At 37.8% G+C, this 52,817-nt stretch carries 44 protein-coding genes and 1 pseudogene; 8 read left to right on the top strand and 37 right to left on the bottom strand.

The window, feature by feature from the left end; all coding sequences use genetic code 11:
• Positions 1-183: 183 nt before the first annotated feature.
• The 18 genes from QRD02_RS13015 to QRD02_RS12930 all read right to left on the bottom strand — a co-directional run bounded on the left by QRD02_RS13015 (position 184) and on the right by QRD02_RS12930 (position 20,948).
• Positions 184-1,206 carry a glycosyltransferase family 4 protein gene (locus tag QRD02_RS13015; RefSeq protein ID WP_290255394.1) on the bottom strand — a complete coding sequence of 341 codons (1,023 nt, stop codon included), beginning with the start codon at positions 1,204-1,206 and terminating at the stop codon, positions 184-186.
• Positions 1,169-2,434, bottom strand: coding sequence for an O-antigen ligase family protein (locus QRD02_RS13010; protein ID WP_290255393.1), 1,266 nt, complete (start codon positions 2,432-2,434; stop codon positions 1,169-1,171). The genes QRD02_RS13015 and QRD02_RS13010 overlap by 38 nt, the downstream gene beginning before the upstream one ends.
• A 104-nt stretch (positions 2,435-2,538) precedes the next feature.
• Positions 2,539-3,657: a glycosyltransferase gene (locus QRD02_RS13005; protein ID WP_290255392.1), complete on the bottom strand. Its 1,119-nt coding sequence runs from the start codon at positions 3,655-3,657 to the stop codon at positions 2,539-2,541.
• Between the two features lie 338 nt (positions 3,658-3,995).
• Positions 3,996-5,078, bottom strand: coding sequence for a glycosyltransferase family 4 protein (locus tag QRD02_RS13000; protein ID WP_290255391.1), 1,083 nt, complete (start codon positions 5,076-5,078; stop codon positions 3,996-3,998).
• Between the two features lie 248 nt (positions 5,079-5,326).
• Positions 5,327-5,599 (bottom strand): four helix bundle protein, encoded by a 273-nt coding sequence (locus QRD02_RS12995; protein WP_290255390.1) that lies wholly within the window; start codon positions 5,597-5,599, stop codon positions 5,327-5,329.
• A gap of 525 nt (positions 5,600-6,124) precedes the next feature.
• Complete coding sequence (locus tag QRD02_RS12990) at positions 6,125-7,543, bottom strand: glycosyltransferase family 2 protein (protein ID WP_290255389.1); 1,419 nt, start codon at positions 7,541-7,543, stop codon at positions 6,125-6,127.
• A gap of 125 nt (positions 7,544-7,668) precedes the next feature.
• Positions 7,669-8,724: an exostosin domain-containing protein gene (locus tag QRD02_RS12985; RefSeq protein WP_290255388.1), complete on the bottom strand. Its 1,056-nt coding sequence runs from the start codon at positions 8,722-8,724 to the stop codon at positions 7,669-7,671.
• A gap of 859 nt (positions 8,725-9,583) precedes the next feature.
• The gene (locus QRD02_RS12980) at positions 9,584-9,880 is read right to left on the bottom strand and encodes a GIY-YIG nuclease family protein (RefSeq protein ID WP_290255387.1); all 297 of its coding nucleotides are present in this window, start codon (positions 9,878-9,880) and stop codon (positions 9,584-9,586) included.
• A 387-nt stretch (positions 9,881-10,267) separates the two neighbouring features.
• Entirely contained in the window at positions 10,268-11,449 is a 1,182-nt protein-coding gene (locus tag QRD02_RS12975; protein WP_290255386.1) for a glycosyltransferase family 4 protein, read from the bottom strand.
• On the bottom strand, positions 11,450-12,223 hold the full coding sequence (locus QRD02_RS12970; RefSeq protein ID WP_290255385.1) for a glycosyltransferase family 2 protein: 774 nt from the start codon (positions 12,221-12,223) through the stop codon (positions 11,450-11,452).
• Between the two features lie 14 nt (positions 12,224-12,237).
• Entirely contained in the window at positions 12,238-13,404 is a 1,167-nt protein-coding gene (locus QRD02_RS12965) for a glycosyltransferase family 4 protein (RefSeq protein ID WP_290255384.1), read from the bottom strand.
• 7 nt (positions 13,405-13,411) lie between these two features.
• Positions 13,412-14,638, bottom strand: a complete 1,227-nt coding sequence (locus QRD02_RS12960) for a glycosyltransferase family 4 protein (RefSeq protein ID WP_290255383.1) — start codon at positions 14,636-14,638, stop codon at positions 13,412-13,414.
• Positions 14,625-15,761 carry a glycosyltransferase family 4 protein gene (locus tag QRD02_RS12955; RefSeq protein WP_290255382.1) on the bottom strand — a complete coding sequence of 379 codons (1,137 nt, stop codon included), beginning with the start codon at positions 15,759-15,761 and terminating at the stop codon, positions 14,625-14,627. The genes QRD02_RS12960 and QRD02_RS12955 overlap by 14 nt, the downstream gene beginning before the upstream one ends.
• Before the next feature lie 70 nt (positions 15,762-15,831).
• Positions 15,832-16,617: a glycosyltransferase family 32 protein gene (locus tag QRD02_RS12950; protein WP_435373042.1), complete on the bottom strand. Its 786-nt coding sequence runs from the start codon at positions 16,615-16,617 to the stop codon at positions 15,832-15,834.
• A gap of 191 nt (positions 16,618-16,808) precedes the next feature.
• On the bottom strand, positions 16,809-18,035 hold the full coding sequence (locus tag QRD02_RS12945; protein WP_290255381.1) for a glycosyltransferase family 4 protein: 1,227 nt from the start codon (positions 18,033-18,035) through the stop codon (positions 16,809-16,811).
• A gap of 30 nt (positions 18,036-18,065) precedes the next feature.
• A complete protein-coding gene (locus QRD02_RS12940) occupies positions 18,066-19,004 on the bottom strand; it encodes a glycosyltransferase family 2 protein (RefSeq protein ID WP_290255380.1) in 939 nt (312 codons plus the stop codon).
• Positions 19,005-19,048: 44 nt separating this feature from the next.
• Positions 19,049-20,026 (bottom strand): glycosyltransferase family 2 protein, encoded by a 978-nt coding sequence (locus QRD02_RS12935; protein WP_290255379.1) that lies wholly within the window; start codon positions 20,024-20,026, stop codon positions 19,049-19,051.
• Positions 20,027-20,036: 10 nt separating this feature from the next.
• Positions 20,037-20,948, bottom strand: a complete 912-nt coding sequence (locus QRD02_RS12930; RefSeq protein ID WP_290255378.1) for a hypothetical protein — start codon at positions 20,946-20,948, stop codon at positions 20,037-20,039.
• Between the two features lie 699 nt (positions 20,949-21,647).
• Between QRD02_RS12930 and QRD02_RS12925 the strand changes: the two genes are divergently transcribed.
• Positions 21,648-22,292: a DUF6266 family protein gene (locus tag QRD02_RS12925; RefSeq protein ID WP_290255377.1), complete on the top strand. Its 645-nt coding sequence runs from the start codon at positions 21,648-21,650 to the stop codon at positions 22,290-22,292.
• Between the two features lie 87 nt (positions 22,293-22,379).
• Here QRD02_RS12925 and QRD02_RS12920 read toward each other — a convergent pair whose 3' ends face one another.
• From QRD02_RS12920 to QRD02_RS12840, 17 genes and pseudogenes are all read right to left on the bottom strand, one after another.
• A complete protein-coding gene (locus QRD02_RS12920) occupies positions 22,380-22,676 on the bottom strand; it encodes a helix-turn-helix domain-containing protein (RefSeq protein ID WP_290255376.1) in 297 nt (98 codons plus the stop codon).
• 182 nt (positions 22,677-22,858) lie between these two features.
• Positions 22,859-24,100 (bottom strand): glycosyltransferase, encoded by a 1,242-nt coding sequence (locus tag QRD02_RS12915; protein ID WP_290255375.1) that lies wholly within the window; start codon positions 24,098-24,100, stop codon positions 22,859-22,861.
• 24 nt (positions 24,101-24,124) lie between these two features.
• A complete protein-coding gene (locus QRD02_RS12910; protein ID WP_290255374.1) occupies positions 24,125-24,808 on the bottom strand; it encodes a class I SAM-dependent methyltransferase in 684 nt (227 codons plus the stop codon).
• A 37-nt stretch (positions 24,809-24,845) separates the two neighbouring features.
• Positions 24,846-25,826, bottom strand: a complete 981-nt coding sequence (locus QRD02_RS12905) for a glycosyltransferase (protein ID WP_290255373.1) — start codon at positions 25,824-25,826, stop codon at positions 24,846-24,848.
• A gap of 23 nt (positions 25,827-25,849) precedes the next feature.
• The gene (locus QRD02_RS12900) at positions 25,850-26,713 is read right to left on the bottom strand and encodes a glycosyltransferase family 2 protein (RefSeq protein ID WP_290255372.1); all 864 of its coding nucleotides are present in this window, start codon (positions 26,711-26,713) and stop codon (positions 25,850-25,852) included.
• Positions 26,714-26,718: 5 nt separating this feature from the next.
• Positions 26,719-27,345, bottom strand: a complete 627-nt coding sequence (locus tag QRD02_RS12895) for an acetyltransferase (protein ID WP_290255371.1) — start codon at positions 27,343-27,345, stop codon at positions 26,719-26,721.
• The gene (locus tag QRD02_RS12890; RefSeq protein ID WP_290255369.1) at positions 27,339-28,409 is read right to left on the bottom strand and encodes a DegT/DnrJ/EryC1/StrS family aminotransferase; all 1,071 of its coding nucleotides are present in this window, start codon (positions 28,407-28,409) and stop codon (positions 27,339-27,341) included. Before QRD02_RS12890 ends, QRD02_RS12895 begins: the two co-directional genes overlap by 7 nt.
• Before the next feature lie 41 nt (positions 28,410-28,450).
• Positions 28,451-29,254, bottom strand: coding sequence for a methyltransferase domain-containing protein (locus QRD02_RS12885; RefSeq protein ID WP_290255368.1), 804 nt, complete (start codon positions 29,252-29,254; stop codon positions 28,451-28,453).
• Positions 29,254-29,931 carry a sulfotransferase gene (locus tag QRD02_RS12880; RefSeq protein ID WP_290255367.1) on the bottom strand — a complete coding sequence of 226 codons (678 nt, stop codon included), beginning with the start codon at positions 29,929-29,931 and terminating at the stop codon, positions 29,254-29,256. Before QRD02_RS12880 ends, QRD02_RS12885 begins: the two co-directional genes overlap by 1 nt.
• A gap of 4 nt (positions 29,932-29,935) precedes the next feature.
• Positions 29,936-31,135, bottom strand: coding sequence for an ABC transporter ATP-binding protein (locus QRD02_RS12875; RefSeq protein WP_290255366.1), 1,200 nt, complete (start codon positions 31,133-31,135; stop codon positions 29,936-29,938).
• A gap of 178 nt (positions 31,136-31,313) precedes the next feature.
• Positions 31,314-31,676 carry a four helix bundle protein gene (locus QRD02_RS12870; RefSeq protein ID WP_290255365.1) on the bottom strand — a complete coding sequence of 121 codons (363 nt, stop codon included), beginning with the start codon at positions 31,674-31,676 and terminating at the stop codon, positions 31,314-31,316.
• A 115-nt stretch (positions 31,677-31,791) separates the two neighbouring features.
• The gene (locus tag QRD02_RS12865; RefSeq protein ID WP_290255364.1) at positions 31,792-32,631 is read right to left on the bottom strand and encodes an ABC transporter permease; all 840 of its coding nucleotides are present in this window, start codon (positions 32,629-32,631) and stop codon (positions 31,792-31,794) included.
• Between the two features lie 215 nt (positions 32,632-32,846).
• A pseudogene (locus QRD02_RS12860) lies at positions 32,847-33,161 on the bottom strand (transcriptional regulator); the annotation flags it as partial.
• Positions 33,162-33,726: 565 nt separating this feature from the next.
• The gene (locus QRD02_RS12855) at positions 33,727-34,986 is read right to left on the bottom strand and encodes a tail fiber domain-containing protein (RefSeq protein ID WP_290255363.1); all 1,260 of its coding nucleotides are present in this window, start codon (positions 34,984-34,986) and stop codon (positions 33,727-33,729) included.
• A 416-nt stretch (positions 34,987-35,402) separates the two neighbouring features.
• A complete protein-coding gene (locus QRD02_RS12850) occupies positions 35,403-36,377 on the bottom strand; it encodes an SDR family oxidoreductase (RefSeq protein WP_290255362.1) in 975 nt (324 codons plus the stop codon).
• Between the two features lie 131 nt (positions 36,378-36,508).
• Positions 36,509-37,795: a nucleotide sugar dehydrogenase gene (locus QRD02_RS12845; protein WP_290255361.1), complete on the bottom strand. Its 1,287-nt coding sequence runs from the start codon at positions 37,793-37,795 to the stop codon at positions 36,509-36,511.
• Positions 37,796-38,251: 456 nt separating this feature from the next.
• On the bottom strand, positions 38,252-38,614 hold the full coding sequence (locus tag QRD02_RS12840; protein ID WP_290255360.1) for an endonuclease domain-containing protein: 363 nt from the start codon (positions 38,612-38,614) through the stop codon (positions 38,252-38,254).
• An 80-nt stretch (positions 38,615-38,694) separates the two neighbouring features.
• On the opposite strand from QRD02_RS12840, the gene QRD02_RS12835 reads away from it, so the two are divergent.
• Entirely contained in the window at positions 38,695-38,916 is a 222-nt protein-coding gene (locus QRD02_RS12835; protein WP_290255359.1) for a hypothetical protein, read from the top strand.
• A 916-nt stretch (positions 38,917-39,832) separates the two neighbouring features.
• Here QRD02_RS12835 and QRD02_RS12830 read toward each other — a convergent pair.
• Complete coding sequence (locus QRD02_RS12830; RefSeq protein WP_290255358.1) at positions 39,833-42,301, bottom strand: GumC family protein; 2,469 nt, start codon at positions 42,299-42,301, stop codon at positions 39,833-39,835.
• A gap of 6 nt (positions 42,302-42,307) precedes the next feature.
• A complete protein-coding gene (locus tag QRD02_RS12825; RefSeq protein WP_290255357.1) occupies positions 42,308-43,102 on the bottom strand; it encodes a polysaccharide biosynthesis/export family protein in 795 nt (264 codons plus the stop codon).
• A gap of 203 nt (positions 43,103-43,305) precedes the next feature.
• On the opposite strand from QRD02_RS12825, the gene QRD02_RS12820 reads away from it, so the two are divergent.
• From QRD02_RS12820 to QRD02_RS12795, 6 genes are all read left to right on the top strand, one after another.
• Positions 43,306-45,174 (top strand): ABC-F family ATP-binding cassette domain-containing protein, encoded by a 1,869-nt coding sequence (locus QRD02_RS12820; protein ID WP_290255356.1) that lies wholly within the window; start codon positions 43,306-43,308, stop codon positions 45,172-45,174.
• Positions 45,175-45,275: 101 nt separating this feature from the next.
• Positions 45,276-46,049, top strand: a complete 774-nt coding sequence (locus QRD02_RS12815) for an O-methyltransferase (RefSeq protein WP_290255355.1) — start codon at positions 45,276-45,278, stop codon at positions 46,047-46,049.
• A 157-nt stretch (positions 46,050-46,206) separates the two neighbouring features.
• Complete coding sequence (locus QRD02_RS12810) at positions 46,207-46,902, top strand: ABC transporter ATP-binding protein (RefSeq protein ID WP_290255354.1); 696 nt, start codon at positions 46,207-46,209, stop codon at positions 46,900-46,902.
• A 266-nt stretch (positions 46,903-47,168) separates the two neighbouring features.
• Positions 47,169-47,717 carry a peptidase associated/transthyretin-like domain-containing protein gene (locus QRD02_RS12805; RefSeq protein WP_290255353.1) on the top strand — a complete coding sequence of 183 codons (549 nt, stop codon included), beginning with the start codon at positions 47,169-47,171 and terminating at the stop codon, positions 47,715-47,717.
• 18 nt (positions 47,718-47,735) lie between these two features.
• A complete protein-coding gene (locus tag QRD02_RS12800) occupies positions 47,736-48,242 on the top strand; it encodes a phage tail protein (protein ID WP_290255352.1) in 507 nt (168 codons plus the stop codon).
• A gap of 58 nt (positions 48,243-48,300) precedes the next feature.
• Positions 48,301-52,817, top strand: a 4,517-nt coding sequence (locus tag QRD02_RS12795) for an HYR domain-containing protein (protein WP_290255351.1), incomplete at its 3' end; no start/stop codon positions are given.

The following is a 52,817-nucleotide window of genomic DNA, read 5'->3' as shown; positions in this document are numbered from 1 at the left end:
GGGTATTGGTTATTGGGTATTTGATTATTGGTTATTTGATTATTGATTATTGGTTATTGGTTATTGGTTATTGGTTATTGGTTATTGGTTATTGGGTATTGGGTATTGAATAACTATAATTTATAATTATGGGTAACGGATAATTGATACCTGATTACTGTATCCCCCAAATTTACCCAAATTTCAATCATCCAAAAGGTTTATCCATTTATGTTTTACGATTTCCCAATGGAAAGTTTCTATCTTCTTTCGGGCGTTTTGTGCTATTTGTTGGGCCTTTATGGGGTTTTGGCAAAGTTGTTCAATGGCATTTACAAAAAGTTGGGCATTGTTGGGAGGTACCAAGATGCCATCTACACCATCCTCAATTAAATAAGGCATGCCGCCCACATTGGTGGAAATAACTGGGAATCCAAGCGCCATGGCCTCCATAACGCTTAGAGGCATATTGTCGAAATTGGTTGTGTTTATAAAAATATCAAAATTCTTGGAAAGGGGAATCCATTCCGCTTTTTGCAATTGTCCTGGGAAAAGAATGGGAAGATCAAGCTGGGAAACAGTTTTTTTATAATGATGCATCGATCCTTCCTTATCGGGACCTATCATTGTCAGGGAAACATCACTTCCCTTTTTTTTGAGAAGGGATACAATTTCTAAGGCAAGGGAAGGGTTGTATATTTCTGAGAAGGACCGCAACCAGAATAGTTTTGGGGTTATAGTTTCCCGCAGGTGAAACGGGTATGCTTCTATGTTTAGAGCATTGGGAATATAGGTAAGGTTTTGGAATCCGGCCTCTTGAAAATGCTTCATCATATATTGGGAAGGGGCGACATTGGTGAGGGCATTTCCAAAGAGTTTTTTCGTAGCAGACTGATTTTTCTTTAATCGATTAGGCAGATTGCCCCCGTGCAATATTGGGATGTAGGGCAATTTATAAAACCGGCATAAGGCGGCGATGATGACGGCAAATAAAAAATTCTGAGTACTGTAGGTGTCGATGAGTACAAGATCTATGTTTTTTCTATTACTGAAGGTAACCCAGATCATATCGAACAATCGGAGGAATTTATTTTCTTGGGAGGAAGCGGTTAATGCGCTAAATCCCTCCGCTTCCAACTTTGATGGAAGGATGTCAATAGCCGTGGGATTGCGACCGTGGGCAGCCAGTTTATTTCCTATGTATAGCAGTTTTTTTCTTCGCGGCATAATCGAGGTTTAGTAAGCAGAGGGCATAAATAAATGCTGGGGCGGCGATGCGCATGGAGGTGGTAACAATGGTAAGCAACCAAAATATCAGAAAGGGATAAAAGTAGATATTCTTCCGACCGTTTATTTTTGTGATAAGCGGAGCAAATATAAGAACCAGCAATGCTAAAATACCGAACATACCATGTTCTGAGAGCATCCGGGAAATTTCATTATGGGAAGCAGAGGTTATTCCCATTTCTTCCTTAAACTGAAACTTACCCTGTCCTACCCCTATCCCGAAAAATGGATTCTCTTTAAATGATTCCATTTCAACTGCCAAGAGATCGACTCTTCCCGTAGTAATATCATCCTTTTCTCTTCCTAAAGCATCTTCATTGGCGTAACGATTGCCTATTAGTCCTCCCGTTTGGGAAAGAGTATAACCCCATAAGGCGATAGTTACACCTACAACTATAAAAACTTTTAATGAAATTTTCGTCTTGGTTCTTAAGCCAGTATTAAAGTATAATATAAATATAAATACGAGACACATAATTACCGATACTAAAACACCGCCGCGAGAAAAAGTTAACAGTGCCCTGTATGCCATTACAAGCATAAAAAACATCATTGTATAATGTAACAGTTTATTTTTATATGGAAGTAGTAGGCGGGTAAATAGTATAAAAACACCTAGACCTAAAACAGTTGCAACTTGGTTGGGTCCATAACCACCTGAAAGGGCAGAATTTGAAGCAGTATTAGTGATAATATCCTGAATATTTGGTGTATATAAAATTATATAAATTACCATAGCAATAATTGGATAAACCATATAATCCAAAATTCTCAGAAACTTACTAAAGCAAATAGATCTGCCAAAGCAGAAGACGGCGGCCACAGTCAAACAGAAAGGACCGCTAATATTGAATAGAACTGTGGTTCGAAAATTTGCGCTGTAATGAATTTCATCATAGGATATCATCACAGCCGGAAGAAGGAGCAAAAGATAAAGAACGTATGGAAAAGCATTCTTTTTGAAACCCAAATAAAAAATACCAAGGAACATAAAGAATATGACGGCATACTTACCCGTTTCATAAAAAACAAAGGCTTTTGTCATCCGTAAAAAAACTTCCGCACCTGTAATATATGCAGCTGCAAGAAGAACATACTCAGCCTTATTCTTCTTAACAATTATTTTATAGATAAAATATCCTAAAACCGCAAGTAAATAAACCATCATTAGGGAACGATTTATATAAGCCAAGAATCCAATAAATACATGAAGGATAATGGCATTTAAGGGTTTAATATTTTGAAAAATGGGAGGTGCTATAAGTATTAAATTTAATTTTTTATTATTTTCTTTTGGACTTTAGATATATAATAGGGAAAAGTAAACTTGGAAGCTCCAAGATAACAATCAGATGCCATTTTGTATAGATTATTTGTATTTTTTGACAAGACTATTTGCAGTAATTCCCGCAAACGAAATTCATTTATAGGGTTTATTAAAAATCCATTCATTCCATTAACATACTGGCCAATACTCGATATATCGGAAACTATGGGAATACAGCCAAAATTCATCCCCTCGGCGATGACCTTTGGAAATCCTTCGGAATCACTTGGCAACAAAATGAACTGTGCTTCCCTATAAATATGAAAAACCTCATCCCTGTTTAAAAAACCGTGAAATATGACTGGCAGGTTTAGGGCCTTGCATTGGGCTTTATAACTGTCCATTTTCACCCCATTCCCTATAAAGTGTATAACCTTTAAGTTCTCCAATGAATCTAGAGCGCCGAAGGCATCGATAATGCGTTGCACTCCTTTCGCATCTTCCAGCCTGCCAACAAAACAAAAGGTAAATGGCAGTTCAAAAGATTTTTCTTTGGTAATAAGCAATCCTTCCTTCCGCTCTTTTTCCGTTAGGCAAGGGTTTTCAAAAGTCAGGCAATGTTCGGGTTGGTTTGGCCAGCTTCCATTGATGGTTACCTTTCGGGATTGATTTTTTAACATCCAACGCTGCAGCGCATATCCCAAAGGAGGCTGGGTTTGGTTCCAATTGCCCGCATATTTATACCACCCCTTTTTATTACTGAAAAAAGTGAGGTATGGAATTAAAAATACGCCCATCCCCGTGGGGGTTCGCAGTTGGAATATATCTACTTTTTTTAGGGTTTTTCCTACTGTATTTATGATTGCGGGAATATTACCAAGAATCCTTAGCTTCGCCTCAATTCCATTTCCGCCGACTGGCTTTAAGGGCACAAATTTTATGTTTTCGGAAATGTAGGGCAAAGAACTTGGCGGAGGATTGCCGGGATGTAAAAAGGCGATGTGATATATTTCTTCGAAAGCGTTTGCCAAATGGTTAATCTCACTAATTGTTGGTCCCCACCCCACGATGGTACCATCGGGATTTTGATAGTGCTCAGTATGGGAGATAATGGCTAGGGTCATTGGTTAGGGGGTTATTTGGTTATTGGTCAATAGGTGAATAGGTGAATGTGTGAATAGTTGAATGGGTAAATTGGTGAATTGTTGAATTGGTGAATTGGTGAATGGGTGAATGGGTGAATATTTGTCTTTGGTTTTCATGCTTTGTCCCTATTCTTTATTCTTGGTTCTTGGGTTAATTGGTTATTGGTTATTGGTTATGAGGTTATTGTGTTATTGGTTAGTCGTTAATGGTTAATGGTTAATGGTTAATGGTTAATGGTTAATGGTTAATGATAATTAATTATTGATAATTGATAATTGATTATTGATAATTGATTATTGATTATTGGTTATTGGTTCTATTTCAGTATATCCAAATATAACTTAATCACCTTATCCCACGTGAATTTCTGGGACCAGGTTTTTGCTTTTTGGGAATAGGATTCGTAGTTATTTAATATATCTGTCAAAGCTTCGGCTAAGTGTTCGGGATTTTTGTTGTTTATCAACTTGCCGGAAACTCCATGGTCTATGGCATCCTCAATACCACAGCCTAGAGAGCCAATTGCGGGTATCCCCAAAGCGTTGGCTTCCAATATTGCAATTCCAAAACCTTCGGCATCGCCGGATTTTGTGGTTTCGCTCAACATCACGAAAACATCGGCTTGCGAAAGCAATTCTATTTTTTCTTGTTCCGAAACTTTTCCAAAGAAAACCACAGCCTCCTCTACCCCTAACTTTAAGGCCAATTTTTCCAAACGATCCTTTTCGGTCGGAATTCCAACTATATGATATTTTAAGTCGGGATAGTCCTTTAATAAATTTGGAAGGGCGTTGATGACGTTGTGTTGGCCCTTGCGCTGGGTGATGTTGCCGATAGTAATTAAAACGGGAATGGGGTCTTTTTTTCGTTGTGCTATTGTGGGGAATAGAATCTTATATCCGTTGGGTACTACACTTATATTTTTTAAGTCTAGATGGGAAATCAAAGACTTGGTGAAGTTGCTTACCGCTATTATTTTATCAAATCGATATAATGATAGATCGGTCAACTTGCGGAGAAAAATATTGGGGAGCCGCAATTCGCTTCCGTGGATGATGGCAATAAAATTCCTTGAAAAGAAAAAGGAGAGAAAGGCGCCCATCCATAATGGGAATTTGCCCGAACACATTATTGTATCCGTATTTCGCGTATAGAAAAAGGCGGTGCGGATACGCTTTATATAACTAAAGAACATTATTTTTTTCCTCGGAATCCGCACAACTTTAAAGGGCTGTTTTTGGTCGAATACTTCTTCGGCCTGGCCGCTTATGGATTGGGTATCGCAAATTATGGTAACATCCTTTCCACTATTCTGTAAACCCAAGGCCAAATTGTAGGCGTGGTTGCCGATGCCACCTGGCTGGGGTGGGAATTCGGAGGTTAGGATTAGGGTTTTCATTACAGTTGTTGGTTGTCGGTTTTCGATTGTCGGTTGTCGTTTGTCGGTTGTCGGTTGTTGGTTGTTGGTTGTCAGTTATCGGTTATCGGTTGCCTGTTGTCTGTTGTGGGTTGTCTGTTTTCTTTTTTCTGTTGTCGGTTATCTGTTGTGGGTTGTTTGTTAAGCTTGCCAATTTTTTTCTACATATTGAATAAATGTAAAAATTTTTGCACGTAAACCATCATATTTTATAATTAACTCAGGTACTTCTAGGATATCATATAATTCTTTAATTGTTTCGAACTGTCCTTTACATTCCAATAGAGAAACATGTGATACGTCAAAAATTTAATAAAATCCTGTTTGTATTTTCTCCTTCCGTATATTTCAATAATACTGTTTTTAACACTTTTTGAAGACCTTCTTACCTGACCGCCCTGTTCGTACAATTCAAATTTTGGCATTTTCAGCGAAGCATGATGCACTTCGATGGAGTAGTGAAAAGCCAAATTATAAATATCTAGATCCTTATAACTTTTCATGATGTTTTGGTTGTCTATCGGTTTTCTGTTGTTTGGTGTGGGTTGTCGGTTGGCGGTTGTCTGTGGTCGGTTGTTGGTTGTCGGTTGTCTGTTGTCAGTTGTTGGTTGTTGTTTTTCTACATCTTCGCTAAAAGTTTGTTAGAGTACGGTTATCAGTTGTCGGTTTGGGAATTTGGTTTGGATATATAATTATTAAAGGGGTGTCTTATAACCACAAAGTTCACGGAGTTTTCACAAAGGTCACAAAGGGAGACGTTTTGAGAATTATGTGACTTCATTTTGATTTTGTGTTTTTGGTTTGGATATTCAATTATTAAAGGGGGTCTTATAACCACAAAGTACACTGAGTTTTTCACAAAGGACATAAAGGGAGAGGTTTTGAGAATTATGTGACTTCATTTTGATTTTTTGATTCTGGAAAGTATTTATTTTTAAATAGAATTTTTTTTACCACAAAGATCACTAAGGTTTTCACAGAGGTCGCAAAGGGAGTTTGTTTTTCGCACTTTGTGATTTCATTAGAAATTACAACTGATTTATCATTGCTCCTTGCTTCAACTTTTTTGATGCCAAATGCCACGAAATAACCACTTGCAGGATAACGAACGGAAACAAAAATAGTGAGATTAGCATCCCTAGGACCAACATTTTTTTGTTTTTCTTGTACCGGTATGGGATGATGGATTGGGGGACGTTTCTGAAAAGGGCCAGGAGCGTGCGTTTTTTCCCGAAATATTTTCGGTAGAGATAGAGTACGCTGGGGATGGGGCGTGGGGAAAATAATTTTTTGGGCCTGAAGGCATCCCAACTGCCCATTTGCCTTAAGCCTCCAGTTCCTGCTTTTACGTCAATACATGAAGCGAAAGGGTTTGAGATGCTTTTAAGTCCGTGTAAATATGCTCTAAGTCCAAATTCGCCATCGCCCATTCGTTGCTTTTCAAATTGGCGATCGAAGAGACCTATTTTTCGGAAAACGTCTTTATAAAGCATGGCATTACCAGTAGCGAATTGAGACGCTAGGCAGAAAAAGGAGCGTTCTGGAGGAATAGAACTTCCTTCAGGATAAAATACGCCGGCAGAAATTTCTGCATTAAAATAATCGAGACATCGCAAATGATTTTCTATCCAACCTGGACTTATACGTACATCATCCTCGGATAGTGCGATTATACTCCCTTTAGATTTTTCAATGGCCGTATTCCTAGCAAGCCACAAGGCAGGTTCCTTTTGTTGTATATGGCGAATATTTAGATTAAAACTCTTACTGAAATCCTCATTAAAAGGCTGTGACTGATCGATAATCAAGATTTCAAAATTGGTATAGGTCTGTTTTTCAAAATCGGCAAGTATATCTTTTAGATATTCATAGCGGTTTAGAGTTGGAATTACTATACTTACAAAGGGTTTTTCTTTAAGCAGAAACGATTCCGAGCTATGCCATTCGGGATACTGAATTGGATTTTTTAAATATCCACTTCTCTTAACTCCCCCACTCTTTTTCCAAGCGATAATTTCCTTGATTGGATTCTTAAGCGAAAATATTCTTAACATCAAAACATAAAAAACCCAAACCGGGTGAAAGTATTTCCGCAGAAAACGATATTCATCAACTATAGGTACTTTATCAAAAGTGGTATAAACTTCTACATTTCCAATGTAGCCTTTATTGATTGCCTGCCAGGAGAGGTCATATTCAAGGGCCTTTTGACTTTTAAAATTAGGTTCCGGGATTAGTTGGGCGAGAATTTCCTTCGGAAAGTGTTCCACTTTGGGAAAAATGGAAGTTCTGTCATTTCTATATAACTGAAAGTAATGGGTGGGCTGTAGGTATTTTAGGAAAGAAAATAGCATCATGAAATTGATTTCGGCAAGGGTGCATTCTGTTGAATTCCCTTTAAGTATGAAAAATATGGTTTCTCTTTCGGCAAAAGTAAGAGATGACATTTCCCCCTTGTTTTTACAGGCTCCCCAGAGGTTACTACTTCCCCCGTTTTCAAATACCACATCTTATAAGCCATTTTTTTGTTCCATGCTATCAACATTTCAGTAGCTTCCCGAAAGCCATTTTTTTAAATTTCATTAAAGAATATTTTAAAAAAACCTCCCATAGTCAATTGCTCTTTCCACAGGGTTCTGTTTGCTAGTTGTAAATCTATAAAATCCGCTTTAGATAGGGAGTCATGAAACGCTTTAACTTTTTCCGATACCTGATTGCGCTCGGAATACTCAACCCAGACCATATGTTTTTTCCAATCAATAGTATTTTCCAAAGGCAGGGAACAATCGGTATTTATAAAAATAGGGATTCGCCCCATAGCAAGTGTTTCATAAAGACGGATCGAAAAATTTCCGGCCCCGCGCACGCAGACCACATAATCGGAATTTTTAAGATTATCATAAAAATCAATGGTGGTCTGGTGCAAATCCTTATTGCTTCGCACTCCGGCCCGGTATTTTTTACGGTATATAAAGTTGGTTGAGACATAAACAGATTGCTCCAGTTTTTTTAGGACAGAAGCCCTTAAAAAGGAAGTTGAAAGTATCGCTTGTGGTTCATGGGCCGAAAGACCGATATAGCTTATTAAATTTCGCAAATTGGTATGGAGGATTTCCTTAAAGGCATTTAAAACTGATGGATTGGCTTGTCCACAAAAGCCTATTAGTGGTTTTACATTATATGGCCGTAAGAATATTTTATCGGAAGCATAATACTTTTTTAGCGGATCGGCAATAAAAGCAGGAATGGCATATTCATTTTTGGTGAATTTTGATTTATACCCACTGGGACGAAGCACAATTAGATTTTCATAAAATGGAATTCTAACTCCAAAATCGCCTGCGTTAAATGTGACTACCTTTTTTTTTCGCATTGCACATTCTTTTATGAAAGCAATGGCGCGTGGTTGTTGGTTGGTTTTAAGATAAAAATTCCAAGCCATGGTCAGTACTGCGATATCTGCATTTTCCAAATCCTGAGCAAAAACGAAATCTTGGTCGGAAACGCTGTAAGAGGCTATTCGCTGAGCATCAGTAAAACCTTCGGACTTGATAAACGGCTTCAATAACGGGAAGAGCATACTGCGATGGTCTTTATCGTAATGTGTTTTTGGATAGTAAATTTTCACTAGGGTAAATATAGTATTTTTGTGGGTGGTTGGTAGGTTCTCGATACATTTTTCAAAGCTGCTGCGCTGCTTTGAAAAACACTCGAACTGACAGGGGGGTATAGTTTCTGTCAAGAGCAATTAAAATGGAACACAACATTGGAAACGCTGTCAGGTCGAGTGAATTTGAAGGAACCGACAACATTTCAAACGCTGTCAGGTCGAGTGAATTTGAAGGAGCGACAGCTATTTCAAATTTGTATCGAGACCCTATTGGAAGATTCGAACCAGCAGCCGTTCTCGATACATTTTCTAAAGCCGCTGCGCTGCTTTGAAAAACACTCGAACTGACAAAGGGGTATAGTTTCCGTCAAGGGCATAAAATGGCACACAACATTTAAAACGCTGTCAGAGCGAGTGAATTTGAAGGAGCCGACAACATTTAAAACGCTGTCAGGTCGAGTGAATTTGAAGGAGCCGACAACATTTCAAACGCTGTCAGGTCGAGTGAATTTGAAGGAGCCGACAACTTTTCAAATGATGTCAGGTTGAGTGAATTTGAAGAAGCCGACAACTTTTAAAACGATGTCAGGTCGAGTGAATTTGAAGGAGCGACAGCTACTTCAAATTTGTATCGAGACCCTATTGGAAGATTCGAACCAGCAGCCGTTCTCGATACATTTTTCAAACCTGCTGCGCTACTTTGAAAAACACTCGAACTGACAAAGGGGTATAGTTTCCGTCATGGGCATAAAATGGCACACAACATTGGAAACGCTGTCAGGTCTAGTGAATTTGAAGGAGCCGACAACATTTTAAACGCTGTCAGGTCGAGTGAATTTGAAGGAGCGACAGCTACTTCAAATTTGTATCGAGACCCTTATTTTTTCAAAAACTTCTTTTTAGCAAGATTCGGTAATAAATCAAATTCCTCATTAATTAATGCTTGCTTTTTCGCGCGAGACCATTTTTTTATTTGCTTTTCCGTGGCAATGGCCATTATTACTTCTGAAAACGTACAGTAATATACAAGTTCAACCGGTAAACGTCTGGCCGTATAACTGTTCAAATGCTTTCTATGTTTGTGGTCTTCCAATCGCTGTGTTAAATTGGAAGTAACTCCAGTATAGTAGGAACCATCTGAACAGGATAGTATGTATACAAAATAGGTCTTCACAATATTAAATTACGGAAAAAATGGAGATTTTTGCTTTGAAATTCGTTCTCGATATACTTCGACAAGTTCAGTTCAGGCATTTTTTGTTTGGCTGCGCTGTGTAAAAAATAATCATACTGACAGGGAAGATGCGTCGGCGGTAGGTTCTCGATACATTTTTTGTTACGCTTCGCTACACAAAAAACACTCGAACTTACAGAGGGGGCAATGCATTGGTGGAAGGTTCTCGATACATTTTTTGTTACGCTTCGCTACACAAAAAACAATCGAACTGACAGAGGGGGTAGATGCGTCGCTGGTAGGTTCTCGATACATTTTTCAAAGCTGCTGCGCTGCTTTGAAAAACACTCGAACTGACAGAGGGTTATGGGTTTTGGGGGTGGGTTTTTAGGAGATTGGGGTGGCGTAGAACTCTAACCACTCTTTTTGTTGTTTTTCTATGTTGAATTCTTCCTTTACTCTTTTTCGGGCATTTTGTGATATGGTATTTTTCTGAGCATCACTTAGAGATACGACCATTTGTATTCGCTGCGCGAGGGATTCTGATGAAAAATTTTCGAATAGCCATCCCGTTTTTCCGTCCACAACGTTTTCTGAAAGTCCGCCCACATTTGATGCGATAGTTAATACGCCTATAGCTTGTGCTTCCAAAACCGCATTACAAAAACCTTCGTTCAGGCTTGATTGCACATAGATATTGGCCGATGACAAATGTTGCAGCGTTTCTTGATGGGTCAATTTTCCGCAGAATACGATTTCTTCCATTAATCCCAACTCATAGACCATAAATTTATAGCGTTCGAAGGAATTTTTGTCACCATCACCGATAATGTAATAGGTGAATTTTAATCCTTTAGCCTTTAAGATTGCCATTGCAGCTATTGCCACATCCAATCCTTTAATCCACGTGATTCTGGCGATAGTAACAATGCTTATTTTATCTGAACTTATAGCGAAGTTGTTTGTTGGCAATGTATCCAATTGCACCGCTGGAGTGATTATAGCTGACGGAGTGTGTTTTGAAAGCCCATTGGATATTGCTTTGTCTAAAAGATATTGGGAGATGCTGTGGACTTTATCAACGTGTTTCCAAAGGGTTTTATAGCAGTGTGGATGTTTTATAGGATAAACATTAATATCAAACCCTCGAAAACTAACTGCCATTTTTGCACCTATTGCCTTTGCTACGGTTTCGCTGCTGAGCGCGAGGGTGGCAAATCCGAAGTGGAGCCAATCCACTTTCGCCTTTAAAAGATGTGCGTTTAGATACATCTTTTTAAATATTTTAGGCAAACTCGTGCCCTCTCTACGCTCCAATTTTATATAACGAATCAAGACCGGCAAATGGGGCATTAGCAAGAAAAATTCCTTTATAAAATAGGCTAGTTGCTGGAATGAGTTCGCAGTTACTTTGGGACTTAAGGTAACCGAACACAAATTAAAACCATCACTTTTCCCTTGGCTAAAAAGGCGCACTTCCACACCACTGTTCTGTAAACCTTTTATCTTGGAATGAAAAAAGGTTTCGGAATAGCCGGGGGTTTGGGAAAGGACGATACCTATTACCATTTAGTTTTTCCGCTTGTTTTTAATGGTTAACAGACCTCTCTTATTCGGATTATAAAATAAGTATTCTAAATGAAGTCTAAAAGCTCTAAGCAGTTTATGGAGTTTAAATTTTTTCAAAACCGTTCTTTTCTTTCGGAACTCCGTTTTTTCAATAACCGATTCTGCATTATTATTGTCCTTAAAAAGATAAGGATCCACAATAGCTATTTTCGCTTTGGATTTCATAATGCGAATAGCATATTCATTTTCCCCATATGCTCCACTTGTATTTTCCAAATAATTGCCAAAAATCTCAAAAAATGATTTATTTACGATAAATGGATGATCGCTATATTGATAAGCATTGAAATAGAAATTATTCCAAGAAAACTTTGGAATCAAATTTATATGTTCACTTAATCTAAAAAGTTTCGGAAATTTATAATTAGCTTTCAGACGCACCATATCAGCTTTACCAGAATCTAATATTTTCAATATTTCTGAGAGGCGATCTTTAAGTTCGTTTTTAGGAATAAAATCTTCCTGACAATATAATATATATTTTCCTGAACAATTTTTAATACCTTGGTTTATGTTAAAAGTTAATCCTTTGTTGCTTGGCGAAAATACTAATTTATCAATTTCAAGTTGTTTTAATGCATTTTGATATTCAATAGAACTCCCATCATCACTAACAACATATTCAATATTCTGAATATTTAATTTTTTAAAAGCATACAAACAACTTTTAACTTCCTCTATCCTATTATAATGCGTTATTAAAACTGATATCATTTGCACTAAAATATTTAAACGATTAATTCATTATATAGCTTCTCCATCCCCTCAACCATTTGGATTTCGGAATGTTGGCTCTCCACTTTTCTTCGGGCTGCCAACCGTATCTTTTGAATTTCCTCTAAAGGAATTAAATCGAATCTTTCAATGACAAGAGCCATTGCTAAGGCGTTACGTGACGGCACTATCCAGCCTGTACAATTTTCCTCTATAATTTCCGTCACTCCACCACCACAATCTGTGCTTATTACTGGTAATCCAATTGCCATAGCCTCAACAGCTACATTTGGAAGACCCTCGGCTAAACTTGTAACCAACAACAGTGATGCTGATTTCATCAATTCAAAAACCTGATCCTGTGGCATTCGGTCCTTAAAACTAACCAATTCTTCCAGACCAAGCTGCTTGCGAAGATACTGCAGTTCTTCATCCCCTGCCCCGCCAATAATTGTATAATGAAAATTGACCCCTGCCATTTTTAATAGCCTACAACTTCTTAAAGCGTAATCATATCCTTTCACCCAATGAGCCCTGCCCACTGATAGTAATTTGATGGGTTTTGATTTTGAATATTCCTGGGAAAAAGCTAGTCGTTCCAATGGCAGTCCTGTATAAATTACCTTATCAATTTTTGACACATCATTCCAAATCATATTTCCTTTTTCTGAAATGCTTTTTGAAACCGAATGAAAGCCTGATATTTTGGGATACCATTTTTTTAAATATTCAAAATTTTCAATATCCACAAATGGGAGGATAGTAGTTTGTGAACCACGCTGGCTTAAAATGATTTTATACTTTTTGTTCAAAAGAAATGGTTCGCACCAGGACATTAGTGAAGGCCATTGCACATGGATAATATCTGGGTCGATTTGGGTGACGGCCATTTCAAAATTTTGTTGTTGGATGTCCTTACGCCTCTTTTTAAATAATAATTTTAGCGTTTTTAGAAAATGCGAAAAACTCTTATTACTAAAGGAAAAAGCTAGAGCGGTTGTAATGAAACGCAACTTTTTTTGATTACTCCCAAGGGAAATATATTTTACATTTTCAAATTTATTATCAATCTCTTCATTAAACCCTAAAATATAAATTTCATTATTCATTGAAAGACTCTCTATGAGTCTCCTTATAAATGGGGTGGTTTTGAAACTGCCGTCGAAGATGATAATACGCATAAGTGTTTTAAATCTGCTTTAAAAAATTGTGAAAGGAAGCTATCATTTTTTCATTTGAATGATTCTCGATAATATAGGCGCGCGCATTATTTGATATAGCGATATATTTAGAGGAATCTTTTAAAAGTGAGATTATATTCAATTTTAAATCCTTTTCCATTTTTTCCGGGTCAACAAGTATCCCATTCAAGCCAGAGGTAATGATTTCCTTGTTGCCTCCAACCGCCGTGGCTATTACTGGCAACCCAAAACTCATAGCCTCAATCAAAAACATTGAATTTCCTTCCCTGTATTTTGATAAAAGTACCCCCACATCCAAAGCACAATAAAATTGGTAGAGTTCGGCGTTGGTAATCCAACCTGCAAAATGCACTTGTTTTGAAAGGTATGTTTCCTTAAACTTTACCAGGTCGGCATAATATGATCGATTTGGGGTTTTTTCATTTGCAATATCCCCTGCGATGATAAGATGTACTACTACTCCTTCCTCTTTTAGCTCCTTCAATACTCCAAAAAGTTCCAATAAGGATTTTTCCTCACTAAATCTACCCGCATACCCCAATACAAAAGTGGAAGAATCCAATCCAAATTTCTTTCTAAAGGTAGTTCGTATATTTTGATGGTCATCCATACTAAGATTAATTTCGGGAACTGCATTATATATTGTTGCCATTGGGAAGGAAGAGTTGGAATTAATTCTTTTCAACTCATCGATTGGCGCTTTAGTATTTGCCAAAAAGCCAGAACTCTTTTGCAGGATAAAGTTTATGTTATCTTGACCAATCCTACCTTTTAGATCCGTACTTCTAAAAAAGAAAATATGTTTTGAGGCGGGAAGGGCTTTTTGTATCATTTTAAAAAGCTCCACATGCATAAAAGTAACCACGATATCTGGGTTAATCTTTTTGGCCTTGTTGACCAATGAGGTATAATAAATAATCCTATCCGTTTGCGAAAAACCATATTTCCTTTTTCGCCAGCGATAGGGCATTATTTTTAAAAATTGCTTAAAAAATAATCTTGGTAAATTGTATTTTGGATGGAGGTATTTATGCTTATTGAAAATAATTGCATCCAATTCTTTGTCATATTTGCTTAATACTACAAACTGAAAATTCTCCGTGTCGTGTTCGGTAAGTTGAAAAATAATTCTAGGCACTCCAGGACTGCTGTGCACAGGAGGAATAGTATGGCGGGAGCCGGATGCTATTAATACTTTCTTATTTCTGGACATATCCAATTTCCTGCAATGCTTCTAAAAAAGTTTCACTCATCTTTTTAGCGGTAAAATTCTCTTTATAAATGTTTAGTGCATTTTTGACCATACTTTTCTCAAGGTCTTTATCTAAATATAATTTTTCTATTTTTTCAGCAATTTCTTTCGCATAACTTTCTATTCCATAAACTAAGAATCCATTATCTTCATCCTGAATAACTTCGGGAATACCACCAACATTTGTTGCAATGACAGGTTTTCCCATTGCCATTGCTTCCAGTATTGATAATGGCATTCCTTCCAACGATAATTTGGGATCTGTAGGCAAAACAAGTATGTTAACGTTTGCGTAAAATTGAATCAGTTCCGATTGAGATAGAAAACCTGTAAAACTTACCTCAAGATTATGCTCGCTAATATATTGTTTACATGTAGCCAAATACATACCTCCGGCTTGCAAACCCCTTTTAGTTCCAACATGGCCTGCTATTATCAAGGAAACATCATAATTTTTATCTATTAAGATTTTATAAGCTTTAATCAGCTCCAACACTCCTTTTTCCTTACAAATTCGACCCGAAAAGAGAATTTTGAAACTTTCCTTGTAAAGTTGATGATTTTTGGGATGGGCAATGAGATCAACGCCATTGGCAATTTTAAAATAGTGCTTGGATGGCAATTTTGCTTTAAAATGGGCATTTGCCAAATCGCCGGCTGCTTGATTTACGCCAAAAATGGCAACTGTATTCTTAAGCAAGCGTTGCCATTGCGATTCGCTAAGTTTAGTGTGTAGAGAAGTACCGTGATGATAAAAGACAACCTTACAATTGGGATTAATCAATTTTACCATTTGTACTAATCCCGGACTCACATGAACGATAACCTTTTTATAACCTCGTTTTTTAATAAAACGGCTTGCAGCAATAAAATATAGCAATTGCTGATTCTGGGCAGTGATAAAACGCTCCTTCTTCTGCCAATATCTATATTTTATCTTTAAAAGCAAAAGAAAGTATCTGTCTATTAAAGTAGGTTTTACATGATGAAAAATACTGCTATCGTAAGTGGCTGGATCTAAGGTATGGTTGGAGCTTGAAAGTACTTGAAATTTTTCTTTGTTCAAATGCTTTACCGTATCCACGATTACCTTTGCTGGTGCGGCACCTTCGGGGGAAGGAACAGAGTTTAGGGAACCATATACGATAAGTATTTTATCCATTGAAATATTGTTTTAAAGCACTTCCTATTTTCAGAACATATTTTTTATCGATATGATTTTCTTGTCTTATTAATTCCTTAGATAATGCATAAAATGATTGAAATACCTTTCTCTGACGCATTAGGTGAAGGGCATTTGTTTTTTTCCAGCTCTTGTGCCAAAGGTGGACGGCAAAGGTATCGGGTTTTGTATAGTCTTTATAATCTTCTGTAGGCAGATTTTTGTTGGGAAAGGGATAAAACCAATCCACAGGACATACCAACATATCTTGATGTTGTTTGGGCAACAATGGTTTTTGGGCCTCGGGATAGTTTTCCAAATAAAGTTTGGTAAATATTTTGGGGATAGTAATAGATTTATAGGAAAACCCCGCATCCAAAATCAAATTATTGTAATAATAATAACACGATAAAATATAAGAATGTTGCGGTATCGCACCTATTATTCCACAACTTATATAGCGTTCCGATTCTAAACCGATAAATGCGGCCTGCTCCATTAATGGGTTCAATGATTTCAATAGCAACATATCGGTATCAAGATAGACTCCTCCATATTCTGACAGTTTTTCGAGCCTTACAAAATCGGCTACAAAGGCCCATTGTTTGTCTTTAAATGCTTTTTTTAAGAAAGGATGCGCCATAGCAACATTGCTTTCCTCCCAACAACGTATTTCATAATCGGGCAATATTTTTTGCCAAGATGCAATACATTCTTCAACCAAAGGGGGTTTCGGTTTTTTACCAAACCAGCAATAATGGATAATTTTCGGAATCACGTTCTTATGTTGTATTTCAATTTGTAGATGTCCTACTGACTTAGGAATTTTAGACGTAGGACGTAGGACAAACTAGTATCGACTTCCATTTGTCCATTTATCCATTTGTCCTTTAGTCTTTTTATCCTTTCGGCATTTCGTTCTTTCGTTCTTTCGTTCGTTCGTCAATTTAATTTTTTGCCCAATAAAGCTCAATCATTTAAATGATAAAGTTTTATAAACTGACGTATCAATTTATCATTATCAAAATTAACCAATGCATGTTCCCGTGCTTTTATGCCCATAGCGTGGTAAAGTGTTGAATCATTATAAAGCAACTCCACTTTATTTGCCATTTCTAGAACGTTCCTATCTTCCACCAAAAACCCTGTTTCCCCATCCACAATAACCTCTGGCACTCCCCCGCTTTTAAAAGCTATTACTGGCAATCCACAGGCCTGTGCCTCCAAGGCTGCAATCCCGAATGCTTCTTGTCTTCCCGTTAAATCATCAAAAGTAGAGGTCATTAGAAATATGGATGATTCGAATAAAATGTCCTTTATATCCTTTTGGGATTTTTGACCCATAAAAAAAATGTATTCACCAATGCCCAAACGCTTTACTTCCTTTTTCAGCTCATTTGTATATGCATCCAAACCCTTGCCTATTATAGTATAGGTTGCTTCATAGCCCCTATCCAATAATATTTTTAAAACCTGCATTCCGTATTTATGGCCTTTTAACTGGATTAACCTTCCTACGGAGACCAATTTAATAATTGTATCCTGTTTGGGCTTTGCTTGTAGATCATTGAACATACTAACATCAATTCCCATTGGAATAATTTTGATCATTTCTTCCATCAACCCTGCTTTAACAAGATATTGTTTCACATAATTTGAATTGACCGTCACTGCATAAACACAACTTTTGTAAAATTCAGAATAACGACTTTTGAATACTTCTTCATTTAATCTAAAAGCATCGTAACCGTGAAAGGTAATCAATATTTTTTTTGGGTTTATAAAGCCTATGGCCCATAAGTCAATCAATGGTTTTATGGAAGTATTGAATTGTATATGGCACATTAGGGAGATGTCAAAATCCCTGTAATTGTATAAGTTATATAACGGTTTTAAACTCCATTGGGGTTTTACTATATAATACTTGACGGCATATTTTAGAATCCTCGGTTTGGTTACTAGCCCTAAGACCTGAAATATCTTGGACATTCCTTTTTTAACCTTTAAATTTTTATGGACCAACTTATCAATTTGGGAATCTATTATTTCATCGGTATGAACAAAAGTTGCCATTCCGTGATAAGCATTGGTATATATTTTAATCTTTACCCCCTGTTTTAACAATCCGAGAATATGATGGACTATAAAGGTTTCGGTAGGATTGGGGAAGGATCTTATTTTTAGGTTTAGTTTCAAAAGGGGCTGCTTATAAAAGTAATTGCGTTTTCACACTTGAGGTTTATATCTCGAATTATATTTTAAAAAGAGTTTTATGAAGTATAAAGGTGGAATAATATTTTTAGTAAATAGTAAAAGAACAAAAACAAACTTTTTTTTAAAGCCTGGCATATTATTATTTAGTAGCCTGCGATAATAGCACCATTCAATATATTCAACAAGCTCCCAATCATTTTTTGCAAACCTTCCATTTCCCCATTCAAACAAGGACTGATTTAATTTTCTATAAAGTACAAACCTTCCTAAAAGTGTTGTAGATCTGGTCCTGGACATAGTATTTTCGTGTGTTCTCACGAAAGCGAGTACATCATCTATTGCATAAAACTTGAAATAAAAACTTACTTTACGCCAATAATCCCAATCTTCTCCAATCGTAAAGTTAGGATTAAAAAGCCCCACTTTGTCAATCACCTCTCTTCTTATAAGCGGCGTTATGGACGCAGTTCTATTTTTAATCAAAAAATCTTGGAATACATTCCCATGGTTATGTCCTGCGTGGCATTTTAAAATACCTGTTTTCATTCCAGCATGACTAATATACTCTATGCAACCCGTTACCAGGCCAAATTCATTTTGGGTATTCAAAATTACTATTTGCCTTTCAAGCTTGTCAATAGCCCAAAGGTCATCATCATCACAAAAACCTATATAGGCCCCTTTGCTTTTTTTTATACCAAAATTACGGGAATCGGGTTGGCCGCTGTTTTCTTTGTAGTAATATTTACAAACTGAAAATTTTTTACATATTTCCTTATTTTCAAGAGCAATTTGTTTGGTTGACCCATCATCAATTAGCAGAATCTCAATGTTACGATATGTTTGCTTAGCTATACTATCCAAAGCCTCGTATAAATAAACACTTCGATTATAGGTGGTAACTATAACACTTATTAAGGTCCCCGAGTTTTTTTCCTTATCCTCTTCCAAATTATAATACTTAAGTGATTATTTTAAAACTCTCAAGTTTTTCTTTATTTATTAAAGACGAAATTTCTTATTTTGTTGTAACCATATCTATTAAAAAAACCTAATTTGTGGTAAAAATTTAATATTTCTATTATTTTCATTTTTTTAAAGTTAAGAATCTTCAATGAATTATTTAAATTATTTATTTCTTTAAAATAAATTACATTTTTCTTTAACACATATTTTTTTAAAACTTTAAGAAAGGTAAATTTTAAGCAGGTATTTATTTCAATTTTATTTAATAGTTCAGAATCTTCATAATTATAAAATTTCTCTATATATTGAATGTGACTCTCAATTAGCATTGGTCTTTTTTCTTCACTTAAGTATTCTTTAGGATTATCCAATATTCTATACCAACAGTCCACATCTTCTACTAAATTAATTTTCACACCCTCAAGTAATAAACGTGTATGGATTTCCACATCCTGTAACCGACTATATGTTTCATCAAAAAACCCTTTATTTAAAAAAAGCGATCTTGGCCAAAAAATAGAGGTAATTGTCCAAGGAGGGTTAACTTTCAAAAAATTTTCTATATATTCTTTTTCATTATTAAATTTTTTATTAAATATTTGATCAGTTTTGCTGCCATATCGAAATAATCCCATTAAATATATAAATACTGAATCTTGATTTTTTTTTATATTTTCATTATTGAATCGATTTTCAAGACAAGTGGATTCTAATAAATCATCAGAATCCAAAAAAATTAAAAAATCACCTTTACTTTTAGCAAAACCGTAATTTCTACAAACATTTGCTCCTTTCACTTTATCTTTAGGTCGATGGTAGTAATGAAATCGAGAATCCTTATCCATATAATTTATCATAATTTTCTCCGTATTGTCCGTACTCCCATCATCCACAACAATACATTCCCAGTTTTGGTAGGTTTGTGCCAAAACAGAATCCAATGTCTCTCCTATTAAATGAGCACGATTATAGGTTGGAATTATTATCGTTATTAAATTTTCGGGCATTCTAAGTTGATCATTTTTTTATTTTATTCAGTAATTTTCGAAAAATTCTAAAAAAATTGGTGGTGACCCATTTATATTTAATCTTTAAAAAAAATGGGATTGGTAGTTCCAAAAGAACTAATAATTTTATCATCTCCATATTAAAAAATTGATATAAGATGATTTTAAAATCTTTATCTTCAACCAGTTCTGCCAATTGCTTTTTTATTTCTTGGTATGATAATAAAGAATCCTTTTCAATTTGTGGCTTATCTATTCTTCGACTGCTTCTGAACAATCCAAAATGTACCCCGTGAAGGGGAACTTTATTATGTATTAAACTTTGTGGTGAAAAATTAAAGGCAAGTTTATTGATGGCGTATAAAAGCTCTTCATCACGTCTTATGTCCACAAGAAGTTGTTCCCTTACAGTTTTCTTTGCTAAAATATCAATTATAACCTTGTTTATTTTTGCAAAATAAGATTTTACGACTACAAAATGTAACCCGGTCAATCGTTCTGATAGGGCCCCCGTCTCTAGAAGTCTAACCTTATTGCTAAACGGAAGATTACTTTTTTTTGCTTGTATTTCGTGAAAATGAAATAAATTTTCGGGTTCCTTTAAAATAAGGATATCTACATCACCAAAATAAACATTCTGATATCCTTTAAAATATTCTTCTGGTATCAAATACCTTAATAGAGTTAAACCGCCTCCACCATACATTTTATAATTGTCAAAATAATTATATTCTTTGTAAAATTCCTCATAAACTATTACGTGTGGTTTACCTTTAAGATTTCTTTTTATTTTTAAAGAAAGAATTGAGTTATAGAATATTATAACATCTGTATTAGGATATGCTTTTTCTATAGAATATACATAATACGGCAAGTAACGCTCATATTTTCCGAAAACAAAAACTGAAAAAGCATTTTTCATTTAAATTAAATTTTTATATAGCTAAACCAAAACATAATCTAGTCTTTCCCCTATTAAATGAGCACGATTATAGGTTGGGATTATTATGGAAACCAATGGAGATTCCGAAGACACAGCGCAGCTTGTTTGGTTTCAAAAATAGACAAAAAGATTAGAAGAAGTCGAAATTGAAATTGAAATTGAAATCGAAATCGAAATTGAAATTAAAGTTTCAATATCCACACTTTAAAACCCGTTAACCCCTTCCCTCCCCAGGATTGAAACTTTATCATTGAATGATAATTTATTCTCGAGGCCACCTTCCCCTTGTCGCATGTTGATTGGTAATTATTAGGGGAAGGAGCGTGTGAATTTTTTTATTGATAAACTGTCAACCTATTTCAAGATATAAAATAACTATTGTGTACTAAACACGGACTTCTGAACACTGAATACTGCGTACCGAACACTAACTACTATACTCCCACCTTCGTTCCAGAAAAGACCTTCCCCAAAAAAAAGCATGGTAGCCACACTCGAACCAGAGTGCCACCAAACTGGGAGCAAACCCATATAAAAATGCCCGTTTGTTATACGAGGTTGCAATTGATTACTAAATGTGCTTTAATGTTGAAGTTGGTTGCAACTTCTTGTTAATCCGAAAGATGGCTCCTACATTTCAGTAATTAAAAGAGTATTAATTTTTAAAACCATGAAAATATGGGAACAATCAAAAAAGGAATCCTTGGGGGATTCCGTGGAAAAGTGGGTTCCGTTGTAGTTGCCCGTTGGAGAGGTAAATACGTGATGCGTAGCTTTCCCGAAATTGATGAGAATCGCATTCCTACGGAAAAGCAAAGAAAGGTACGGGAAAGGTTTGGCCTTGTAGCCCGTTTTTTAAATCCGATGAAGCCTATTGTAGGCAAATACTTCGTGCAGAAGCAAGGAGACAAGTCTCCGTTTAATCTTGCCACTTCCTATCATATAAAAGAAGCGGTACTGGAAGTAGGTGAAGATTTCATTATGGATTATCCAAAAGTGCTTATTAGCAAAGGCGATCTAAGTGGACTTCAGTCGCCAACCTTAACGGCCTCAATTGGAAATACACTCCAGTTGACCTATACGGACAATACCGGGCAAGGTTTTGCAAAAGCAGACGACCAGTTATTGGTACTGCTGTTTGTTGCGGACCTGGGCGAGTATCAGTTGTTCACTCCTGCCGGAACGCGGGTGGAAACAATAGTTAATTTGCCTTTGCCACAGTATTGGTCCGGATTGGAAATCAATGCTTGGGCCACCTTTGTTGATGCCGAAGGCAAGCGAGCTGCTACTAGCACCTATCTTGGTGCGGTAACCGCCCTTTAAGGTGGGTTTGTTATTTTCCAAACCTAAAAAAAAAAGACCCGCAGTTTTTAATTGCGGGTCTTTGGTTTTAATAGTCTTAAAAAAAAATCATTGTGGATTTAAATAGCCCGATTTGGCTAACAAGATTGTAATGATAATTTGTTTTATGTAATAAACATTTCGGTTTATTTTAATGGCGGGAAGAATTGCTTTTTGTCGCCAACGGTAAATTGTTGCATGGTCCACATGAAAGATCCGCATCATATCGGCTTCCGTTAAAATTTCATTTTCGCCCTCAAGCAATTTTAAAAAAGGTTCTGGACGTTTGTTTAATGCACTCGGCATTTGCTCGGTGTTAGAGCCAACTTCCTTCTTGGCCTTAACTTTGTTAGTTAGAGCTTTCATAGTATATATATTTTGAAGGGGGAGTAATTAAAGTTAATGAATTTTTGGCATTTTTCAAAAAAAAATAAGAGTGACTACGAATCCACCTTATAATATAAGTGCCATTTAGAATCAACCCATTTTTGAAATGGATAATTTTATTTTAAAGTAGGCTGAAAAGCAGATAAATTAAGAATATTTAATTATTTTATATAAACTGAAACTAGCTTATCAACCAAGACCTTAGTATCATAATTCTGAACCGTAAATTTTCTTCCTTCTTCCCCCATTTTTTTTGCTTTTTGAGGGTTTTTAATTAGTTCTTCAATTCGATCTGCAAAACCACTAATGTCATTTTCCTGAACAACAAAACCCGTTACATCCGGGATCAATCCATATTTCATCCCTCCCACATTTGAAACTACTACGGGTAATTCCATGGCTTGGGCTTCTTGAATAACTAAACCCTGTGCCTCTGCTCTGCCATCATGAGAATCTCGAATACCGGGAAGTAAAAATACGTCGGACTCACTAAATACATTAATTATTTCATCTTGAGTCATATCACCCAATAACTCAATTACATTTTTAAGATTTAATCTTTCAATCTCATTGCAAAGCTGATTTTTAAGTTCTCCATCCCCAATTACATTCAAATAGATATCATTATATCCCCTATTTAATAACTCTTCTATAATTAGAGGTAAAAGCAATCCGCCTTTTAGCGAAACAAGTCTCCCACAATATACAATCTTAAATTGGTGGTTAATCTCGTGCTGTTTTTTTGTCTTTTTAAACAAAACAGTATCTAAACCTACTGGCAATATGGAAACGTTTGTTAATATTGGATTTACCAGAAGTAATATTTCTTTAGTATAAATTGTATTTACTGTAAAATGATCTGTATGCTCAAATAATCCTTTATAATGTGTTTTATAAAAATCGATTTTTGAGGGGTTAATGTCATACCCATGAAAAGAAACCACTAATTTTGATTGATGTAAATATCCTTCGGTTTTATAGTTTGCAATATCAACTGCATTTGTGGCAAAATGTACATGAACAACATCAAACTTCTTATTTAAAATAAAAAACTTACGTTCATAAAATATTTTAAGGCTGATAGCCTTTTTTCCATATTTAGAAAAACTCAAGGATTTAAATAATAAAGCCCAATTTAATTGAAAGAAATGTTGAAAAATCAATTTCAAAAAACTGAATAATCTTCTAAGTTTATTGACCGGAGGCTTATCTCTGTAAACTACATTTTCCAATAAGCCGTAAGTGAGGATACTATTATGTATTTTTTCTATGTTGCCTTTTTCGTAAGAGTATATTTTTACGCTATGTCCCTTATCTATTAACGAAGTTATCTGATTTACAATAAAAGTTTCGGAAACTGTGGGAAATGAGCCTACTACAATAGCTATATTTAAAAGCTTCATTATGGATTACGATTGAAATTTATTTCACATTCTCTTATAAATATAAAAATCTGCGAAAGATGTATTGTCAGGATCCTCTTCATCAAAAGGGTAGCGATTGTCTATTTTTTGTTGAAGTGCCCAGTTTTCAGAAACGTTTGCAGATATCCATTTTGTAAATTCCCTGCACCTTACATGCGGGGCGATGAAGGCTTCATAGTTACTGGAATATATTATTACATATTTTGTTGAGCTCTCAAATAGGCGCTGCATATATTCATTAAACACCTCATCTTCTATTAAATGAAATAATACATCTAAAGACAGTGTTAATTCGGCTTTTTCATAAATTTTATTTTCAGACGAAATAATTTTAAATTGCTTCGTACTATCATTTGAAAATCTATTTTCACAAATAGCTATTGCTTTATTTGAAACATCATATCCTATATACTTCAGATAATTTGACAATGAAAGTTGATTCCCATCCCCGCAACCATATTCAATAACAGTTTTAATATTATTTTCCTTTACAAAAGAATTTAATATTTCGGCTTTAAAATCTGCCAATCGCCCATAACTACCAGGTCCAGAATCTCTATAATTTACATACCTGTTTTCCCAATATATTTTAGATCCTTCAAAACCCTTTTTTGGCTTTTTTATCCCAAGTAATTTTTTCATTGACTTCTTGAGCGGATTTGGAAGTATTTTTTTTATAAAACTCATATTCTATTTTGCTTTGTATTAGAAAAAACACTCTTTTTTATAACCATTTCTTAATGGAATTCCTATTTTCAAAATATTCAGATTGTTTAAATTTCAAATAATATAGATTTCTGAAATACTCCTTACTTTTTTCCTTTTCTTCAAAACTACCTATTAATCTATTTTTAATTTTTTGAAAGAAATGTTTTTTCAATTCTTTTTTTATTTTTTTCCGCAAAATGGTTCCATGGCTCTCCTTTCTTGAAATTTCATCCAAATAAGTATCGCAAACAAAGTTTGAATATGATATCGCTTTTCTGACTTTAGTTACATACTCTAAGTTTACCCTTTTTGCTAACATATAATGAAAAAAATGTAATCTTTCATCATACCATATTTTATAGCCCAATAATCTTAACGCATAACAATACTCTGTATCGCCACCAGAACTCAACGAATCTCCTTTTCTACATGTTAGTAAAGGTTTAAATCCGAGCTCATTTAACTGAAGCCGGTGACTCTTTCTTATAACCATACCCGCACCATAAAGACAGCCTTTTTTATTGGTTATATCTCCAGAACTTTTACCTTGTTTTCCAACGGCAAAATATTTACTATAAGTATCAAACCAATCGGGTTTATTGCCTTCAAACATTGCGTCACACCATCCGCCCAAAGCTCCAATAGTAGAGTCAGACTCCATTATATCAAAGGAAAGTTGAACATAAGCTTCATTAAGCAAATTATCGTCATCACATACTAACAAATATTCATAAGAAGCTTCTGCATATCCCATTTCCTGTGCATATGATTTTCCAGGTATTGGTTGAAAAAATGATTTGTATGAAATGGATTTGTTTCCATATTTATCCCACCAAGTGTCACAAAAAGCTTTTGTTTCATCTGTAGAAGCATTATCAACCAAAATAATTTCACAAGGACATTGACATATTTGATTTGCTAAATACTCCAAGGCAAGGCCAATGGTTTTTGTGCCGTTATAAGTACTTATTATTACCGAAACTCCTTTAAGATACATAATGCGTTATAATATGCTTAATTTTAAATTATTGAATTAACTATTAATTTATATTTAATAAAAAGTTTTTCGATATTAGATTTATTGGATTTGTTCAATTGCTTAAAAAATTCTTTTTTCCATATTTTTTTTTTGTTAAACATATTAGGCACTCTACTTTCAGGTATAATTTTTAAAATCTCTGATAGATTCGTATAATTTGAATAGGCCTGGTTGTACAATGATGCTGAAGAATATATTCCAGAACTATGCACGCGATAAACACTACCAAAGAAGTTGAGTAATTTTCCTTTTCCATCTTTTAAACAGATAGAATATATAGTGTTATCCTTTAAAAAACGATATTTGATTAATTCAATATTTTTAATACCATCACGTCTGAACATTGCTGTTAAAGTATAAGTGCAATAGGGAGAGCCAAAATTATTAAAATCAACTTCAAAACAGTTTGTATTTTTATATTGTTCATTCCATTTCGGAACTACTAATTGTTTGTCTACTAAAATATGATAGTTTGTCCAACAAATACTATAATCATCATTAGTTTCCAAAAAACCCACTTGCTTTTGTAGTTTTAAGGGGTCTGTCCAGTAGTCGTCGCCCTCGCAGAGAGCTATATATTTGCCTCGACATTGTTCAAGTGCAAATACAAAATTCGACATCATGCCAATATTTGCCGGGTGATTAATATAATTAATGGTGATTTTGTTTGTGTCTATTGCTAATTGATCGATTAGAGTATGGGTTTCATCTGTGGAAGCATCGTTCGCAATTATAAATTCTATTTTAAAATCTGTTTTTTGCATCAATACCCCATGAATGGCTTCGGCAATATACTTTTCGTGATTATAAGTAATCATGCATACAGAAACTAATGGAATATCCATAAAACTTATATTATACGATTAGGATTACCTACTACTTTTACATTCGCAGGAACATCATTTATTACAACAGTTCCTGCCCCTATTATTGTGTTATCGCCAATACTAATATCGGGCATTAGCGTAGCATTACTACCAATAAAAACATTTTTTCCAATAGAACATCGTCCTGGTATGGAAACATTACAAGCAATTTCTGTATAATCACCAATAACACACTCATGACTGATAGTGCTGTTAAGGTTTATTAAAACTCCTTCTCCTAAATAGACGTCATTTGTAATGATAGCTCCCTGCATAATTTGGCAACCTTTATTGATTGTGGTATTAAAACTCCCAACTTTGGCAGAAGAAGAAATAACAGAAGTTAATTCTCCACCTAAAGCCATAAACTTTTCGGCCATCTGTTTTCGTAAATGAGGATTTCCAAGTCCTAAAGTAAATCTATTGTCTTCCGACAAAAAATAATGTGAAGCTTTTTGGATATTGGTAAGGATTTTAAACTTATCATACAATACCTCCTTTTCCGTATTAATATCGTCAAAAAAAACAATATCCTTATTTTTTAAATGCATTTCAACAGAAAGAATTTCCAAAAGTTCTTTCGCCATTCCTTTAGCTCCTATAATCAGCATATTGCCTTATTTATTATTTGAATAATATTTTTTTGTATCTCAATATCCAAGTTGTAAAACAAAGGGAGACATAGTATTCTTCTGCTTATGTCTTGTGATATACTGCAAGGTCTAGCTTCAATATAAGGTAATTTATCCAAGCTAGGGTAAAAATACCTTCTTGGGTAAACACTATTTTCATTTAAGTCTTTCTGTACTTTTAACAGTGCTTCCTCCGTTTTAAAAATTACAGGAAAATAGGAGAAGTTCCATTGCGTTTCTTCCCTTAACTTTAATAACTGAACGTTTTTAAGATGTTCTTTATAATACCGTACAATCTCTTTCCGATCTATAATAATCTCATCAATATATGGAAAAACAACCAATCCCATTGCCGCCTGTAATTCACTCATCTTGGCATTTACGCCGAGACCGTAAAAATCCAAAGGACCGTTATGCCCAAAATTGTGATGATAAAATAGGGTATCAAACAATTCAGTATTATTTGTAAACATTGCTCCACCTTCACCCGTATGAAAAACTTTTGTCGCATGAAAGCTACAAGTACTCACGTCACCAAATTCAAATATGCTTTTATTTTTATAAGTAACTCCGAAACAGTGGGCGGCATCATAAATCACTTTTAAATTGTGCCTTTTTGCGATGGCTTCAATTTCTTCCACAGCACACGGATTGCCAAATACATGGGTTGCCAAAATACCCCTTGTTTTTGGAGTAATGGCAGCCTCAATTTTGGTTTCGTCTATGGTAAAATATTCTGGATGGATATCCACAAACACTGGCGTACAACCCTCCCAAATAATACTGCTGGTGGTAGCTACATAACTAAAGGGGGTCGTAATAATTTCTCCTTTTAGGCCCAACGCCTTAATTGCTATTTGTAGTGGTAAGGTGCCATTTGTGGTTACAATTATGTTGGGAATTTTTAAATAGGTTTTTAGCTTTTCTTCCAGTTCCTGTACTAATGCTCCTCGATTGGTAATCCAACCTGCATTCCAGGCGCGTTTTAAAATAGCGTTGTATTCTTCTTGAGGGGGTAGAAAGGTTTTGGTTACGTTGATCAAGATTTTCTATTTGGATGTAAATTTATTATAGTGATAATTATTTATTTTTCCACTATGTATAAAGTAGACTTTTTATCTAAGCCACATTGCTCAAAGAGGCCTGCGTCAAAATAAGTTTCGCTAATCTGTTCTATTTTGAAGCCTGAATTTTCAATTCGTTCTAAAAAATCTGACTTAGAGTACATTCTTACATGGTCATCTTGTCCAAAATATTTCCATCTTAAATGTTCACTTTTTAAATACTCTTTGTTTTCTACAGATTTTTCTAATCCTAAGAGTATAGGAACTAAAAGAATTCCTCCTCCATTTTTTGCTGTAATGCGATACAGTTCATCTAAAGCTTTTGCATCTTCATCAACATGTTCCAATATATGCGAGCAAATGAAAAAATCAAAAGATTCATCTGGATATACGTGCATATCTCTGATATCAATTTTATCATCTACCGATTCCATGTATAAATCAGCGCTTCGATATTCTATTGAACTTTGATTTTTAAGAGCATTTCCTAAGGCCTTTGCTGGTGCAAAATCTATAAGCCTAACACTTTTTTTATCAATCAAGTACTTTTTCATATACAGCATCATTAATCGATCTCTATCTGAAGCACCGCAATTTGAACACGAATAATCTTTGATATTTAAAGTCTCAAATAAAAAAGGTGAAAAAACAAAGCCGTTCTCGTAAAATTTCAAAAAGTATTCATAGGGTAAATTCTTGAATCTAACATTCTGATTACACACGGAACAAGTATTTGGACCTGTAGATATAGAATCATTTTTATGTTTCTTTTTTACAATCCGTTTTTTGGCTTTTTTAAAATATTTTTTTATTAACGTCAACATTATCCTTTAAGAAATTTACAGTTATAATTTAGGCTTAGAATGTCTTTCGAACTAATATGGGGAAAGGAAGACTTGTCCGTTTTTATTTTTAACCATTTACATAATTTGAGTAAATCGTCATTTTTTGAAACATCTATTATTAACAATTTATCGGGATTATTTTTAAAATAATTCTTTACACTTTCAACATGATTTTCATAGACATCAACAAATTCATTCTTAGAATACATCTCTGATTTGTCATTTATAAAAACATCGTGCATAAGTTTCCAAGACCATCCTGGATATACATATTTTGAATTTTTTAAACTTTCATAGGTGGGAATTTTTCCGTTATTATAAAAATCCGAATGGAATTTCAAAATTGATTCAAACCATACATCACTATTTTCGCGAATAGTCAGTATAAATTTACTTTCTGGAAATGCATTATCAAGATGTGGATAAGTTAATGGTAAAGAGAATGGAACATCCTGATACACGACCGAATGGGACTTTTTACAGTGGTTAATTATTGCGTTAAAATTTCTATCAAAATAATCTTTAAGTAATAGTTCACCCTTTCTCTGCGATTCTACCAAGGATCCTTGTTGTTCTAAAAACATTCCCAAAGAAGTTGTTCCCGTCTTATTGAGACCGATGCAAAATATTTTGTGTGTGTTATTTTTTAATAACATATATTTAAATTGATTGATAGGAGGACTTTAATAAAAAAGGTGGCCAGGTATCCGTCTGATGGAGTACTTGAAAGGATGCAATGCCGTTCATTCGCAGCAATGGTTCATTATTTGCCATTTTTGAAACAACAATATTTATGGAGTAAATGCCCTTTGAAAGTTGTAAATTCTTGTGTTCAACAATAAATTCGATCCGGTCAGAATCATTTAGAGAAATCAACTCTTCTACATTAGGTTCAAAAATGGCAACGGGGCGTTGTTCTTTGTCAAAAATAGATATGTGAAATGCTGGTATTGCCACTAATGAATTTATTTTAAATTTAAAGGCTAATTTTAAATTGTCTCCCCATCTCAATTGTGGTATATTTTTTTCATAGCCAAAGGTGTCCAGAAGCTCAATATCTTCCAAATCAATACTACCATCTGTAAAAACCACATTACTCTCATTATCAACAAAGCGGGTATAATACTTATCAATCGCCTTCCCTACATCTTCTCCTTGAAAAATAGACTCTCCCCTATCCATCAAAATAATCTGGTTGCAAATACGCGAGACCATAGGCATACTGTGTGATACAAAAACAATAGCAGTTTTGGGCAGAATAGTATCTATCTGTTTAAAACATTTTAGTACAAACCCCAAATCCCCGACCGCCAAAACCTCATCAATTATAAGCACATCGGGTTGCATCTGAGCCGCCACGGCAAAACCCAGGCGCACCTTCATCCCGCTGCTGTAATTCTGTACCGGCATATCTATAAACTCGCGTATTTCAGCGAAGTCTATAATTTCTTCTATTTTTTCGTTTATTTCTTTACGGGTAAAGCCAAGGATGGCGCCGTTGTTATAAATGTTTTCCCGTCCGCTAAGAATTGGGTTAAAACCCGCCCCCAGCTCTATCAACGCCCCTACCCGACCTTTGATGGTTACCTTGCCGGCGTCGGGGTTAATTAGACCATTCAGTATTTTTAAGAGTGTGGATTTCCCGGCACCATTATGGCCAATAAGCCCTAAACATTCCCCCCGGCGCAGTTCAAAACTAATATCCTTTATCGCCCAGAACTCCTTTGGCCGTAGTTCGCGCTCGTTGCGGTTTCCGCTCAACCCACTGGCCAGATCCTTTACGCCATACCACAGGCTGGTCTTAAGGTCCTTGCAGAACTTTTTGGAGAGGTTTTCTACGGAGATTAGTACTTCGTTCATTCGTCGTTATTCGTGAATCGTTATTCGTGAATCGTGAATCGTTATTCGTGAATCGTGAATCGTTATTCGTGAATCGTTATTCGTGAATCGTGAATCGTGAATCGTTATTCGTTATTCGTGAATCCAGAATTGTTATTCGTTATTCGTGATTCGTTAGTTAGTATTGACATTTCACTATTCATGATTTATCTTTTATGTAATTTCTAAAACCTAATAGCAATTTCTTCACATTTGTAATTATAGTCACTATTTCGATATCTTCGGCAATATATTTTAACCTTATTGCAATAAGATACTGAGTTTCCAGTTCTGCCGCAGATCCCATCGCAATTGAAATAAATTGTAATAATTCTTTATTGCTCTTTCGTGCTGTTCCTTCTGCTATATTCGACGGTATAGAAACAGCTGCTCGTTGCATTTGTGAAACTAAACCATAGCGTTCTTCTTTGGGAAACTTAGCTGTGAGTGTATAAACAACTTCAACTAAATCCATACTCTTTTTCCAAACGTCCAGTTCCTTATGATCCATTTTTTTATTCATTATTCGCGAGACGTGATTCGTTAGGCGTGAAGTTAGTATTAACGATTCACTACTCTCTTTTAATTATTTACGACTCACAATTTACGATTCACGACTCACTATTCACGACTCACGATCATGCGCTCATCCGCTCCACTAAAATAGGAATCGAAATCCTATAGAACAACAAAGCAATAAAAAACAAAGGGATGCAACAAGCTATTACGATTAAAAAATAGGTGAGATACGTTGGGGGAAAGCCTACGGCTAAATCTCTTGCTGTTAGGATAATTGGCGTAAATGGGTTTAATTCCATTATTGTCTTCATTATTCCTGATTTTGGGATGGCATATACCACTGGGGTAACGTACATCAAAAATTGCAAGCCGAAGGAAATCATTCTACCAATATCCTTATAGAGCAATCCTAATGGGGTTATAAACAATCCTAAGGTAGTGCCAAAAAGAACCCCGCCTAATATTGATATGGGAAATAGCAGGAGGCTCCAATGGAATCCCACGCCATAAAAGAACACGAATATTAATAGCAAGACCACCTTAATGGAACTGTTGAACAAAAGTTTATAGATCCCCGAGACAACCAATGCTTCTTTTGGAAAGTTGATTTTTGATAGAATGGATTTCGCACTGTTGGTGCTTGCCATTGGCGAATTGATGGATTCTGTGATAATAGACCAAAGCAAAGTACCCGAAAAAGCATAAACAGGATAGGGAATGCCGGTATCTGTAATGCGAACGGTCCCGGAATTATTGAGAAAAATCCATACAAAAGCAGTAGCAAGGGGAGTGATAAAGGCCCAAATAATCCCGAGATAACTTTGGCGGTATTGGGCTTGAATATCGCGCTTGGCCAATTGGAATGAGAGAAAACGAGATCGGGCTATGTCGGCCAAACTCTCTTTCAACAACTTACCTATGCGCAGATTGCCTTCCTTTTGGTAGACTTTGGTTTCCAATTCCATTGGGGTTTGGGGATCTTTTTTGATGGTTGCTAAGATAGGAAAATTGATGTTACTGATATCAGTGTCGGTTTTCGGCTCTCAATTGTCTGTTTGAGATTGTCACAATCCTGTCTACAGATTATCTTCATTAATTACTAATTCCTAAACAATAAAAAATAAAAAACCCCAGCATACGTGCTCGGGTTGTTTCTTAAATATATACTTGGCAATTATTTATCTAAAAGCTTTTCTAGGTAAGTAATCTTTTCCTGTTCAGCTCTAAGCAATCGCTCGTAGAGTTTTTTGTTTTCTTCGACAGCTTCTATAAATTTTTCAAGTGGATTAAATATGCAATTATTATTATAAACTTGACCCGTACCATTATTATAAATATTACTAAAGTAATTAAATACAGCTTCCTCGGAAAAATTTTCAATGCTCTCTTTAGTAACACGTAATGCTTGGACTATTTTGTCCAAGATTTCAGTATTTAAAGTCTCACATTGTTCAATTTGTGAAATACTCTGTGGGCTAAGGCCCATTGCCTCGGCAAGTGTTTCCTATTTCATCCCACCCGATTCGCAATTGGACAATTATTCTTTGGAAAAACTATTGCTGGAAGAGTAATCAATATTTATAGAATTCTTTTTGTACTGTGTTGTCAAAAGAGAGAAAAAGATTCAGTATTATAAAAATTCAGTGAATTAAGCGATATGGTCTACGGCCTCTAGCCGAAAGTTTTTAAAAAGTGTCCTAGAGCATAGTTCGACACTCGGTGGTGCTAGGTTAAGTTTGTCCCAATGTATATTTCAGGTCGCCCTAATGTATGGTTCAAGGGGGTTGAATGCTACCTTAAAGCTACATTCATGCTATGTTAATGGTACCTTTCCTCTAGTATACGCCTAGTATTAAGCTACCTTTTTTGAATTGGATCGTCAGTTTGGGTGAATTAGAAGGGCAGCGGAAGCGGATTCAAATTTATATTCAGACCGCTTGTATTTTTTCCACTAAACTTAAAAACACTAAACTGATAGATCGATGAAAATGAAAAAAACATTCAAGACTGGGTCTGCCAAGAGCTTTTTAAATAAAAGATTGGGTAAAATGTTTTTAATTCTTTGCTTTTAAAATTTTAACCTCTTCCTCCAAGACTTTAATCTGTACTTGCTGTTCTTGCATTGCTTGAATTAAAATTGGAATTAGCCCATTATAATTAACAGCTTTTAAGTCAATGGCTCCTAAATCCTTTAAAATTGTTTCCTTTGTAGATACTAGTTCCGGTAAAATAAGTTCTACTTCCTGTGCAATCAAACCAAATTCCTTTTCAGCCTTTCCCTTGTGTTCCATTGTTCCCTTCGCTGAAATAAAATTTGTAGTTTTACTATTATCAATTTCTATCAACTTTTCATATTTTTGAGGGTTGAGTTTCATAATAATATCCAAGCTGTTATCTATATTTTGAAAATTCTGCTTTACTCGTCGGTCTGAGTAAGTGTAGACATCTCTAAAATAAAGATCTCGAGTAAAAACATCACCCTCAAAATATCCAGCCCATCCCGCATTAACATTTGTTGTGACGCCATATACACCAGAATAACCAATTCCCATTAATCCTATTCCTCCTGCGTTATTTGGATTAAAAAATTCTCCAGCCGACCAAGTAGAATTGGTTGCAGTGATCTGCGAAAATATTGCAGGTCTATCATTTTCAGCGATACTTACATTAAGTCTTGCAAGAGGATTCACTGTACCCACACCAACATCACCATTAGCAATAATTCTAGCTCTTTCTGTACCATTCGTAGAAAATCCTAGTGTATTGGCCGAAATTCTAAACATACCCATATTCTGCGCATTAGCGCCATTCCAAGAATAGGTTGGTAATGCAGCATCTCCATTATTCATCGCTCTCAATCTTCCTCTATTCACGGAAGGGCCACCAGATATTTCAAAAGCGTTTGTATTAGCTGTTTTAAAACGCAAGGGCTGATTATCGGTCGTACCAATGAAATTTGTTCCAGTAGTTCCAGCATTCCCCGTCCTCCCCCAGGAATCCGTACCATTTCCATCACCTACTGGCACCCAAGAATTTACGCCATTCCAATAAACCAAACCTGGCCCTGTTGAAGTATTGGTGTTATATACTATCATCCCTTCCGTACCACTAGTTAAGGGTAAAAGATTATTTAAATTAGTTATATCTATCCGAGGTAATAACACCCCTTTATCGTTACTGGTTATATCTAGAATGGAACCTATGTCTGGGTTAGTAGTGCCAATGCCAACCTGCCCGAAAACATTATAAGAAAAGAATAAAAAAAGGCTGCAAATAAGGAATGCAAATTGTTGAGGAGCGTACGGTCTTTTCATAAAAAAGTGTTTTTAAGATAAACAAAATTGTTATGATAAGGGGCGTAACAATGATAGGATACGTTTGCAGAAAATGCAAATTTTGTAGGGTATACTTAAGGCGTAGAGCGCTTTGTTGCGAAATGTTCAAATTATCCGTTAAGATGATTTCAAATTTCGACTAAAGGATTTTTTGTGTAGGAAACCACTTAATTGACAACGTCTTGAAACTCGGTCAATTAAAACTTTAACATTTGCATTTCCTCAATATGAAGAAAATTTCTTCTGAAAAGCGTTTTTGTAGTAGGAGTTTTGCTTAGGGTTTTTGGTTTTTAGTTATGGTGTATATGAAATGGAAAACCTAATTCATTTTTTGACTCATTACCTGTTAATCAGTATTCATTATTCACGCATAACCCATAACTCATAACCCATAACTAAAACCGCTCCCAAGTATTCCGTAGCCCTTCCGTCAATGAAAAACGGGGATCATAGCCTAGCAATTTTTTCGCTTTATCAATATCTGCCAGCGAATCGCGTACATCACCCATGCGGGGCGGGCCATAAACTGCCTTAATATTTTTTCCGGCAATGGCCTGAAGTTCATTCCACAAAGCATTCAGACTGATTCGTTCCCCATAGGCAACATTGAAAACTTGGTTGACCGCCATATCTTCTGCAAAGAATGCGCGTATATTGGCCTGCACTGCGTTTGCCACAAAAGTGAAATCCCGGGTCTGCTCGCCATCACCGTTAATCGTTGGCGCAATATCATCTTTTAGCGCCTGCATAAACAGTGGAATTACGGCGGCATAAGCGCCGGTGGGACTCTGGTTAGGACCAAAAACATTGAAATACCGCAAACCGATAGTGGAGGTGCCGTATGTTTTGAAGAAAACATCCGCATATAATTCATTTACCAACTTGGTAACCGCGTAGGGCGAAAGAGGTTTGCCAATGGTTTCCTCCACTTTTGGCAGATTTTGGCTATCGCCATAGGTAGAGCTGGAGGCCGCATAAACCATTCTTTTTACGGTTTTGCTTTCCTTTTGGGCAACCAGCATATTTAAAAAACCGGTTACGTTCACCTCATTGGACGTAAGGGGATCATTGATGGAGCGCGGCACCGAGCCTAACGCTGCCTGATGAGAAACATAATCCATTCCCTCCATTGCCCTCTTGCAGGATTCCAGATTACGGATGTCGCCTTCCATAAATTCAAAACCGGGATTGTTGTGAAAGGGTGCAAGATTTTTTTCGAAACCTGTGGCCAAATTATCAAACACCCGCACCTTTTGCGCATTGTGCGCCAAAAGATACTCCGCAAGATTGGACCCAATAAATCCGGCCCCGCCAGTGATAAGGAATGATTTTGTGGAAAGGTCAGCGGTATGATATTTTGGATTTTTCACAGTAATAGGTATTCGTTATTCTATTAATTTGGGATTTTTTGATTGGTTGATATGGGATCTATTGGATTTTCAACATTATATAATTCACATTTTATATCTTGAAACCTCAAACCCAAATCTGAAACCTATCACTACAAACAACCATCCACAAGGTTTTTTGGAAAGAAGGATTTCACGTCAAAAACCACCGAGGGGGAAGCTTTATGGTCTTCCAGCGGAAAGTCCGTAAATTGCTTATGGCCTACTGCCAGGATAATGGCTTCATAATTCTGTTTCAGTTGCGATTCCTCGCTTAATAATCGTAATCCAAATTCATTTGAAACCTCATCAACCCTTGCCCACGGATCATAAACGTCAATATTAAGGTTGTATTTCCGCAATTCCTCGATTACATCTATTACCTTACTATTGCGAATATCGGGACAATTCTCCTTAAAGGTAATGCCTAGAACAAGCACATGCCCACTCTTTACCTTGCATTCCTTTTGGATCATTAATTTCACTACTTCTTGGGCAACATAATTGCCCATGCCGTCATTCATACGGCGGCCCGCTAAAATAATTTCCGGATTATATCCTTCTTCCTGTGCTTTTTGTGCCAAATAATAGGGATCTACCCCAATGCAATGTCCGCCGACAAGGCCTGGGGTGAACTTCAGAAAATTCCATTTGGTGCCGGCAGCTTCCAATACGTCCTTGGTGTCAATCTCCAAAAGCCTGAAGATTTTTGAAAGTTCATTTACAAAGGCAATATTAATATCGCGCTGAGAATTTTCAATAACCTTGGCCGCTTCAGCCACTTTTATGGAAGGTGCCAAATGGGTTCCCGCTGTTATGATTGAGGCGTAAAGACTGTCAATATATTTGGCAACTTCGGGTGTGGAACCGGAAGTAACCTTCAAAATTTTGGTAACGGTATGTTGCTTATCGCCGGGATTGATCCGTTCGGGCGAGTAACCCGCAAAAAAGTTTTTATTGAAAATAAGACTTGAATTTTCTTCCAAAATAGGCACACATATATCTTCGGTAACGCCGGGATATACAGTGGACTCATAAATCACGATATCACCCTCCTTCAAATATTTCCCAACGGTTTCACTGGCCTTTTGAAGCGGGATTAAAACTGGTTGATTGTACTGATTGGTTGGGGTAGGAACGGTTACGATAAAAACAGTCGCACTTTCTATATTCTCGGGTTCGGCAGTCAGGCTAAGGCCAGAGGTATCGGTTTGTGACAGAGCTTTTTTCAGTTCTTCCGTGGAAAGTTCCAACGTATGGTCCACGCCTCGCCCTAATTCCTCAATTCGTTTTGAATTGATATCGAAACCGATTACTTTATATTTTTCAGCAAAAGCGGCAGCCAGTGGAAGACCAACATAGCCAAGACCGATAATAGCGATTGTGGGATTGTGTTTCATTACTTCTAAATAGATTGGGGTGGCAAAATTACGGGATTAAATGGGATTATTTTGAGATATATTAAAAAACATCCCTCCCGGCCTCCCTTCTAAGGGAGGAGATCGGTTCTTAGGTTCAATTGGCGATAAAGCAAAAAAGTCCCCCTTTCGAAGGGGGATTTAGGGGGATGTTTTTACCGAACAGCGCAACTTAGCAGAAGAACATCCCTCCCGGCCTCTCATCTAAGGGAGGAGATCGGTTCTTAGGTTCAATTGGCGATAAAGCAAAAAGTCCCCCTTCGAAGGGGGATTTAGGGGGATGTTTTTACTGAACAGCTCAAAATAGCAGAAGAACATCCCTCCCGGCCTCCCTTCTAAAGGAGGAGATCTTTTCTAAGAATAAAATGGCGAAACCGGTAAAGTCCCCCTTCGAAGGGGGATTGAGGGGGATGTTTTTCAGTTTTGGAGTGAATCTTTTTAAGTAGCCTCTTTTATATAACTTTCAACGATGACTATAACACCTTTTAAATTATTAAATACCTCTTCGTTGGAAAAACGCAAAAAATGAACTCCATATCTTTCCATTTTACCTTGTCGTTCGGCATCCTCAAGAAAATTAGGCTCGTGGATACTTCCGTCTATTTCAATTGCCAAACCTATTTCGTGACAATAAAAATCAACTATATAATTGAATATTGGAACTTGTCGATGAAACTCTACCCCCAGCGACTTCTTCCTAATTACATCCCATAAAAGTTTTTCGGAAGGAGTCATCTTCTTCCGTAATTCACGAGCTAAAGATTTCAAGTGCTTGTTATATGGAATTATTTTGTTAGCCATAGATTAAAGATAATGCAAAAATCCAATTGTGACCGGCTATCAAAAATTAGGGTTTTGAGAAGCCAGGTTACAGCAAAAAAATGTCCTCCTTCGAATTGGGATTTAGAGGGATATTTTTACCGAACAGCTCGACCTATCAGAAGAACATCCCTCCCGACCTACCTTCTAAGGGAGGGGTTTGGTTCTTAAAAATAACTAAGTTGCTAAAAAAGGAAGTCCCCCTTCGAAGGGGGATTGAGGGGGATGATTTTACTGAACAGCTCAAAATAGCAGGAGAATATCCCTCCCTGCCTCCCTTCTAAGGGAGGGGTTTCAAAATAGCAGAAGAACATCCCTCCCGGCCTCCCTTCGAAGGGAGGAGTTTGGTTCTTTGGATCAATGGGCGACTGAGGAAAAGTCCCCCTTCGAAGGGGGATTTAGGGGGATGTTTTTACTGAACAGCTCGACCTATCAGAAGAACATCCCTCCCGGCCTCCCTTCTAAGGGAGGAGTCTGGTTCTTATTATCAATTGGCGATAAAGCAAAAAGTCCCCCTTCGAAGGGGGATTTAGGGGGATGTTTTTACTGAACAGATCAACCTAGCAAAAGAACATCCCTCCCGGCCTCCCTTCTAAGGGAGGAGATCGGTTCTTAGGTTCAATTGGCGATAAAGAAAAAAGTCCCCCTTCGAAGGGGGATTTAGGGGGATGTTTTTACTGAACAGCTCAACTTAGCAGAAGAACATCCCTCCCGGCCTCCCTTCTAAGGGAGGTGTCCGTTTCTTAGAATCAATTGTCGGCAAAAGGAAAAAAGTCCCACTTCGAAGGGGGATTTAGGGGGATGTTTTTACTGAACAGCTCAAAATAGCAGAAGAACATCCCTCCCGGCCTCCCTTCTAAGGGAGGAGATCGGTTCTTAGGTTCAATTGGCGATAAAGCAAAAAGTCCCCCTTCGAAGGGGGATTGAGGGGGATGTTTTTACTGAACAGCTCGACTTAACAGAAGAACATCCCTCCCTGCCTCCCTTCTAAGGGAGGGGTTTGGTTCTTAGAAATAACTAAGTTGCAAAAAAAGGAAGTCCCCCTTCGAAGGGGGATTTAGGGGGATGTTTTAACCGAACAGCTCAACATAACAGAAGAACATCCCTTTCGGCCTCCCTTCTAAGGGAGGGGTTTGGTTCTTAGAAATAACTAAGTTGCAAAAAAAGGAAGTCCCCCTTCGAAGGGGGATTTAGGGGATGTTACTTCCTTTTAAAATTTTTCTTCAACCTATCAAGTAAGGTGGGCGGTTTTATGTTTTCGTGGTAGCCATTACCGTAGTTGCCATAGGAGCCATAGCCGTATCCATAACCGTAGCCGTAGCCATAGCCGTAACCACTCCCACTCTTTTCTACATATCCGTTCAAAACAAGGCTTATATGCTTCACTTCGCCAGTTTTGTATTTTTCATTTACGAAAGTGAACATATTTTTATGGGTATAATTGAAGCGAGCTAGATATAGTGTGGCATCTACGTGCTTCATCAATTCCAAGGAATCCGACACCAAACCTAGCGGCGGGGAGTCGAGAATGATATAATCATAACGCTCCTTTAGGGCATCAATCAGTTCATCCAACTTTTCGCTTATCAACAATTCAGAAGGGTTCGGGGGAATGGGCCCGGATGGAATTACATCAAGGTTTGCGATCTCAGTTTTTTGGATTATAGTATCAATATCGGCCGCCTCTATAAGAAAATTGACCACCCCAATATCATTATTAATATTGAAATCGCCGAAAATTTTAGGTTTTCTAAGGTCTAACCCAACCAATACCGTTCTCTTTTCGCTCAATGCGAATACCGAAGCGAGGTTGATAGAGCAAAATGTTTTTCCCTCCCCGCTTACTGAACTGGTGACCAACACGGTTTTGGCGCCTTTTATTCCCTGCTTTTTATAAATGAACTGTAAACTGGAACGCAGCGCCCTAAAAGCTTCGGCAATAGGTGACTTTGGCTTTGTAAGGACCACCAGATTGCTATCGATGGGGCTCTTACCAATTATTCCCAACAAAGGAATGGACGTAATCCTTTCCAAATCCTTAACATTGCTAATTTTGGTATCAAAAAACACCCGAAGGAAAACTACAATCAACGGTATAAACAATCCCAAAAGACCCGCCATCATATAGTTTAGCTGGGTATTCGGGCCAATCTGGCCACCGCCCGTATCCTTCGCGGGATCAATAATTAATACGTCACTCACGTTTGCTGCCTTTACCAAACCTGCCTCACTTCTCTTAGCCAGAAAAAGATTGTAAGTGCCCTGGCTCAAATTGTAGCGTCGTTCAATATTCAATAGGTCCTGTTGTTCCTTCGGAAGTTTTCGTATTTCGCCTTCATAGCGGCCAATATCGCGATTTATGGAACTGAGTTCCTGCCCTTTTAAGCTTTTGGAGGAGCGAATGTTCTCGAGCAATACGGTTTTTACGGCGTTAATCTGTCTATCAATATCGTTAAAAATGGGCGCATCTTCTTTATAGGAATATTGAAATTTGTTCCGTTCCTCGGCAAGGGCAACAATTTTTCCAACCCCGCTCACAATGCTGGCCTCGGAAATACCCGCAACTGAGGGTGCAGGAACGTCCTTATAATCGGATCGGTTTGTAAGGTAATCCTGCAGTGTATTGTAGTAATTTAGTTCGCGGTTTACGGCTTCCTTCCGTAAATCCAGTTCGTTTAGCTTTGCATTTATTTCCGAACCTTCACTTGCCAGGTCGAAAATGGCGTTCTTGTTCTTGAATTGGTTCAGCTCATCCTCAACCGTAGAAAGCTCAGCGGATTTTATAGCGAGGCTGCTGTCAATAAACTTAATGGTTTTGGTGGCGAAAAGGTTTTTTCGCTCCAGCATGTCTTCGCTTAAAACTTCCACCGAAGTGTTCAAATAATCAACGAGTCCAGCCTTGTTGTTGCCGGTAAGGCGCATTCTGAGCACTGACGAACCTTTGCTTTCGGGTTCCACACGAATGTTTAGATACCTCTTAACAACCCCATCATAATTTCTGAAGACAAAATAATATGGCGTTCCCGGCCTGGAAATCACTTCCCTATTTGGAACTAAGATGCCGCTAAAAAATGGAAGGCTAATGTGCTGTCCAATTTTATAATCCTGGGAGAATTGGCCCGCATCCACAAATTTGCTGGTGCGCTCCTTTGTTGCGTAATTTTGGAATTGGACATTGCCGGCTTCTTCAAAAGCAGCACTCAAATTGAAATTCACTGAGTCTTTAAAAACTACTTTTATTTGCCGGTTTAGCATTTGCGGTTTCGTAGTGTCCACGTCCACATAGAATGGCGTTTGCTTATAAGCATCCACTTGTTGGTATTCGCCATCGCGCAAATAGTCCAAATAATATTGCAGGCGTTCCACTACCTTTTCATTGTGGGAGCGGGATTGGAGCGTTATAACTGCGGTATTCACTTTATCGGTTGTACCGCCCCAATTGAAGGTAAGGCTAGTGTTGCTAGTGAAAAATGGGTTTTGGTCGTCCTTGATGGACACCAAATTCTGCATTTGATAAATGGGCAATTTGCGAACGTTGATATAATAGGCCACTGAAAACGCGATGGCCAACGAAATAAGAAAAAAAGGCCAGTGGTGAAAAAGCCTAAATAGAAATCCCTTAAAGTCGAAAGTGGTGTGGGTTTCGTTAATCTCGAATTCCTCGCTCATATTGTTTTATAATCGGGTGAACAATAAAATGGTGGTAACCAAAGCCGTGGCAACCGTAACAATGGTAGTAAAGGACTGGAGTCCGGTGGTCCCTGTGCCCAATGATTTTTGTGGCAGGGGATTGATTAGAATCAGGTCGTTCGGTTTAATGTAATAATATGGGGAATTCATGGCCTCAAGTTTTGTTAGGTCAATATGATGTACTTTTTGCCCAGCCGGATATTGCCGGATGATAACCACATCACTTCGGTCGCCGGTTAGTTCTATATCGCCACTATTGGCAATGGCTTCCATAATGCTCACTTGGTCGCGGTATATTATTTTTGATCCCGGACTACCGATTTCGCCATTGATGGTATAGCGAATTCCGGCCAATTTTACGGTGACAAAAACGTTGGCTTCCGCCTTAAAATAATCGCGCAATAAAATTTCCTCCAGCCGTTCCCGCACTTCCTCTACCGTATAACCAAGTACATTCAATTCTCCCAAACTGGGTATGCGAATGTTGCCATGGTCGTCCACTACAAATCCATCGTAATACAACCTTTCCTCGCCCGTGGCATTGGGGTTTGCATCACTAATGGGATTGAAGATTCCCACTGTTTCCTGATCCAAAGCCTTTACGCGTATGCTCAAAAGATCGTTAATTTGAAGTCGGTACGGTTCCTGCCGTTTTCTTAAAATCGCCAAAGTATCGGTGTTGCCAGTGTTTTCCTGTAAATAGGTGAGCTGTTTTGTGGTTACGCATGAAGTGGCGCAAATTATAACAATCAAAAACAACAAAAGGTACTTCAATTTCATAAAGGGCAGGGTTGCTAATGGACAAATATAAAGTAACGCAGTTAATAATGAAATTATTTTTAGCTAGAGGCGAAGGAGGTTTGATTTATGATTTACGATATACGATTTATGGTTTATGATGACTCACGATTAAAGCCTCACGTTTCCCAAATTAAAAATTCCCTATTCCCCAATTTCATTTACTTTTGCCCAAAATTAAAATTGTGAATTACCTTTCAGTAGAAAATATCTCCAAGTCCTTCGGGATGCGCGTTTTGTTTGAAAATATTTCCTTCGGAATAAACGAGGGACAAAAAATAGGTTTCGTTGCCAAAAATGGAACCGGAAAAACATCTCTTCTAAATATAATTGCCGGAAATGACAAGGCCGATACAGGCAATGTTGTTTTCAGAAAAGGCTTGAAAATCGCCTACCTGCCGCAGGAACCAGATTTGAATCCGGCGCTTACGGTGGAACAAACCATTTTTTCGTCAGACAATCCCATTCTCAAAATCATTGAAAATTACGAACACGCCATTGAAAATCCAGACGACTCCGAAGCGTTTCAAAAAGCCTTTGACGCAATGGAAGCCCACCACGCCTGGGATTTTGAAACCCGTTACAAACAGATTCTTTTCAAATTGAAAATGGAAGATCTGCACGCAAAAGTCTCTACCCTAAGCGGAGGGCAGAAAAAACGTCTCGCCTTGGCAAATGCATTGCTTACCACACCGGATTTGTTGATAATGGATGAGCCAACCAACCACTTGGATCTTGAAATGATTGAATGGCTGGAAAACTTATTTGCAAAGGAAAATTTTACGCTATTTATGGTTACGCACGACCGTTACTTTTTGGAACGTGTGTGTAATGAAATTGTTGAATTGGACGAAGGAACACTGTACAGTTACAAAGGAAATTACAGTTATTACTTAGAAAAACGCGATGCGCGAATAGAAAATGAAGCTACCGAAACAGGAAAGGCGAAGCAACTTTTCAAAAAGGAATTGGAATGGATGCGCCGCCAGCCCAAAGCCCGAACCACAAAAAGCAAAAGCCGGATTGACGATTTCCACGAAATAAAAGACCGCGCAAGCAAACGCCGAAACGACCATCAAGTGCAGTTGGAGCTGAATATGGAACGAATGGGCACAAAAGTGGTGGAATTTCACAAAGTTTCGAAATCATTTGGCGACAAAAAAATGCTCGATGCTTTTGAATACAATTTCAATCGCGGCGAGCGTATTGGTATAATCGGTAAAAACGGTACGGGCAAATCCACATTTTTGAACATTTTAACTGGGGCACTAAAACCCGATTCCGGAAAAGTGATTGTGGGTGAAACGGTGCAATTTGGCTACTACACCCAAGCTGGAATAAATATAAAAGAAGGCCAAAAAGTGATTGATGTAATCCGCGAATACGGCGATTATATTCCATTGAAAAAAGGGCGACAGATCTCAGCATCGCAACTTTTGGAACGCTTTCTTTTCGACCCAAAAAAGCAATATGATTTTGTTGAAAAATTGAGCGGGGGCGAACGCAAACGCCTATATTTATGTACCGTCTTAATCAAAAACCCCAACTTTTTAATACTCGATGAACCTACCAACGATCTTGATATTGTAACGCTGAACGTGTTGGAAAGTTTTCTTTTGGACTTTCCGGGTTGTTTGCTCGTAGTTTCCCACGACCGGTATTTTATGGACAAAATTGTGGACCATCTTTTTGTTTTCAGAGGCAATGCGGAAGTGGAGGATTTCCCAGGCAATTATTCAGATTTTAGAGCTTACGAAGACAGCAATATTCAAGAAAAACGGGAAGCCAGCGAAGCTACACCAAAGGTAAAAAATGATTGGAAGCAAGACAAAAGCTCGGCAACTTTGAATTATAACGAACAAAAGGAATACAACAAATTGGAAAGGGAGATAGCAAATCTTGAAAAAAGCCGCGAGGAACTTCAAAATAAATTCGCCACGGAAAATTGGGACGGTGATGAAATTGATAAACAATCCATAAAATTGCAGGAAATTATGGATCAAATTCAGGCAAAGGAAGAACGCTGGTTTGAACTTTCCGCGAAAATGGAATAAAAGCTTTACGCTTTAAGCAATAGGCTTTACGCAATAGGCTTTAAGCAAAACATTTTGGAAACTTGTATTTTAGCCAATAGCTTATAGCATACAGCAAAAAAATGATCCACCAATCAAAAAGCTTTATCAAATTCCTTCGCCTTTCCAAAAACAAACATGGAATCCACTCCCCTTTTGTGTATAATTTGGTCACCAAATGTTTCAACGACAAAAAGAAATATCCCGAATATGAAATTCTAAAAAAGCATCGACAGGCCTTGCGAAAAGACATTTCAATGATTGAAATGAAGGATTTCGGGCAAGGCTCCAGAGTTTTTAAGGGCAATCCCAGAAAAGTTTCTGCAGTTATTAAAAATGCCGGAATGAAAAAGAAACGGCAAAAATTGCTGTTCCGCCTGAGTAAATATTTTGAATGCGAAAACATTTTGGAGCTCGGAACTTCGTTGGGTTTGGGAACAGTTGCGCTTTCGATTTCAAATGAATTTGCAGCCATAAATACTGTGGAAGGCTGCCCGAATACGCTTCAAAAAGCGCAGGATTATTTTGAGAAGTTCAACTTTCATAATATTGAAATCCACCAAAAACTCTTTAAGGAATTTATTGAAAGTTCTTCAGACAATTTTGATTTGATATTTATTGACGGCGACCATAACGGCGAACGTACGTTAGGTTATTTCAAATCACTTTTAAAAAATGTGCACAACGATTCCGTAATTATTTTTGACGATATTTATTGGAGCAAGGATATGACGGAAGCTTGGCAGAAAATTATTGCCAATGAAAAAGTAACGGTGAGCATAGATACTTTTCAATGGGGAATGGTTTTTTTCAGAAAAGAACAAACGAAGCAGCATTTTGTCATTCGAGTTGGTTGATGGTTGAACGAAATAATCTATTCGCTCTTCGCCAATTGCTTATCGCTTTTCGCTAATTATCTTTCCCATTAACTTTAAACTTTTAACTTTGAGCTTTCAACTGAATCTGTAACAACCCACGCACCTTTGCGTCTTATTAATGCCTACTGAAAAGCCGATGAGTTTAGTTATAAAAATCCGAAATATTACCCGTGATTTCCCACTTGGGAATGAAATTGTAAAAGTTTTAAAAGGAATTGATCTCGACATTGAGCGCGGCGAATATGTTGCTTTGATGGGGCCTTCGGGGTCGGGAAAATCTACTTTGATGAATCTTTTGGGATGTTTGGACACGCCAACTTCTGGCAGCTATGAACTCAACGGAAAGGACGTAAGCAATATGACGGATGATGAGTTGGCGGAAATCCGAAATAAGGAAATAGGCTTCGTTTTTCAAACTTTCAACCTTCTGCCGCGCACAACCGCACTGGAAAATGTGGCTTTGCCAATGATTTATGCCGGCGCCTCCAAAAGCGATAGAACCGAACGCGCGAAACAAGTATTGGCAGATGTTGGTTTAGCAGACCGCATGGACCACAAACCCAATCAACTCTCCGGCGGCCAAAGACAGCGTGTGGCCGTGGGCAGGGCCCTGGTGAACAAACCTTCCATAATATTGGCTGACGAGCCAACGGGAAATCTGGATTCCAAAACCTCGGACGAAATAATGGCCCTGTTTGATGAAATACACCAAGCGGGAAACACCGTAATTGTAGTTACCCACGAGGAAGAAATTGCAGAGCACGCCCACCGGATTATTAGGCTTCGCGACGGAATTGTGGAAAGCGATACGAAAAAATCAGTTCCTGTTTAAACTTCCATAGATTACTTCAATTTTCTATTTGACGGCGAAAAAACTGCCAAAAACTTCCTTCAAGAATCTTTTTTTTCTACCGCCATCTTACTTCAAATGTCAACATGCTTACAAAAATATACGTAGTACTACGTATAAAATTTTTGTGAAAATCCTCTACCTTAGCCACTTAAATTTTAAGAAATTATAGGTGGATTTACTTGTATTTATTTCACTTAATCGGAATATACTTCCTCTTTAGCTAATTTAAACAAACTATTTAATGTATGAATAAAACTACCTCGCGAAGAATTTTTATGCGTAAGTCGGCCTTGGCAATTTCAGGATTGGCAGTGTTGACTCCTACCCTTTCAAATGCTTTCGTTCCCCAAAATCCTTTTATGGGCTACAATCCTTACGCCGAAAACAAAACGGACTTGCGTTCCGGAATGTTTTCCGAAAATGCAATTGTAGTTAAGGGCACCATTTTCAACGAAGATGGAACCAATACTGAAAGCAATGCCTTGGTTGAAGTTTGGCATCTTTCGCCCAATTCCGAGAAATACCGCCATCGGGCAAAACTAAAAACCGATGAAAACGGAAATTATGAATTCATAACAGATTTCCCCAATCGCGAAACGGGAAAAAGCGCCCGTATTTATTTCAAGGTCTCACGTTCGCACCGAATGAATTTTACGGAATTGGTGCTGAATAGTTCCGGCCCCCAAATAACCGCAGAACATTGGAAACAACATAACAAATTGGGAAGTAAGCTTTTTCCAAAACAGGAGACATTTTTTAACCAAACTACTATACATTTTAACATTTCAATCTAACCCAAAAAAATATCAATTATGGAACCATTTATAGGACAAATTCAAGCTTTCGGATTCAATTTTGCACCACGCGGCTGGGCAAAGTGCGACGGACAAATATTATCCATTGCCCAAAACACTGCCCTTTTTTCATTATTGGGAACCATGTACGGCGGCAATGGCCAGACTACATTCGCCCTTCCCGACCTTCGCGGAAGATTCCCGTTGCATACTGGGCAAGGTCCAGGATTGCCTCCATATATACAGGGTCAAGTAGGAGGAACGGAGAATGTTACCTTGCTTTCATCCAATATGCCGGCCCATACACATCAGCTTTTTGCATCCGATGAAGGAAATTCAGAATCTCCTTCGGGAACTTTTATAGCTGCGAACGGAACCAATGCTTTTGCGAATTCACAAAATTCCATTTTAGCACCTAATTCGGTGGGTGCCGCAGGAGGAAGTCAGCCTTTCCCGATTAAAAATCCCTATTTATGCATCAACTACTGTATTGCGCTTCAAGGGATTTTCCCATCAAGAAACTAAACCTAACCAAAATACCCTCCATTAAGAAATCTCCCCCAGATAACTTAAATAAAAAAGAATGAAAAAAATACTACTGATTTTAACGCTATTTATAAGCTTTTATGCGAATAGCCAAACGGTGCTAACGGCGGGAGATATTGCTTTCGTTGGCTCAAATACCGACGGAGTTACCAATGCGGATGACAATATATCTTTTGTATTGCTAAAGGATATTGATGCAGCTACCACCATCATTTTTACCGATATGGGATGGAATGACACCACAGGATTTTTTGCTGTAGTGGGTGATGGCCAATTCACATGGACATCAGGTATTGCCCGTACTGCAGGTCAAGTTGTGACCTTGGATATGATGCTTTTAATGCCCGCCGCATACAGTATGATTGGCGACCAACTTTTCGCCATACAGGGAACAATTGCATCCCCAATATTTATTGCGGGAATTCAACACAATGACACCCCAACCAGCGATGATGCAAACTGGGATGGCGCTGCCACTACTAATTCCACTTCTGCACTTCCCAATGCCTTGGTTACCGGAGATACTGCAGTTCGCTTAATTCCAGAACAGGACAACTGGCAGTTTAGCTGTGCATTGGCTGGAGGATCTCCCGTTACGGGAACTCCGGCACAAATTCGTGCAATAGTAAATAATAGAGGAAATTGGAACGGCAATAACGATACAGTTTATAACCCCGCATTACCGGCGGGATGTACCTTCACCATTACGACTGGGGGCGACACTACACCTCCGGTTATTGTTTGCGCTCCAACACCGGCACCACTAACTGCTGGAATAAATGGATTGGCGGCAATTCCAGATTTGGTGACTGGCACCACCGCAACCGATGATGTTTCTTCCCCTGCAAACATTACCATAACCCAATCCCCAACCGCTGGAACCATGGTGGGCGTTGGCGTAAATACAGTTACCTTAACCGCAACCGACGAAGCTGGAAACAGTGCAAGTTGTACAATTGATGTTACGGTAAACGAGCCACCCTTTACCTCCTTAGCCCCTGGTGATATTGCCTTTGTAGGGTTCAATTTGGATGGTAATGACTCCTTCGCTTTCATTATTTTAAAGGATATTATTGCAGGAACCAACATAAAACTCACCGATTGTGGAGTTACCAATCCAAATTCTATTACCTGCATAGGCGCGGGCGGTGAGGGCAGTGCCACGTGGTATGCCCCTTCTGCAATGAGCGCAGGTGATATTGTTACCCTCCCCGGAAGTTTTATTAACGGAGCTGTGCTTTCCATTAGTGGCGATCAATTATTTGCGTATCAAGGCACCGCAGCAAATCCTAATTTTATAACGGGCATTCACGCGAATATGGAGCCCACAACCACAGACGCAGATTGGGATGGCGCGAACACCAATAACGCCACTACCGCTTTGCCGGATCAACTTACCAACGGCGTAAATGCCATTAGGGTTTATGCAGCTGGACCTCCACAAACTGAAATTGACAATTGGCAGTTTGACTGTACCCTAGTTCCCGGAGGATTTCCAATTACAGGAACGGCAGTAGAACTTGCCGCTATCATAAATGATATTCAATATTGGGTGAGCAATGATGCAGTGGAATATACACCCGCCGCAAAGCCAGGATGTATTTACACCGTGCTTCCGCCGGATACCACTCCGCCCACAGCAATATGCCAGGATATTACGGTGCAATTGGATGGTACAGGGTCTGTAACCATAGTTGCAACTGATGTTGATGGCGGATCAACCGATAATGTTGGAATTGTTTCTTATGCCATAGATATCGATACATTTGATTGCGGCAATGTGGGCACCCCGGTTTCGGTAACTCTAACCGTTACTGATGCCGCAGGACTTTTCGCAACTTGTTCCGCCATAGTTACGGTGGAAGATAACATAGCGCCAACCGCCATATGCCAAGCCTATACTGCACAACTTGATGCCACTGGAAATGTAACAATAACAGCCGCCAATGTGGATGGAGGTTCCACTGATGCCTGCGGAATACAGTCCTTGAGCGTTTCCCCTTCCACCTTCACCTGTGCTGAAATAGGGTCCAATACTGTTACACTTACAGTAACTGATGTAAATGGAAATGTTTCTACCTGCACCTCTACTGTAACAGTTGAGGATAATTTTGCTCCCAATGCTATTTGTAAAGATACTACCGTATATTTGGATGAAACCGGAAATGCCACTATCACAGCAGCCGATATAAATGATGGCTCAACAGATAATTGTGGAATAGCTACAGTGTCCGTTTCGCCAAGCAGCTTCACATGCGCTGAAATAGGGCCAAATACGGTTACCCTTACTGTAACCGATGTAAATGGAAATGTTTCCACTTGTACTTCTACGGTTACCGTTACGGATAATACAGGCCCTGTATTAAATTGTACTGACTTTACAGTTGCTTTAGATGTGAATGGGGAATTTACAATAGATTATAATATTGCACTGGCCCACATAAGTCCAGTAACTGATAACTGTGCTGTTGATTATAGTGCAGTAATTTTCGGCGGAGGCTCACAAACATTTACCTGTAGTGATGTGGGTACAAACACAAGAATTTTGGGAATAAGAGACGAAAGTGGAAATGATACTTTGTGTACAGTTACAATTACAGTTACAGACCCTCTAGGGACATGCAACCAACCACCTATAGCAGTATGCCAACCAGTAACAGTAACTGCAGACGGAAGTTGCCAAGGAAATGCGGCAGCAATAGATTTTGACGGAGGCTCAACTGATCCTGATGGCGATCCGCTTATTTTCACTATAAATCCAATAGGCCCTTATCCGATTGGAGTTACCAATGTTACTTTAACCGTAAGTGATGGCACACTTACCGATAGTTGTACCACAACTATAACCGTTATTGACAACACCCCACCAATTGCCAATTGTGTGGCTCCGTTCACCATCCAACTAGATGCAAGCGGAAACGCAAGCATTACAGCGGCCGATATTAATAATGGAAGCACGGACAATTGCGGGATAGCGAACACAGCAATAGATATTGATACATTTGATTGTTCCAATATAGGGGCCAATACCGTGACCTTGACCGTAACCGATATAGGCGGAAACACTTCCACCTGTACCACCACTGTTACTGTAGAGGACAGCGTAGCTCCAACGGCAGTTTGCCAAAACATTACTGTGCAACTTGACGCCAATGGTGATGCAACCATTTTCCCTGCTGCCATTGACGGTGGAAGCTCAGACAATTGTGGAATTGCGAGCCTTCAGTTCACCGATCAAGTAACGGCCTTTGCGGAAGTAAATGAAGGGCAGATACTTACTATTTCGCTACCTGTTGGCCGCGTAGTAACTTCGGTGGATTTTGCCAGCTATGGCACTCCGAACGGAAGTAATGGCAACTACACCATTGGCGCTTGCCACGCGGCAACTTCGCAGGCAATTGTGGAAAGCTATGCACTAGGCAATAACAGCTTTTCTGTTCCTGCGGATAACCTTTTGTTTGGCGACCCGTGTAATGGTACTGTTAAAAGGTTATTCGTCACCGTAAGTTCGGCGTTGGAAAACAATAGTTTAACCTTCGGATGCGCCGATGTGGGCATAAATGACGTTACATTATTGGTAACAGATACAAATGGAAATACCGCAACCTGTACCGCAACGGTAACCGTGGAGGACAATATTGCTCCAACAGCGGTTTGCCAAAACATCACCGTACAGCTTGATGCCAACGGTAACGCAACAATAACCGCGGAGGATGTGGACAATGGTTCTTCAGATGCCTGCGGATTAACTTCTACTAGTATTGATGTTTCAACATTTGATTGTTCTAATGTAGGAACCAATAATGTAATCTTAACCGTAATCGATACTAATGGTAACGTTTCATCCTGTACCGCGGTGGTAACGGTAGAGGACAATATTGTTCCAGTTGCAAACTGCGCCGCGCCATTCACCATCCAATTGGATGCAAACGGAAATGCCAGCATAACAGTGGCAGATATTGAGAACGGAAGTACAGATAACTGCGGAATAGCCACCACAACCATTGATATCGACACCTTTGATTGTAGTAATGTTGGGGACAATACAGTTACACTTACGGTAACCGATGTAAACGGAAACGTTTCAACCTGTACTACCATAGTAACTGTTGAAGACAATGTTGCTCCAATTGCCAACTGCGTCGCGCCTTTCACCATCCAATTGGATGCCAACGGCACTGCCTCCATAACCGCAGCCGATATTGATAACGGAAGTACCGATGCGTGCGGAATTGCAAGCGCTACGATTGATATAACCGATTTTGACTGTAGTAATGTAGGTGACAATACGGTGACATTGACAGTAACTGATGTGAACGGGAATGTTTCAACCTGTACAACCATCATAACCGTGGAGGATAATCTCGCCCCAACAATTGTGTGTCCTACAAATATTTCGGCAAACACAGATGCAGGCAACTGTTTCGCTACAGTAAACTATCCAATGCCAATTGCTTTTGACAATTGCGGGATTGACACTGTTGTACAGACCGCGGGACTTCCCTCGGGCAGCCAGTTTCCCGTGGGCGTAAGCACCATTGAGTTTACGGCCAC

It is taken from the genome of Aequorivita aurantiaca, assembly GCF_030410135.1.
Lineage (GTDB): Bacteria > Bacteroidota > Bacteroidia > Flavobacteriales > Flavobacteriaceae > Aequorivita > Aequorivita aurantiaca.
This window is presented reverse-complemented; position numbering and strand designations above follow the sequence as displayed.

What these genes read in the sequence shown, in the direction of transcription:
- QRD02_RS12930 (WP_290255378.1), bottom strand. Translation starts at nt 20,948, where the DNA reads ATGAAAAATGCTTTTTCAGTTTTTGTTTTCGGAAAATATGAGCGTTAC.
- QRD02_RS12830 (WP_290255358.1), bottom strand. Translation starts at nt 42,301, where the DNA reads ATGAGCGAGGAATTCGAGATTAACGAAACCCACACCACTTTCGACTTT.
- QRD02_RS12995 (WP_290255390.1), bottom strand. Translation starts at nt 5,599, where the DNA reads ATGAAAAGTTATAAGGATCTAGATATTTATAATTTGGCTTTTCACTAC.
- QRD02_RS12805 (WP_290255353.1), top strand. Translation starts at nt 47,169, where the DNA reads ATGAATAAAACTACCTCGCGAAGAATTTTTATGCGTAAGTCGGCCTTG.
- QRD02_RS12905 (WP_290255373.1), bottom strand. Translation starts at nt 25,826, where the DNA reads ATGTATCTTAAAGGAGTTTCGGTAATAATAAGTACTTATAACGGCACA.
- QRD02_RS12845 (WP_290255361.1), bottom strand. Translation starts at nt 37,795, where the DNA reads ATGAAACACAATCCCACAATCGCTATTATCGGTCTTGGCTATGTTGGT.
- QRD02_RS12970 (WP_290255385.1), bottom strand. Translation starts at nt 12,223, where the DNA reads ATGATATCAGTTTTAATAACGCATTATAATAGGATAGAGGAAGTTAAA.
- QRD02_RS12870 (WP_290255365.1), bottom strand. Translation starts at nt 31,676, where the DNA reads ATGAATAAAAAAATGGATCATAAGGAACTGGACGTTTGGAAAAAGAGT.
- QRD02_RS12835 (WP_290255359.1), top strand. Translation starts at nt 38,695, where the DNA reads ATGTCCTCCTTCGAATTGGGATTTAGAGGGATATTTTTACCGAACAGC.
- QRD02_RS13015 (WP_290255394.1), bottom strand. Translation starts at nt 1,206, where the DNA reads ATGCCGCGAAGAAAAAAACTGCTATACATAGGAAATAAACTGGCTGCC.
- QRD02_RS12800 (WP_290255352.1), top strand. Translation starts at nt 47,736, where the DNA reads ATGGAACCATTTATAGGACAAATTCAAGCTTTCGGATTCAATTTTGCA.
- QRD02_RS12810 (WP_290255354.1), top strand. Translation starts at nt 46,207, where the DNA reads ATGAGTTTAGTTATAAAAATCCGAAATATTACCCGTGATTTCCCACTT.
- QRD02_RS12875 (WP_290255366.1), bottom strand. Translation starts at nt 31,135, where the DNA reads ATGAACGAAGTACTAATCTCCGTAGAAAACCTCTCCAAAAAGTTCTGC.
- QRD02_RS13010 (WP_290255393.1), bottom strand. Translation starts at nt 2,434, where the DNA reads ATGATGGTTTATTTACTTGCGGTTTTAGGATATTTTATCTATAAAATA.
- QRD02_RS12855 (WP_290255363.1), bottom strand. Translation starts at nt 34,986, where the DNA reads ATGAAAAGACCGTACGCTCCTCAACAATTTGCATTCCTTATTTGCAGC.
- QRD02_RS12880 (WP_290255367.1), bottom strand. Translation starts at nt 29,931, where the DNA reads ATGTTATTAAAAAATAACACACACAAAATATTTTGCATCGGTCTCAAT.
- QRD02_RS12925 (WP_290255377.1), top strand. Translation starts at nt 21,648, where the DNA reads ATGGGAACAATCAAAAAAGGAATCCTTGGGGGATTCCGTGGAAAAGTG.
- QRD02_RS12815 (WP_290255355.1), top strand. Translation starts at nt 45,276, where the DNA reads ATGATCCACCAATCAAAAAGCTTTATCAAATTCCTTCGCCTTTCCAAA.
- QRD02_RS12915 (WP_290255375.1), bottom strand. Translation starts at nt 24,100, where the DNA reads ATGAAGCTTTTAAATATAGCTATTGTAGTAGGCTCATTTCCCACAGTT.
- QRD02_RS12840 (WP_290255360.1), bottom strand. Translation starts at nt 38,614, where the DNA reads ATGGCTAACAAAATAATTCCATATAACAAGCACTTGAAATCTTTAGCT.
- QRD02_RS12935 (WP_290255379.1), bottom strand. Translation starts at nt 20,026, where the DNA reads ATGCCCGAAAATTTAATAACGATAATAATTCCAACCTATAATCGTGCT.
- QRD02_RS13005 (WP_290255392.1), bottom strand. Translation starts at nt 3,657, where the DNA reads ATGACCCTAGCCATTATCTCCCATACTGAGCACTATCAAAATCCCGAT.
- QRD02_RS12975 (WP_290255386.1), bottom strand. Translation starts at nt 11,449, where the DNA reads ATGGTAATAGGTATCGTCCTTTCCCAAACCCCCGGCTATTCCGAAACC.
- QRD02_RS12910 (WP_290255374.1), bottom strand. Translation starts at nt 24,808, where the DNA reads ATGAGTTTTATAAAAAAAATACTTCCAAATCCGCTCAAGAAGTCAATG.
- QRD02_RS12920 (WP_290255376.1), bottom strand. Translation starts at nt 22,676, where the DNA reads ATGAAAGCTCTAACTAACAAAGTTAAGGCCAAGAAGGAAGTTGGCTCT.
- QRD02_RS12885 (WP_290255368.1), bottom strand. Translation starts at nt 29,254, where the DNA reads ATGTTGACGTTAATAAAAAAATATTTTAAAAAAGCCAAAAAACGGATT.
- QRD02_RS12965 (WP_290255384.1), bottom strand. Translation starts at nt 13,404, where the DNA reads ATGCGTATTATCATCTTCGACGGCAGTTTCAAAACCACCCCATTTATA.
- QRD02_RS12895 (WP_290255371.1), bottom strand. Translation starts at nt 27,345, where the DNA reads ATGCTGATTATAGGAGCTAAAGGAATGGCGAAAGAACTTTTGGAAATT.
- QRD02_RS12825 (WP_290255357.1), bottom strand. Translation starts at nt 43,102, where the DNA reads ATGAAATTGAAGTACCTTTTGTTGTTTTTGATTGTTATAATTTGCGCC.
- QRD02_RS12900 (WP_290255372.1), bottom strand. Translation starts at nt 26,713, where the DNA reads ATGGATATTCCATTAGTTTCTGTATGCATGATTACTTATAATCACGAA.
- QRD02_RS12960 (WP_290255383.1), bottom strand. Translation starts at nt 14,638, where the DNA reads ATGTCCAGAAATAAGAAAGTATTAATAGCATCCGGCTCCCGCCATACT.
- QRD02_RS13000 (WP_290255391.1), bottom strand. Translation starts at nt 5,078, where the DNA reads ATGAAAACCCTAATCCTAACCTCCGAATTCCCACCCCAGCCAGGTGGC.
- QRD02_RS12990 (WP_290255389.1), bottom strand. Translation starts at nt 7,543, where the DNA reads ATGTCATCTCTTACTTTTGCCGAAAGAGAAACCATATTTTTCATACTT.